This window comes from Shewanella sp. S1-49-MNA-CIBAN-0167 (genome assembly GCF_040310145.1).
Lineage (GTDB): Bacteria > Pseudomonadota > Gammaproteobacteria > Enterobacterales > Shewanellaceae > Shewanella > Shewanella psychromarinicola.
The window spans coordinates 115,344-173,014 of record NZ_JBEOPO010000003.1; the positions used below are offsets into that span (position 1 = coordinate 115,344).

Annotated in this window: 48 protein-coding genes and 1 pseudogene (1 of these 49 only partly in view); 29 read left to right on the forward strand and 20 right to left on the reverse strand. The window is 41.9% G+C overall.

Going from position 1 to position 57,671, the window contains the following annotated elements:
• A protein-coding gene (prlC, locus tag AAEZ00_RS02370; RefSeq protein ID WP_351088270.1) for an oligopeptidase A crosses the window boundary here: on the reverse strand, positions 1-485 show its 5' end (the start). It extends 1,555 nt beyond the left edge of the window; 485 of the gene's 2,040 nt are visible here — the first part of the coding sequence; it begins with the start codon at positions 483-485; its stop codon lies beyond the left edge, outside the window.
• Positions 486-1,033: 548 nt separating this feature from the next.
• Between prlC and AAEZ00_RS02375 the strand changes: the two genes are divergently transcribed.
• From AAEZ00_RS02375 to gorA, 3 genes are all read left to right on the forward strand, one after another.
• Positions 1,034-1,798, forward strand: coding sequence for a hypothetical protein (locus AAEZ00_RS02375; RefSeq protein WP_335687058.1), 765 nt, complete (start codon positions 1,034-1,036; stop codon positions 1,796-1,798).
• An 82-nt stretch (positions 1,799-1,880) separates the two neighbouring features.
• Positions 1,881-2,411 (forward strand): hypothetical protein, encoded by a 531-nt coding sequence (locus tag AAEZ00_RS02380; RefSeq protein ID WP_351088272.1) that lies wholly within the window; start codon positions 1,881-1,883, stop codon positions 2,409-2,411.
• 77 nt (positions 2,412-2,488) lie between these two features.
• Complete coding sequence (gene gorA, locus AAEZ00_RS02385) at positions 2,489-3,844, forward strand: glutathione-disulfide reductase (protein ID WP_101033313.1); 1,356 nt, start codon at positions 2,489-2,491, stop codon at positions 3,842-3,844.
• A gap of 133 nt (positions 3,845-3,977) precedes the next feature.
• Here gorA and AAEZ00_RS02390 read toward each other — a convergent pair whose 3' ends face one another.
• Entirely contained in the window at positions 3,978-4,610 is a 633-nt protein-coding gene (locus tag AAEZ00_RS02390) for a TetR/AcrR family transcriptional regulator (protein ID WP_351075451.1), read from the reverse strand.
• 122 nt (positions 4,611-4,732) lie between these two features.
• Between AAEZ00_RS02390 and AAEZ00_RS02395 the strand changes: the two genes are divergently transcribed.
• Entirely contained in the window at positions 4,733-5,599 is an 867-nt protein-coding gene (locus AAEZ00_RS02395; RefSeq protein ID WP_124012827.1) for a LysR family transcriptional regulator, read from the forward strand.
• Positions 5,600-5,669: 70 nt separating this feature from the next.
• Here AAEZ00_RS02395 and AAEZ00_RS02400 read toward each other — a convergent pair whose 3' ends face one another.
• Positions 5,670-6,797 carry a hypothetical protein gene (locus AAEZ00_RS02400; protein ID WP_124012828.1) on the reverse strand — a complete coding sequence of 376 codons (1,128 nt, stop codon included), beginning with the start codon at positions 6,795-6,797 and terminating at the stop codon, positions 5,670-5,672.
• A 41-nt stretch (positions 6,798-6,838) separates the two neighbouring features.
• Entirely contained in the window at positions 6,839-8,083 is a 1,245-nt protein-coding gene (gene dddY / locus AAEZ00_RS02405) for a dimethylsulfoniopropionate lyase DddY (protein ID WP_351088275.1), read from the reverse strand.
• Between the two features lie 389 nt (positions 8,084-8,472).
• On the opposite strand from dddY, the pseudogene AAEZ00_RS02410 reads away from it, so the two are divergent.
• A pseudogene (locus AAEZ00_RS02410) lies at positions 8,473-9,395 on the forward strand (IS30 family transposase).
• A gap of 147 nt (positions 9,396-9,542) precedes the next feature.
• Here the strand turns inward: AAEZ00_RS02410 and ardB are convergent.
• The 3 genes from ardB to AAEZ00_RS02425 form a co-directional block, all read right to left on the reverse strand.
• Positions 9,543-9,896, reverse strand: a complete 354-nt coding sequence (gene ardB / locus AAEZ00_RS02415) for an acrylate reductase cytochrome subunit ArdB (RefSeq protein WP_124012830.1) — start codon at positions 9,894-9,896, stop codon at positions 9,543-9,545.
• Positions 9,897-9,924: 28 nt separating this feature from the next.
• Positions 9,925-11,445 carry an acrylate reductase flavoprotein subunit ArdA gene (gene ardA / locus AAEZ00_RS02420; protein ID WP_335687049.1) on the reverse strand — a complete coding sequence of 507 codons (1,521 nt, stop codon included), beginning with the start codon at positions 11,443-11,445 and terminating at the stop codon, positions 9,925-9,927.
• A gap of 661 nt (positions 11,446-12,106) precedes the next feature.
• Complete coding sequence (locus AAEZ00_RS02425; protein WP_351088277.1) at positions 12,107-13,642, reverse strand: DUF3612 domain-containing protein; 1,536 nt, start codon at positions 13,640-13,642, stop codon at positions 12,107-12,109.
• 153 nt (positions 13,643-13,795) lie between these two features.
• Between AAEZ00_RS02425 and AAEZ00_RS02430 the strand changes: the two genes are divergently transcribed.
• Positions 13,796-14,308 carry an aldolase/citrate lyase/malate synthase family protein gene (locus tag AAEZ00_RS02430; protein ID WP_157822232.1) on the forward strand — a complete coding sequence of 171 codons (513 nt, stop codon included), beginning with the start codon at positions 13,796-13,798 and terminating at the stop codon, positions 14,306-14,308.
• Positions 14,309-14,716: 408 nt separating this feature from the next.
• On the opposite strand, the gene AAEZ00_RS02435 is transcribed toward AAEZ00_RS02430, so the two are convergent.
• The gene (locus tag AAEZ00_RS02435; RefSeq protein ID WP_335687047.1) at positions 14,717-15,355 is read right to left on the reverse strand and encodes a paraquat-inducible protein A; all 639 of its coding nucleotides are present in this window, start codon (positions 15,353-15,355) and stop codon (positions 14,717-14,719) included.
• Between the two features lie 230 nt (positions 15,356-15,585).
• Here AAEZ00_RS02435 and AAEZ00_RS02440 point away from each other — a divergent pair, with 230 nt between their 5' ends.
• Together AAEZ00_RS02440 and AAEZ00_RS02445 are read left to right on the forward strand one after the other, a co-directional pair.
• Positions 15,586-15,948 (forward strand): cupredoxin domain-containing protein, encoded by a 363-nt coding sequence (locus tag AAEZ00_RS02440; RefSeq protein WP_351088279.1) that lies wholly within the window; start codon positions 15,586-15,588, stop codon positions 15,946-15,948.
• On the forward strand, positions 15,938-18,268 hold the full coding sequence (locus tag AAEZ00_RS02445; RefSeq protein ID WP_124012835.1) for a putative bifunctional diguanylate cyclase/phosphodiesterase: 2,331 nt from the start codon (positions 15,938-15,940) through the stop codon (positions 18,266-18,268). The genes AAEZ00_RS02440 and AAEZ00_RS02445 overlap by 11 nt, the downstream gene beginning before the upstream one ends.
• A gap of 364 nt (positions 18,269-18,632) precedes the next feature.
• Here AAEZ00_RS02445 and AAEZ00_RS02450 read toward each other — a convergent pair whose 3' ends face one another.
• Positions 18,633-19,826, reverse strand: a complete 1,194-nt coding sequence (locus tag AAEZ00_RS02450; protein ID WP_351088281.1) for a cyclic di-GMP phosphodiesterase — start codon at positions 19,824-19,826, stop codon at positions 18,633-18,635.
• Between the two features lie 416 nt (positions 19,827-20,242).
• Here AAEZ00_RS02450 and AAEZ00_RS02455 point away from each other — a divergent pair, with 416 nt between their 5' ends.
• Positions 20,243-21,598: an isochorismate synthase gene (locus AAEZ00_RS02455; RefSeq protein ID WP_164839418.1), complete on the forward strand. Its 1,356-nt coding sequence runs from the start codon at positions 20,243-20,245 to the stop codon at positions 21,596-21,598.
• Between the two features lie 551 nt (positions 21,599-22,149).
• Positions 22,150-22,830 carry a 7-cyano-7-deazaguanine/7-aminomethyl-7-deazaguanine transporter gene (locus AAEZ00_RS02460; RefSeq protein WP_101033329.1) on the forward strand — a complete coding sequence of 227 codons (681 nt, stop codon included), beginning with the start codon at positions 22,150-22,152 and terminating at the stop codon, positions 22,828-22,830.
• A gap of 610 nt (positions 22,831-23,440) precedes the next feature.
• Here AAEZ00_RS02460 and AAEZ00_RS02465 read toward each other — a convergent pair.
• Together AAEZ00_RS02465 and AAEZ00_RS02470 are read right to left on the reverse strand one after the other, a co-directional pair.
• Complete coding sequence (locus AAEZ00_RS02465) at positions 23,441-25,534, reverse strand: sensor histidine kinase (protein WP_124013010.1); 2,094 nt, start codon at positions 25,532-25,534, stop codon at positions 23,441-23,443.
• Between the two features lie 56 nt (positions 25,535-25,590).
• Positions 25,591-26,979, reverse strand: a complete 1,389-nt coding sequence (locus AAEZ00_RS02470) for a sigma-54-dependent transcriptional regulator (protein WP_124012838.1) — start codon at positions 26,977-26,979, stop codon at positions 25,591-25,593.
• Between the two features lie 354 nt (positions 26,980-27,333).
• On the opposite strand from AAEZ00_RS02470, the gene AAEZ00_RS02475 reads away from it, so the two are divergent.
• The 7 genes from AAEZ00_RS02475 (at position 27,334) to mutM (ending at position 33,720) form a co-directional block, all read left to right on the forward strand.
• Positions 27,334-28,098, forward strand: a complete 765-nt coding sequence (locus AAEZ00_RS02475; protein ID WP_233768645.1) for an ABC transporter substrate-binding protein — start codon at positions 27,334-27,336, stop codon at positions 28,096-28,098.
• Positions 28,095-28,802, forward strand: coding sequence for an ABC transporter permease (locus tag AAEZ00_RS02480; RefSeq protein ID WP_101033332.1), 708 nt, complete (start codon positions 28,095-28,097; stop codon positions 28,800-28,802). Before AAEZ00_RS02475 ends, AAEZ00_RS02480 begins: the two co-directional genes overlap by 4 nt.
• A gap of 1 nt (position 28,803) precedes the next feature.
• Positions 28,804-29,553, forward strand: a complete 750-nt coding sequence (locus AAEZ00_RS02485; RefSeq protein ID WP_101033333.1) for an energy-coupling factor ABC transporter ATP-binding protein — start codon at positions 28,804-28,806, stop codon at positions 29,551-29,553.
• Positions 29,537-30,127 (forward strand): molybdenum cofactor guanylyltransferase MobA, encoded by a 591-nt coding sequence (gene mobA / locus AAEZ00_RS02490; protein WP_101033334.1) that lies wholly within the window; start codon positions 29,537-29,539, stop codon positions 30,125-30,127. Before AAEZ00_RS02485 ends, mobA begins: the two co-directional genes overlap by 17 nt.
• 17 nt (positions 30,128-30,144) lie before the next feature.
• Positions 30,145-31,962 carry a bifunctional molybdopterin-guanine dinucleotide biosynthesis adaptor protein MobB/molybdopterin molybdotransferase MoeA gene (locus tag AAEZ00_RS02495; protein WP_124012840.1) on the forward strand — a complete coding sequence of 606 codons (1,818 nt, stop codon included), beginning with the start codon at positions 30,145-30,147 and terminating at the stop codon, positions 31,960-31,962.
• A gap of 474 nt (positions 31,963-32,436) precedes the next feature.
• Positions 32,437-32,895, forward strand: coding sequence for a hypothetical protein (locus tag AAEZ00_RS02500; RefSeq protein ID WP_124012841.1), 459 nt, complete (start codon positions 32,437-32,439; stop codon positions 32,893-32,895).
• Positions 32,896-32,904: 9 nt separating this feature from the next.
• Entirely contained in the window at positions 32,905-33,720 is an 816-nt protein-coding gene (mutM, locus tag AAEZ00_RS02505; protein ID WP_101033338.1) for a bifunctional DNA-formamidopyrimidine glycosylase/DNA-(apurinic or apyrimidinic site) lyase, read from the forward strand.
• A gap of 95 nt (positions 33,721-33,815) precedes the next feature.
• Here mutM and AAEZ00_RS02510 read toward each other — a convergent pair whose 3' ends face one another.
• The 3 genes from AAEZ00_RS02510 to AAEZ00_RS02520 form a co-directional block, all read right to left on the reverse strand.
• Complete coding sequence (locus AAEZ00_RS02510; protein WP_101033339.1) at positions 33,816-35,318, reverse strand: capsule assembly Wzi family protein; 1,503 nt, start codon at positions 35,316-35,318, stop codon at positions 33,816-33,818.
• Complete coding sequence (gene coaD, locus AAEZ00_RS02515; protein WP_101033340.1) at positions 35,315-35,830, reverse strand: pantetheine-phosphate adenylyltransferase; 516 nt, start codon at positions 35,828-35,830, stop codon at positions 35,315-35,317. The genes AAEZ00_RS02510 and coaD overlap by 4 nt, the downstream gene beginning before the upstream one ends.
• A gap of 103 nt (positions 35,831-35,933) precedes the next feature.
• The gene (locus AAEZ00_RS02520) at positions 35,934-36,689 is read right to left on the reverse strand and encodes a glycosyltransferase family 25 protein (RefSeq protein WP_101033341.1); all 756 of its coding nucleotides are present in this window, start codon (positions 36,687-36,689) and stop codon (positions 35,934-35,936) included.
• A 511-nt stretch (positions 36,690-37,200) separates the two neighbouring features.
• On the opposite strand from AAEZ00_RS02520, the gene AAEZ00_RS02525 reads away from it, so the two are divergent.
• Complete coding sequence (locus AAEZ00_RS02525) at positions 37,201-38,202, forward strand: glycosyltransferase family 9 protein (RefSeq protein ID WP_124012842.1); 1,002 nt, start codon at positions 37,201-37,203, stop codon at positions 38,200-38,202.
• Positions 38,203-38,259: 57 nt separating this feature from the next.
• Entirely contained in the window at positions 38,260-39,213 is a 954-nt protein-coding gene (gene rfaD / locus AAEZ00_RS02530) for an ADP-glyceromanno-heptose 6-epimerase (RefSeq protein ID WP_124012843.1), read from the forward strand.
• A gap of 94 nt (positions 39,214-39,307) precedes the next feature.
• Here rfaD and AAEZ00_RS02535 read toward each other — a convergent pair whose 3' ends face one another.
• A complete protein-coding gene (locus tag AAEZ00_RS02535) occupies positions 39,308-39,700 on the reverse strand; it encodes an FAD synthase family protein (protein WP_124012844.1) in 393 nt (130 codons plus the stop codon).
• A gap of 8 nt (positions 39,701-39,708) precedes the next feature.
• Positions 39,709-40,767 (reverse strand): CDP-glycerol glycerophosphotransferase family protein, encoded by a 1,059-nt coding sequence (locus AAEZ00_RS02540; RefSeq protein WP_124012845.1) that lies wholly within the window; start codon positions 40,765-40,767, stop codon positions 39,709-39,711.
• A 218-nt stretch (positions 40,768-40,985) separates the two neighbouring features.
• Here AAEZ00_RS02540 and AAEZ00_RS02545 point away from each other — a divergent pair, with 218 nt between their 5' ends.
• Both AAEZ00_RS02545 and AAEZ00_RS02550 read left to right on the forward strand, forming a co-directional pair.
• A complete protein-coding gene (locus tag AAEZ00_RS02545) occupies positions 40,986-42,101 on the forward strand; it encodes a glycosyltransferase family 9 protein (protein WP_351088283.1) in 1,116 nt (371 codons plus the stop codon).
• 42 nt (positions 42,102-42,143) lie between these two features.
• Positions 42,144-42,992 (forward strand): glycosyltransferase, encoded by an 849-nt coding sequence (locus AAEZ00_RS02550; RefSeq protein WP_351088285.1) that lies wholly within the window; start codon positions 42,144-42,146, stop codon positions 42,990-42,992.
• 42 nt (positions 42,993-43,034) lie between these two features.
• Here the strand turns inward: AAEZ00_RS02550 and AAEZ00_RS02555 are convergent, their stop codons facing one another.
• Positions 43,035-44,066, reverse strand: a complete 1,032-nt coding sequence (locus tag AAEZ00_RS02555) for a glycosyltransferase family 9 protein (protein WP_164839419.1) — start codon at positions 44,064-44,066, stop codon at positions 43,035-43,037.
• 109 nt (positions 44,067-44,175) lie between these two features.
• On the opposite strand from AAEZ00_RS02555, the gene AAEZ00_RS02560 reads away from it, so the two are divergent.
• Positions 44,176-44,904 (forward strand): 3-deoxy-D-manno-octulosonic acid kinase, encoded by a 729-nt coding sequence (locus tag AAEZ00_RS02560; protein WP_351088287.1) that lies wholly within the window; start codon positions 44,176-44,178, stop codon positions 44,902-44,904.
• A gap of 78 nt (positions 44,905-44,982) precedes the next feature.
• Here AAEZ00_RS02560 and waaA read toward each other — a convergent pair whose 3' ends face one another.
• Positions 44,983-46,245: a lipid IV(A) 3-deoxy-D-manno-octulosonic acid transferase gene (waaA, locus tag AAEZ00_RS02565; RefSeq protein WP_335687019.1), complete on the reverse strand. Its 1,263-nt coding sequence runs from the start codon at positions 46,243-46,245 to the stop codon at positions 44,983-44,985.
• Between the two features lie 117 nt (positions 46,246-46,362).
• On the opposite strand from waaA, the gene AAEZ00_RS02570 reads away from it, so the two are divergent.
• From AAEZ00_RS02570 to glpG, 5 genes are all read left to right on the forward strand, one after another.
• The gene (locus AAEZ00_RS02570) at positions 46,363-47,022 is read left to right on the forward strand and encodes a TetR/AcrR family transcriptional regulator (protein ID WP_351088290.1); all 660 of its coding nucleotides are present in this window, start codon (positions 46,363-46,365) and stop codon (positions 47,020-47,022) included.
• A gap of 330 nt (positions 47,023-47,352) precedes the next feature.
• A complete protein-coding gene (locus AAEZ00_RS02575) occupies positions 47,353-48,546 on the forward strand; it encodes a glycine C-acetyltransferase (protein WP_101033351.1) in 1,194 nt (397 codons plus the stop codon).
• A 94-nt stretch (positions 48,547-48,640) separates the two neighbouring features.
• Positions 48,641-49,666, forward strand: a complete 1,026-nt coding sequence (gene tdh / locus AAEZ00_RS02580; protein ID WP_124012850.1) for an L-threonine 3-dehydrogenase — start codon at positions 48,641-48,643, stop codon at positions 49,664-49,666.
• A gap of 108 nt (positions 49,667-49,774) precedes the next feature.
• The gene (gene glpE, locus AAEZ00_RS02585) at positions 49,775-50,083 is read left to right on the forward strand and encodes a thiosulfate sulfurtransferase GlpE (RefSeq protein WP_101033353.1); all 309 of its coding nucleotides are present in this window, start codon (positions 49,775-49,777) and stop codon (positions 50,081-50,083) included.
• Positions 50,080-50,931 (forward strand): rhomboid family intramembrane serine protease GlpG, encoded by an 852-nt coding sequence (glpG, locus tag AAEZ00_RS02590; protein ID WP_124012851.1) that lies wholly within the window; start codon positions 50,080-50,082, stop codon positions 50,929-50,931. The genes glpE and glpG overlap by 4 nt, the downstream gene beginning before the upstream one ends.
• 82 nt (positions 50,932-51,013) lie before the next feature.
• Here the strand turns inward: glpG and elbB are convergent, their stop codons facing one another.
• Positions 51,014-51,667, reverse strand: coding sequence for an isoprenoid biosynthesis glyoxalase ElbB (gene elbB, locus AAEZ00_RS02595; protein ID WP_124012852.1), 654 nt, complete (start codon positions 51,665-51,667; stop codon positions 51,014-51,016).
• Between the two features lie 530 nt (positions 51,668-52,197).
• Between elbB and polA the strand changes: the two genes are divergently transcribed.
• Positions 52,198-54,954: a DNA polymerase I gene (polA, locus tag AAEZ00_RS02600; RefSeq protein WP_124012853.1), complete on the forward strand. Its 2,757-nt coding sequence runs from the start codon at positions 52,198-52,200 to the stop codon at positions 54,952-54,954.
• An 867-nt stretch (positions 54,955-55,821) separates the two neighbouring features.
• Here polA and yihA read toward each other — a convergent pair.
• Positions 55,822-56,478: a ribosome biogenesis GTP-binding protein YihA/YsxC gene (yihA, locus tag AAEZ00_RS02605; protein WP_101033357.1), complete on the reverse strand. Its 657-nt coding sequence runs from the start codon at positions 56,476-56,478 to the stop codon at positions 55,822-55,824.
• A gap of 263 nt (positions 56,479-56,741) precedes the next feature.
• On the opposite strand from yihA, the gene AAEZ00_RS02610 reads away from it, so the two are divergent.
• Positions 56,742-57,365, forward strand: coding sequence for a c-type cytochrome (locus AAEZ00_RS02610; protein WP_351088293.1), 624 nt, complete (start codon positions 56,742-56,744; stop codon positions 57,363-57,365).
• The last annotated feature ends 306 nt before the right edge of the window (positions 57,366-57,671 follow it).

Here is a 57,671-nt window from a genome sequence, read left to right on the forward strand (position 1 = left end):
AGTTCCGATAAGCGTTTAACCATTTCGCCATAGCGTGCTTTTTGGCTGTCATCTAAGCCAATACCAGATAATTCAAAGTCAAGTAAGCTTTGTTCGATCAGCATTTTTTGCGCTTGAGTTAACTGGGCAAAATCTGCCGACTCATGGATCGATTTATACGCCTCGTACAAGCCCTGATGCTGACCCACATAAGTGCCATAATCAGACAAAAGCGGTAAACAAGCATCGTGAGCATCGCGTAATTCATCACTACTGATCACCGAGTTCATGTGTGACACCGGCGACCAAACTTTACTTAATTCATCATCGACTTCTTCAAGAGGCTCAATCAGATTATCCCAAGTGTATTGGCTATTTTTTGCTAATAGTACTTCAATGGTCTCACGACATTTGGCAATGCCTTGCTCAACCGCAGGCTGAATGTGTTCAGGTTTGATTTTTGAAAATTCTGGTAATTCTGCGCTACTTAGCAATGGATTGCTCATAAAGATTCCTCGAGATATTTCGCGTGAGTATTTAGCTCGTAAGTATCCCAATTATATTGGGCTAATTTATTCATTTTTCAAGTTTGATGCTGATTAAATCAAGCCTAATCATATTTTTCACCACAAACTTCTCCCAATCAGTGACCACAAACCATCCAAAACCTGCTTGAATTTGCTTATCCCTAGGCCACCTCGACATGCAGGATCCAACATGTCGAGAAGTAACAGAGTTCAAGGTCGTTATACTATTTTCTGTTTTATAACCCACAAACATATTGCTTCTCGCCTTGTCCTTCGGGATCGCTGCAACGCGCATGTTGAAGTGGCTTGGGTATATAGGCATCGAAACACACAGCGCCACTCTCCTAGCTAATTTGCGTTAGCCGTAAAGTGATTCGGCTCCCAAATTAACGAGACACTGCGCTTACAAAACAAATATTGACAGTTAGATCCCAAACGAGACTGATTATCATTTCATTTTTACTTGAATGGGCTACCATTCGCTTTATCGACAAACCTTGCCATTAATTAACATGAACGCAATAAACATGACCTTTACTTTTTGCCTGTTAAACCGCAACCATATTGGGCGCGTCGTTTTACTGCCAATGGCTGCCATGATGTGCTTACTGACATCCACGTCAGCATTCGCAATAGCTCAAGATCAACCGACTGTCGGGCTTGATGTTGCTTGGGACAATCACTACATCACTGAAGGTCGTAACAATTTGGACCAAGGCGGTATTGCATGGGCAGTTGTCAATGTTGAACAAAATGACCTTGCCGTTTATGCCATAGTAGGCCGAGCAGACCAAGTCGATTATGTGGAATGGAACCTAGGGCTAGAATATACCTTGCATCTAGCCAATGATATTGATGCAACAGTCGGCTACCAGCACTTAGCATTTTATGGCGATGAGCCTTGTTCTGATAATGAGTTTTTCGGTGCGTTAACCATTAATGGCTTAACCTGGTTTGTGCCAGCCATCAACTATACCTATGCAACCGAAGCCGGCGGTTATTTTGTTGAACTGAGCATACATAGCCCATGGGAAATTAATCAATACCTCACTTTGACACCGTACATAGTGCAAGGATTTGATTTTCAATACAGCAGCGAGCAACACAAGGGTGCTAACCATTTCCAATTTGGCCTAGAAGCCGAACATCAACTCAATGATTCAATGGCACTGTCGGCACACATTAGCCACAGCATTGCCCAAGAAGACATTAAGCAACAAGCCCAGGTCGACGAGATTCAAGGCAGCTTAAATCAAACCTATGCAGGGGTACATTTCAACCTACGTTTTTAGAATATATGAACTGGCATTTTAGCATTCCAAGACTAGACTAAGGAGGCAACTGGAAATCTCTTTTACTCAAGCAAGGAAGCTTATGTTAACTCGACTTACTTATATCCTATGTAGCTTATTCGCTGTTCTGATGATGCTATTATCTAGGCCATTACTTGCCAGCGAGCTCACCAAACTGATTATCAAAGAGCCCGATAAACGCCCCCCATTAACCAATGACAATGCCAATTCACTCCCGTCGCAATACGCGACCGATCATCAAGGTAATGTGATTATTATCCCCACAGAACAACGCTCAGCATTAGAATATCGAGCCGACGATATTTACCTTAAACCGAGCCACAAGAAATCACCCATCAAAAAAAACAACACGCGCTCATCAATAACGGCCAGTTCTGGGGTAAACAGTACAACAATCGCTAATGATCCAAGTTGTCGCTGGCTCAATAACCGCATAAAACACCTACATAAAAAACAACGTCAAACCCAAAACAGTCAATTTAGTCATTATCAAGATGAAATTGATATTAGGGAAAGCGAATGGACCTGCCTTAAGTGTGCAACCAGCGGCCCTAATAACGTTGACCGTGGTGAATGCCAATATAAACGCTAACAATGCATTGGTTTAACGACTAGATTGCAAACACAATCCCCCCTACAATGGATGCATTAACCGTAGTGGAGATCATCATGGCTCAACATTTTGACTATATCGCGCTTGGCGCAGGCAGTGGCGGCATCGCCTCAGCAAACCGTGCCGGAATGCGTGGCGCAAAAGTACTCATTATTGAAGCAAAACAAGTCGGCGGCACCTGCGTGAATGTGGGTTGTGTTCCCAAAAAAGTCATGTGGTATGGCGCTCATGTCGCAGAAGCGCTGAACCTATACGCCAAAGACTATGGCTTTGATGTCACTATCAATAAATTCGACTGGAGCACTTTAGTTGATAATCGTGAAGCGTACATTAGCCGTATTCATGACGCTTATGGCCGTGGGTTTGCGAGCAATAAAGTGACCTTCTTAAATGGCTATGGCCGCTTTATCAATAACAACACCATTGAAGTCGATGGCGAGCACTACACCGCCGACCATATTGTGGTTGCCACTGGCGGAGCACCCACTATTCCTGATATTCCGGGCGCCGAATACGGTATCGACTCCGACGGTTTCTTCGCCTTACGCGAGCAACCTAAACGGGTTGCCGTTATTGGCGCAGGTTATATTGCCGTTGAAGTTGCTGGTGTATTGCATGCGCTAGGCAGCGAAACGCATTTATTAGTGCGTAAGCATGCCCCATTGCGTAATTTCGATCCGATATTAACTGACGCATTAGTTGAAGCAATGGCAACTGATGGCCCAACGCTGCACACTCACAGCGTACCCAAATCGGTCACCAAAAATACCGATGATAGCCTAACCTTAGCGTTAGAAAATGGTCAAAGCTTAACGGTTGATTGTCTCATTTGGGCTATTGGCCGTTCACCGTCAACAGGCCATATCGGCTTAGAAAATACCGATGTACAGTTAGATGCAAAAGGCTACGTGATTACTGATGAGCAACAAAATACCACCGCCAAAGGTATTTATTGTGTTGGCGACATTATGGCGGGCGGCGTTGAATTAACTCCCGTTGCGATTAAAGCGGGTCGTTTATTGTCAGAGCGTTTATTTGGTAACATGCCAGACGCTAAAATGGATTACAGTTTAATTCCAACCGTGGTATTTAGTCATCCTCCAATCGGTACTATGGGCTTAACGGAACCAGAAGCTGCCGAAAAATATGGCCAAGACAAGATTAAGGTGTACGCCTCAACGTTCACCTCTATGTACTCTGCAGTAACCGCGCATCGCCAAGCCTGTAAAATGAAGCTAGTTTGTGCCGGTGATAATGAAGTGGTTGTGGGTATTCACGGGATCGGCTTTGGTATGGATGAAATACTCCAAGGTTTTGGCGTAGCGATGAAAATGGGCGCCACTAAAGCAGATTTTGATGCCGTGGTTGCGATACATCCAACGGGTGCTGAAGAGTTTGTTACACTGAAATGATGGACTAGAAAAGTCACTACCACATGTTTAAAAATCTAGAAATTCGAGGTTCTGGCGTTTAAAACTTAATGAGGTAAGCACTGAATACTGAATATAAAAACTGTGAGTAGCTTGATAAGCCTTCACGGTTTTTTTATGCCTGCTTATCCGCGAGCCATTGCAAGAACACCTTAATTGACGGCATGCGCTTATGTGAATGGCCCATAAGTTGAGTCATGGCATAGCTATATTGATAATACATTTCAGCATCATTGGGATGTTTTTGTGCATCGTCACTGTTGATCATCGCGCCGCGTAAATAGTCACAAAGCAACTCGCCACGATTGAATCCGCCCACTTCACCAATTTCTGCCAGGGTTTGTGTATTCCATTGTGCATACTGATTAAGCACTCTATCGAAACGCTCGCGGTAATAGTCGCTGGCTTGTATTAATATTGACTCATTAGGGATAACTCTGGCAATTACGAATGATTGCTCTGATAAAATGCGGTACAAACGTTGGCAATGATGAAAAATAAACCGTAAATAGGGGTCACTATATTGCAGCGTGTCTTGTTCGGCTTGGTTTACCCAATGACGATAATCTGCACTGGCTACGGCCACAATCAAATCGGCCTCAGAGGTAAAATGATTATAAATGGTGCCTTTGGAGATCTGGCTAGCTTGGACTAAATGCGAGCGACACAAATCAAAGGTTTTACGGCCTTTTAAACAGCGTTGTGACACTTCGATCAGATAGTTGCCGCGTTCTTCCCAGCTACTCATTTTAGACTCCACCATACTTGGGTTAAATAAACCGTCATCATCTCACACTTACAGTATAGCAAGCTTTATCGATACCCCAGATTGAGTAATACTGATACCACTATGAACTTATCCAATAGCCCATGTTAAAAATAGAATTGCTTGAAAGTTTTATCGCTATTGCTGAATGTGGCAACTTGTCAAAAGCAGCAGATAAAATTTGCCGAACCCAATCAACACTGAGCTTACAAGTTAAGAAACTTGAAGAGAGTGTCGGCCAATCTTTGCTGATAAGGGACAACAAAGGTGTCACCTTGACTGAGTCAGGTGAAACCCTACTTAACTACGCCTATAAAATGATGCTACTTAACTCACAAGCACTTGATGAGTTAAAAGATTGTCAAAATCGCGAAGTGATCCGTCTTGGTGTACCCACAGATTTTATAAAGTGTTATTTAAGCAGTTGCTTATTAGAGTTTATTCGCGAGTTTACCAATATAGAATTAGTTATCGATACCGATGTGAGTGGCAATTTATATAAACGACTTCATCAAGGTGAGTTTGACGTGATCGTTGCCACTCACTGGCAACTGCCCATAAACGGCGAACTGCTATTTACACGTCGCTTTCATTGGGCTGCTGCAGCTAACGGTAACGCCCATAAAAGCAAAACAATTCCAGTTGGCTTATACCCAGAAAACTGCCCAATTCGAGCACAGGTATTTGCTAATCATCAATTGTCTATGCGTCCTATTAAGGTGTTATTGTCGACGCCATCACCACAAGCATTATGCATGGCAGTTGAGAATGACATAGTGATTGCGCCAGTAGCCGAATTTAGAATTAACGATCAAATGCAGATTTTAGATCCTGTTGTGCATGGCTTACCACCATTGCCGGTGTTTAACGAGTCGCTTTACCTCAATCCAGAGACCCAAACAGATGCGACGCTGCAACTCATTAATTTAATAAAAGCCAATGTTGAACACAAAGGCTATCAACTCGACTAGCCCCCATCATCTCGCCACAAATCGTTGTCGTTAACCCCATCTCTTAAGTCGAGTTGGGGTTATCTAGCGATTAAAAATAGTAACCAAAGTTGATATTGATGCGGTGATCCCAGCTGTCACCGATTTCAGGTAAGCCAATATGACCATTATCTTGGGTTGAGGCATACATGTTTTTACCCATAATAAAATCGACCATGGTATAAATTGGGCCTGAAGCCAGCGCAACACCAGTGACATTTTGGTAACTGTTATCATAGTCATCATTGTCAACATCTGGAGTCACTACACCAAAGTCATTATAAAGCTTAACACTGCCCCAGCTGGTGGCGATCGTTTTAGCTATGTTTATGCTATACGCTTGCGCTTTAGAAGCAATTTCGTACTGCCAATCATAAGCTGATACGGCAATCTTGTTACTGTCTAACGCATCTGCAGCATCATACTCATACTGCATCGCCTGCAACTGCAGCGCCCAACCATTGTAACTACTGTCAAGATGCAAGGCGACGGCATATCTGTCACCATTATTGCCAGTATTACTATTATAAATTTGTCCAACCTCGACCGAAGCACCGACCACGGTTTTACCGCCTTCATACTCCATCGCGTAGGTTTGACGTAAGTTTAATTGATTGGTTTCTTCGTTATAATATTCAGTGCCACTTACCTGCCCTGAATATAAATCGGTTGAATAACGTTCGTTGCGACTGGCACCGTATTCAGCATTTTTATAAAACGCAAACTCAGTCCCCCAACCGTCATTTGAATAAACTGTTTTAATACCTGTATCATAATCATCTTCAAAGCCTAAATAATACGGTACGCCGAACCAGAAACTATTTGAAATAAACCCAGGGTTACCAAATGGCACTTGATTTATACCAACTTGAACTTGCACTTCTGGTGAGTAATCATAAAAAACATAACCATACCGTAATGCTTCCCAACCATCATAAAATCGATATTCAGATGATAAACCCCAATCATCTAATTTACCGTTAAATTTAACTGATGCCATTTCAAAGGTCAAATCACCGGCTTTATCTTTAGACGTTTCGCTATATTCTTTATATGAATAATTAGCTCTTAATGTACCTGTTACATTAATTCCATCGTCAACATCTTGTGCAGTAGAGTAAAAAGACACCATGCACAGTGACACTAATGAAGATAATAAAGACAACTTAAATAATTTCATTTTATGTTATTTCCCAATTTTTATATTTTTTAAGATGGTGATTACCATTTTAATTTGGTTAAGTCACACTGAATAACTTCATCACTATGAGCTGGTGTGCCTGGATTTTTAGCTGACTCACAAAGCAGTGTTGTGCCATAGTCATTACGTTTGTCATTAGCATTACTTCTTGCCCAGACAGACACAAGTGCACGTTCTTCTGGTTTGGCTTCACAATTACCGTCCACTTTAAAAGCATGGATGGTATTTTGGTGTAAATACACAAGAGGATCGTGTTCTGCACTACCCGATTTCCACTGGCTTTGAGCATTTAATTGATCAGCATCAAATTGTACGGTTCTAACTTTACTGTCTTCACGGACTGTGGTGACAAGCTTAGAGTCTTCACGCACTGCAAAGGTCGTAAATTCATTCGTACAGGCAGGAAGTCGCATGTTGTAATAAATTTCAGATATTGCATGATTATGGTATGGATATAGAGTGTCTACAGACTGTACTGTCATGCCAACTTCGGCACCAACTTTTTGTTTATTGATCTCATCTATACGTAACAATCCCCAATGACCAAAGATTTCTGCATAGGCATAGCCACCACGGATATTATTGAAATTTTTATCATTGCGTTTGCTTTCTTGTGCATACATAGGGAACCAACCGGCGGCAGCCCATAAGTTAGGCAATGCATTGGCACTGATATCGGTAGGAAAAGCTGAAGGCATTTTGACTTCGTCGCCCATCACCATTTTGGCAAAGTTTTTGGTAAACTCTTTACCAATTTTACGGACATCTTTGTTGGTCACTTTGTTATCAAAAAAGCTGTTAAATGATTCGCGTTTAAGCCATTTCGCAACCGGAGAGTTTTGCTCTAATTCGCCACCAGGACTGTATATCCAATTGACATCTTCGCGGGCGCCAAAACACTTTTTCGCTTTATTTGGATTATTGATAACTTGATAAATATTTTTAACCATTAACTTCATGTCTCTTCGATCCATGATGCACATGTTCTTACCGCCTTCGGTAGAATCATACATCGCTTCATCGGAGTTTAAGCATGGACCATTTTCACTATTGGTTAAGGCTACCGCATAAGACTCTAAATATTGCAGTGTTTCATTCCATAATATATCGACATACTTTTGATCATCTTCATTATACTGTGACTCTTCACCTAAACAGGTAAACTCAGCATTATTAATATCGTTTTGGTCTAAAAAACTAGGTAACTCACTTGCCATAGCAGAACTAGACAACAGCATCATCACTAACAACGTATTATATTTCATAACATCCCTCTTTCATTATTATTAAGCGCGGAAAGATATTACACTTGGAATTAATTCCAAAAATTTACACTCAAGAGGTTTGTAATAAAAAGTATTATTACAAACAGATAATAGATAATAGATAATAGATAACAATATAGAAGCAGTACATTAATTTATAAAAACTAATAACTAAAAATCTAATAACTAAGAAACTAATATCTAAAAATCTAATATCTAATAAGCTAATAACTAGAAATCTAATAAGCCAATTAGTTAATAAGTTAATAAGTTAATAAATAAGAAGAGTCCGAATTCAGATAATAACTGCGACACTCATAGACTAGGTTCGAAGAAGCCAACTGCTGAAAGTGGTAGGCTTTATCTCGCCAAAGAAAAAAAGTATCACTATGAGTTATCAGCAGTTGACTGAGGGTAGAAGATATCAGTCCTTTTAGACCAAGGCATTTCAATTGCCTTGATTGCAAAAACCATCAATTGTCATCGCGCTACTGCCTATCGAGAACTAAAGCGTTGTAATGGCCAGTCGGGTTATTGTCCTGACCATGCTCAAGCCAATGCCTGTGATATGCGACATCATTCAGCCAAATATACGATACCCGAGACAAGGGTAAGCACTGTCCGTTTCCTATTAAAACATGACTGGGGTCCAGAGCCGATTTCACAAGTGTGGTCTGGAATGGACCAAGCCGTCAGTCATGAATGGATTTATCGGTTTGTGGCAAGGAATTAGCATCAAGGTGGCAAGCTATACCGTCATCTACGTCAAGGGTATAAACGCTATCGCAGAGGCAAAAAAGAGAAGGCTCCAGCGATTAAAAATGGCATGTCTATCGAATCTGTCGATACCCGCGACCGTTTCGGTGATTGGGAAATCGATACCGTATTAGGCAAGCATGGCACAGGTTCAATAGTGACGATACTGGAGCGGAAAACCCGTTTTTACTTGATAAAGAAAGTGGCCTCAAAATCTGCTGTGGATGTGACTAAAGCCACGATTGAATTATTCGTGCCGTACAAGCAGTATGTGCACACAATAACAGCCGATAATGGTCGCGAGTTTGCTCATCACCAAGCCATTGCCAAAGCGTTAGCCGCAGAGTTTTATTTCGCTCACCCATACAGCTCTTGGGAGCGTGGCGCCAATGAGAACGCCAATGGCCGGTTAAGACAATATGTAAAAAAAGGGATCGACTTGAGGACCGTAAGCGATGACATCATCTTGTTTGCGCAGAACAGGATTAACCATCGGCCCAAGAAATGTTTGAAGTTTAAGCCGTCAGCGGTTGTTTTTAAACAATTAGCGGCTTAATTTGCCGAGTGTCGCACTTCGGAGTTGAATTCGGGACTAATAAACTAATAAATAAGAAGGGTAATTCTATTAATCATTAAAAATATAAAAGCCACATATTAATTACTTAATATGTGGCTTATTAAACTAATATGAATTTAAATTAGTTTATCCTTTATGCTTGTCAAACTTGAAAGTATGACAGTTGCTGCATAATGGTTCTTTAGGTGTATGTTCACCATGGCACTCTTGGCAAGGTACTTCTTTACCATAGTGAAGATTGTTATGTGGGTTTTGCCACTTGTCTTCTTCACTTCTAGCCGTCTGCTTTGCTAAGTCATCAACATCATGACACTGCAAACAGGATTCATCAGATGGGAACTGCTTTATGCCATTGTCATGACAAGTTTTACAGTCATTACCGATTACGTCTTTGTGGTAGTCACGGATCTCTGCTGACTGTACTGATAAACTGGTTAGCCCAAGTAGTACCAGCCCAAGTATAATATTAAAGTTTTTCATTAATGATTCCTCTTGTTCACGGGTCTAGTTAAACTTTCATAAGACTTCTAGCGGCCGTCATGCCCATCACCATACATTCTGGGATAGAACAACTACCTAAACGGCTAACGCCATGAATACCACCGCAAACTTCACCCGCGGCATAAAGACCCGGAATAGACTTACCAGTAAAGCTATCTGCCACTTCGGCTTTAGTATTTACTTTTACACCACCTTGACAGTAATGTACTTTTGGCCATAAACGCACGACAGTAAAGGGTGCTTCAATATATTTGCCAGCCGCCTTAGTCATGTTTTTACCAAACTGCTTATCTTCGCCAGTTTTAACATAGCCGTTGTATTCAGCAATTTGTGCTTTTAAGCCAGCTAAAGGCACACCAAAGTGTGTTGCTAACTCTTCAACTGAATCAAACTTCCAACCGACATTGTATTTAATCACTTTGTTGGTATTTGGATGCGCTTTAGAATCTTTAAAACTGGTGATCAACAGCGGTGGTACAGGATTGCCTTGTTCATCACGATTTTCTAATTCAGCATCGGCACGTGTTTTACGATCCGCAATTTCATTCATGAAACGCTTACCGGTTGTACGGCTAACCGCCATTGAATGAGGCAAGTTGAAGATTGAATAGTTAGACACATAACCAAAGCCACCTTCATCAGGTGAAGCCCAAGGGCCTGATTGGATATAAGCCAAATGCGTAGGGATAGCACCCAAACGGAACATTTCAAACATGCCCTCGCCTGTTGCACCTGGTGCATTGGTACAACCAACGTCTGCCGTTAAGGTTGGATCTTGCGCCATACGTAAATCTACGTTTTGCGCAAAGCCACCCGTAGCCATAATCACACCACGTTTGGCGCGAATATTAAGGACTTTACCTGGTTGGTCTTCACCAAAGTGGTAATTGGTACGCATCTTAACACCAACAACTTCGCCTTTAGCACCGACGAGGAACCCTTCAAATTTTGAACGGTTGTGGGTATTAACCCCAATGCGTTTACATTCTTTATACAATGGCTGGGTAATACCTGCGCCACAACTCACTGTGGTTTGGTAAGTACGTGCAACCGAATGACCGCCCAATTGTTGTAAGTAAGGATGATATTCAGAACCTGCGTCTAAGGTCATTTGCAACGCTTCAACCGCATGAGATGCAACATGACGTAATAAACCCTCATCAGCAACACCACGGCCAGACAATAGTTGGTCATTGACCATTCTGTCTACCGAATCTTTAACACCTTCTGTCTTTTGCATCGGCGTTTCTGGTGCAGCAAAAAGCCCACCATTAATAGCTGAGTTTCCGCCAAAATATGACATCTTCTCAAACATATGAATATCTTTTGCGCCTTTTCTAGTGGCTTCGATTGCGGCAGCTAAGCCCGCAAATCCAGAACCAATAATGACAATCTCAACTTCTTTGTCCCATTTTACACCATCAGCTTTCTCAGACACTGCCATTGCTGGTGCTACCATCGCTGCACCAGCAGCAATACCTAGACCTGCAATAAACTTACGGCGCCCTAATAGATCTATATTGCTCATAGGTTATCACCCCTTTTTGTAATTGACGGTTTATCATATCCTTGGAATTGATTCCAAAACGGGAACTGTTGTTAATGTTTGGTGAAAAAAACTGCGGATGTGAACTAATCAATTGTAGGTAGGGCTTTTAGTAACATTTGTAACGGCACATAGATTTTGGACTGCAATCCAAACTGTGAAATCATCTTACTATCGGATTTTTAACATATTAACCTATAACATTATCGATTGAGGATAACCTTAACCTAAGTAACACTTTAGGACTATGTCGAGTGCTTATTCTATTGGCTTCAGAGAGGCGCTATCAACATATTGAGTCAAAACATGACGGTTTATCAAACGGTTTCCGCTTTATTAAAAGCCATCACCACAGCCTATCACGTAAGTCAAAATGGGCTTACACGGTATGCTACTGTTTAAGATTAGCCATCGTCGCCAGCGGATCCAATCAATCACCGCGGACTTTGCGTTACGGTGCTGTTTGCTCATTTAGGCCATTAAGATATAAATAACCTCATTCCAGCATAATAAACGTTTATCAAATAGGACAAGTATTCTGCTTTGGGTCAATTTATCCCATCCCCAAAACCGAGTTGAGATTAAATAAATAACGCCTTTTTCGCCGCATCAACTTGTGCTGATGCGGCTTTAAAAAGACTATTTAACCCTGATCTCCCTCGCATAAATTACGCCCAGCGGCATAACAACTTGGCTGACGAGGACATACTGCGCCACGCGAGCAAATTAACTGCGCATCTTTTTTTATCCCGCGCTCAATCCAGTTAATATTGAGGATTTTAGCCACACTGTTGAGATCTTTTTGGATGTGTTTGGGGATAATGATTGAACCACCGCCCGCGGCACAAGCTTGTTTAAGATCGTAAGCAATCGACTGCGCATCTTTTCCTTGCGCCTCAATGGCTGGGTTTAAATCTATTCCAGCACATAGAACATGCGGATTACCCGCAGAGTCGTCGACCTTAATCGATTCACAGCAATAAATCCGCGGTTCATTACCGACATTTAAAATCGATATTTGCGCAGAGGTGCCCTCTACCGGTTCGTTGATCATTCTAAACACAGCCCAATGCTGGCAAGGGTCTTCAACCAAGCGCATGTTACCCCAAGGCAGAGGGATACCATTACCGCGGTAAACCGCTTTTAACTTACCCGGCGCATAGGCATCAAAATAATGCCAATGTGGATAAGGTGACACCACCGTCATACGACGCATGGCGACAGAAGCGGATACCTGCAATTGTTTATGTACGCTAATCTCATAGCCATGACGGTCGAGTAACTGCCGATATGGCACTTTAGGACACAATAAGGCGCCGGCAAAAAAGCTTGATTCAAAATCGCGCCACGCATGCAAAATATCTTGTGCATTCAGAGTATTAGATTGTGGTATAAGCGCATCATCAAAGTCATCACGGCGACCCGACATCATCACACTCTTTAAGCCATCTTTATTGTGTAACACACAATGACCTATGTGCACCGCCAAATCATACTTCAACCTACTGGGTCTATTTTTCAGAATATTACTGATATAAATGGTACCGGGCGGTTCAAAAAATGACGTCACCAACTGCTTAGAACTTATGCCCATTTCGTTGATGACTTCTTTAGGAACACGGTCAATCCATTTAATTTTTAAGCCCATGCCTTTAGCAATATCAATAATATCTTCGGTGGCCAGCGGCATACGCTTTAAGCCGACTTCTTCGGCGGCGCGCTCTAAATCAGGGAAATGATTTTGATGATGTTCTTGGTGGGCGCGAATAAGCAAATGGGCAAATTGACGGCCACTGGTGCCGGTTTGCGACAACATTTCAGGGATAGCAATTTGTAAGATGTCATTAGAAAACAAAAAGCTTGGCTCAAGTGGCATACCACTGACTCCGCCTTTACTACCCTTTTCGGGGGTAATCGCTTCATCTTCTGGTACGTCATCAAGAAACCAGCCCACATCTTTCTGGAAAACAACCGCTATTACCGCCAGCATATCCGCGCTTGGTACCCGCTTCCCGCGCTCGATCATTGACAAATATGACACTGATGGCGAATTACTTGAGTCAACACGCACACAACGAGCAGACAAGTCTTCCATGGTTAAGTTGTTGCGCTTACGCAAGTTTCTTATCTTGGTGCCCAAAAAATGGGTCTTTCGCATTAAGCTTTTATCATTTCTCATTTTGTATAATTCACACTGTAAAATTTTTATTGTGAAATTGTTTGTAAAAATAGCATAGACTAAAAATCAAGCTGCTAACAGAGCTTAATGATAAACAATAATTAGAAAGGTTTTCTGACCTACAACAATACGAAGAGGAATAAGGCGATGAATATGTCTACTCAAGCAAGCAATACAGCCACCCAAAACCTTAACCGCTTCATTGGTGAGCAATTTGTGGCAACGACCAATCAACAGGATCGCAGCACAAACGCAAAAGACTTTTTGGATACACATTGTCCATTAGCCAATGGCTCACACCAAGACGTCAGCAGCTATGTTGTTTATTACAATCACTTATTGGCGTTTTTAAAAGATGGTTCACAGTGTGGTTTACAAAATCCATGTCAATTTGTTGCCTTGACGGGCCACAAAAGTGACCCCACCTCTGTGGTATTAAAAAATAACGATACCCATGTTGAGATTTGTTTCGACCGCCAAGGAAAAATGGGCACCACAGACCAAGCCAATATCGAAGATATTCAGGTTGCCATTCCAATTAAGAATTTGCCAACGCCATACAAGCAATGGATTAGCTTAATCCACACAGGCTGTCAGCCTACTGAAGGTAGTTGTAAGGTATTTACTGCTAAAGATGGTAGCGACTACGCACTACATCAGCGTTAATGGCTCTGCAGTGCTTAAACACTACTGTAGTTAAACTACCACAGTACTTAATGATGCTGCAGTCGTTAACGACAAAGGCCAACTGAGAAATCAGTTGGCCTTGTTCTTGTGTACCTGGTTGGACCCAATAAATTAACACCACAAAAAGCATGATGCCTGTGACACTTTATTCACAGGTTATAAAACGTTAACACGATCCACACTGTCAATCTGCGTGATATTAAAAAACCGTTCATCTTGGGTGTTCGTGGCCAACAACTCATTATGCAAACGGCTCTCGGTTACAGGATAATCTAATTACTCGCGCGGATTAATGGCAATAATACTGGCTGTACAGAGCTAAAAACCTTGAGCTTGACGATATTTCTCAAAAACAGTTGCCGCCAAATAATGAGCACATTAAGCCGTTCATGACTCATCTGAGGTGACGTTGTGAGATTGGGATATATCGATCATCATCTGGCTGGCGATTGAAAAAATACAGTAACCTAAAAAATAATAGAAACCGATTTCAAACTGGGACTGAGTCTTGAGCGTGTCACCCATGCCGGCTGACGCATTACCTGCCATGTAAGCCACAATAATGGCTACGACAAAAACATCGGCCATAGACCACTTGCCGATAACACTTATCATTGTTCGAAGCCGTTGTTTTATTGAAGGTGCCACTGGCAGCAGTAAAATTAGCATGGTGATTAACTTAATGGTAGGGATCACAATACTGAATAACCCGACTAATATGGCAACGACAAAGTTATGTGATTGATATAGTGCCGTAATGATATCGATGATACTGCGGCTATTACGAAAGACCTCTACCTCACCTTGAAGCGTATCCAACCCAAACAGACTCGCAGCGACATCTAAGATCCCGCGGGTATTAGCACGAGAATCTTCTGTTAGATCTTGGGTTAACATATCTTTGCCCGTATCGACTAACTGTGATTTTTCAATAGTGCCCGTCATCGTTAGCATGGGCTCTGTCACCCCCGGGATCAGCAGGATTAACGATATGAGTACTAAACTGATGGATAGATACACTTTCATGGATACCTCGAGTGATAATTTTTGATAGCGATGAGCCAGCATAGTGAAACAAATTGTCGTGTTTTGCCGTGAAGATGATAACGTGTTTGCGATCCTTGTAGCTTATGATGCCATATTGGTCATGTTATTAACCATTACGCGACACTCTTAATAATGAGACAAATACATGCAAAGGATCCAATTTACGACATGTTTGCTCATTTTCTGACGCTAAACAATTTGAACTAAAATTGTATGTTGGTGCTACCGAGGATGCTATCGTCTTTAATAAAGCGGGATTAGTTGCCATCGGCTGTAATATCCATGACGATATGCAGGCATTTATTTACGTCTCAAAAAGTGCTTATTTCTCGGTAAGTAATGAAGCGGGTCAAATGCAGTTAACTGATTTACCTACCGGTGAATATCAAGTCAATATCTGGCATCCTTGGCAAGTTAACATTCAGCAACCGACTTCACTCACCCTTAATGATGGTGACCATAAATTAACAATTCGCATCAATATTGACCACCAAGATAAACCATCGTCGCCACCTAGCGGCTTTGTTACTGACCATTATCCAAGCGATACCACGGGACAACATGCCAACTAGTTTTCGCAACCGACTAATTATTGCCTTCCTGTTTATTTTAACCCTAACGCAGTTAACCACTGCAGTGTTTGTGTTAAGTGCAACTCAACGTGATTATCGTCAGCAACAAACTCAAAATCTTAAGATTGGATCAAATGTTTTTGTTGATATGCTGTCTAACCGGAGCGAGCAGCTTAACCAAAGTTTGTCACTGCTCAGTGCTGATTTTGATTTTAAACGCGCGGTAGCCACTGGTGAGCAAGACACAATATCTTCCGTTTTATCTAACCATGGCAGACGCATTAATGCCGACGCAGCTATTTTGCTATCGCCGCAGGGAAAATTACTGTCATCAAGCTTGCAAGGTCTGACTAAATTTAATGTCGATGAGCTATTTGCATTAACCAAAAACCGCTCAACGACTTTCGACATTGTTAATTATGACCACAGCAGCTACCAATTTGTATTGCAGCCAGTCAAAGCGCCGACATTAATCGCTTGGGTTGGCATGGGTTTTTCGATGGATAAAAACCTCGCTGACCAAGCCAAAGCCATTACTGGAATTGATAGCAGTTTTATCAACCAGTCAGCCGGCAGAATTAACATCGTCTCGACCCTACCTGAAGCTCAGCAACAAGATGTTTTAACGCGTATTAGCCAGCTTGCAAAAACGGTTGATGAGGTCAGTGATGACATATTATCAGGCTACCTATCCACCACCATTGCGTTAGATAACAATAGCGGTCATCAATTAGCGCTGTTACATCTGTCAAATGCTAAGTGGCAGCAAAATTACGATGCCCTGCGTAATAACATGCTAATCGTGTTTGCGATAACCTGTTTATTGGCGTTTATGATTGCAGCTTGGTTTGCTGGAGGGTTAACTAAACCTATTTATGCGTTAGTTAATTTTGCCAGAAAAGTCGGTCAAGGCGAGGATCCCCGGCCCATTGAAGTTGCCCCGGCTGAATTACAAGTGTTAGCCAACACCTTATCGATAATGCGTAAAAATATTGAGTCGCGCGAAAACGATTTAGTTTATCAATCACAGCACGATAATCTCACCGGTTTATATAATCGCGTGGCCGCTAAACAACAACTCAGCCTACTGCTCAGTAAAATGCATGGCAGTTTAGTCATGATAGACATTAAAAACTTTCGTCACTTAAACAACATCATTGGGTTCGCTAATGCCGACGATCTGCTGGTGTTGTTTGCCAGTCGCTTAGAAAGCTTATCCCCTAACGCTCAGTTAATATCGCGCTTAGATGGCGACTCTTTTTTGTTGCTATTCCAACCGAGTATTCCTCTTGAAAAGCTTGATAACTATTTACGTCAATTAACCAACCCGTTTGCGATTCAGGGGTCAAAAATAAGTGTCAATGTGCGGGTAGGGATTGTTGATTTATCCAGTGACTATGACAGTAATGATATTGATACTTTAATTCGCCATGCCGAAATTGCATTAAACCAAGCTCGAGTTGAATCACTAGGCATTGCAACATATCAACAAGGTGAGGATGAACGCTATCTGCGTGAGTTAATGATCATCCGTGATTTACCGATTGCATTAACCCAAGGACAACTGCATTTGGTTTTTCAACCTAAAGTGGATATTCAGACCAATCATTGCCATAGTGCGGAAACCCTGATCCGCTGGCATCACCCTGAATTGGGATTTATCCCGCCTGATGAGTTCATTCGCTTAGCCGAAAATTCAGGTAATATCTCGATGATCAGCGACTGGGTGCTAACGACCACCATTAAACAGCTAGCCCTATGGCAGCAACAAGGTATTTCACTCACGGTGGCGATTAATTTATCAGCCCACGATCTCACTAATCCTCAGCTACCACTGGACATTGAACAGTTACTTATAAGCAATAACTTACCCATTACCGCCCTGTCGATAGAGATAACTGAAGGCGCTGTGATGAAAGATGCACAAACGGTGATTGCCGTTCTACAGCAATTTAGAAATATCGGTTTGGCGATTGCCATCGACGACTTTGGCACTGGACACTCTTCATTAGCCTACTTAAAGTTACTCCCCGTTAATGAAGTAAAAATCGATCGCAGTTTTATCAAAGATATTCATACTGATGCAACGGACTTAATGATTGTCGACACCAGCATTAGACTGATTAAGGGACTTAATTTATCCGTCGTAGCTGAAGGCGTTGAATCTGTAGAAGGGATCAATATTCTGCGCGAACTTAATTGCGATATAATTCAAGGTTATGTGTATTCTAAGCCGCTAAAAGCAGATGATTTTATTGTGTGGTTCCAACAGTTTAATCAATCCAATATTCACCATCCCAGTAAGGATACGCTGCGCTAATGTACCAATTAATATGCATTGTGTTATCGGTGCTATTAAGCCTCATAGCCACTTCTGCTTAAGCTGACACGAGCAAAATAATCGCTACTGGCGGCGCGACAACCATTGAAGGTAGTGCTGGGGTGAATAGTTCCTTGGGCAGTCATTAATGGCTATGCAAGCTCGGAAGAATTTTAATTGAAGCACTCAAACAACAGCATATCCCTTTAGCCACACGTCATGGGTTACTTGCTAAGTTAGCACCAATGTATCAACAGATTATCGATCATTAATCGTGTCTAACACCGTTTGATATAACATAGTTGGAGTATGCTGACTTTTACCTATTTACCCCATCCCTTAAACTGAGTGAGGCTTATATTGATTAGTAAAATGGGCTAGGATCAACATCGAGCATACTTGGCGATACACCTCGCTCAATATGTAATTCCGATTTAAATAGGTCAACCATGGTCACGTCGGTATAGCGCTTATACTTAATTGAATAAAAACACTTCACGATAGGATGCAACGCATCACGTCCCTTTGAGTCCCATACAATTCCAATACGGTGATCCGATAACTGAACTAATGAACCAACAGGATAAATACCCACGCAACGAATAAACTCATATACGAGCTTTTGATCAAGATGAAATGGCGTCAGGCTGATCATAATTTTAAATGCCGCCGCTGGGCTCATGGCCTCTTTGTAACAGCGAGTCGCAGTTAACGCATCAAAAATATCAACAATACAACTCATGCGTCCATGTTGAGGAAGTTGCTCGTCCTTAAGACCATTAGGATAGCCACGACCATCGAGTTTTTCATGGTGCATTAAGCACACATCTTTGCTGACCTGTGATAGTCCTTTTGTTTCATTCATGATTTCAATTGCATAGAATTGATGCAATTTAATGTGCTCAAATTCTTCCGGGGTTAACTTACCAGGCTTGTGCAATATTTCGTTATCGACTTTAATTTTGCCAATATCATGTAAAATACCGCCCACCGCCATTTGCTTGAGCAGTTCACGATCAAGGTTAAGGTGTTTGCCGAAGGTCACCAGTAAAAAGGCCACATTAATAGAATGTTCAAATAAGTAAGCATCTTTGGTGCGCAAAGCAGAAATACATTTAAAGGCATCTGCATCCCCCATAACCGACTCAATCATTTTATCGGCGACAGCTTCAAATTCACCCACTTCGATGGCTTTACCACCGAAGGTTTCAGACATCACCTTTTTAATTAATCCTTTTGCTTCAGCAAGTAGCTTTTTAGCCTGCGCTTGCTGACCATCTCGAGTTGCCGTCGCTTTACGCATCAATGGACGAATAGCTGAACTCGATCGATTGGATTTTTTTAACCCGCAGGTATCAGATGATCGCTCAATATCCACCCACACAAACGCAATACTATTTTTTTTCAGTTTTAAAATTGCATCACGATGTTTGATTTGTCCGGGGTTACTAATAGCTACTTTTCTATACTGATGATCTATCGCCGAAACAAACATGCCTAAAGCAAGTTTATCGATAGGGATTTTGATGACATTGCTTGATTCAACAGAATCATTCATTGTGCAAATTACTCCGGGAGGGAAAACTAAAAAGACGGCATCTTGATCACCTGACTACTGTTAGTATTTTGAACTATTTTACTGCATTCGCCTATTCATTTTGTGCCACTATTATCATTTCGTCACATAATTTATTATCAAACCTTTACACATCACTCAATGAATAGATGATTGTTTTATAGACATAATAATAAAAAGGGCACTTATGTCAGCGAGGATATATCTAAAGAGATAAGCGCTACATAAAGTAAAGCCAGAGTATCTTATCAACGGAATAAGCCACTAATATGTCATTATCGGCGGTTATTGATATTATATTAGCAATTAAGATCACACGATTTAACCTTGCTAATTGACACTATTTCATCACTTTATTACCGTATAGTCTGTTGCTGTTATACGTGAGGTATTTCTTTTTGGGCCACTTCTTTTCATCACAATTCAGTGAACTGATCACTAAGCTGAAACAGCTTAGTAAAGTGCCTGCTCGCGAATCCATAATTCAACTTTCGGTAGAAGCCCCTGCATTGCCTTTATTGTCTTGGTTAGCAGCACAAAACCAATACCCCAAAATATATTGGCATGGCAGAGATAGAGACGAAGATATCGCCGCTATTGGATCATGTAAAAGTTTCTTTTTTAAAGACCAAGTTGACGATAATGACCTGGCAAAAATTTATCAACAACAGCGTAATAAAACCAGCCAACAAGACATTCGTTATTATGGCGGCCTGGCTTTTGACCGCACAGTAGAATGCTGGCCAGAATTTGGTCGCGCACACTTTATTTTACCGCGTATTGAGTTGCGCCGAAATAGTCGTACTCTCAAGATCCTCGTTAACCTAAACTTTGATGGCGTTGATCCCGACCAAGAAATTCAAGCGGCTATCGATGCCATTGAACGAGTACAAAAACCACAGCCTTTATCTCCACCCAATAAAATGAGCTTAATGGGTCGCAGTGATTTACCCAATTTTGAACGCTGGAAAGAGTTAGTAGAGCAAGTCACTCAGGCTAATTTTAATCGCTCAACGCCTAAAGTGGTACTCTCTCGTCATACCCAAATTGATGTGAACGACGATATCGATCCTTGGACAGTACTGGCTTGCTGGCAAGGTCGCAATCCCAACAGTTTTCAATTTGGATTCCAATTTAGCCCTGAGCGCGCGTTTATTTCCTGTTCACCAGAACGCTTGTATTTACGTCGCCAACAAGAATTGTTTACCGAAGCGCTTGCGGGTACCACAGTACGGGGACTCAATCCTGAAGAAGATAATTCTCTGGCACAAGCATTATTAGATGACTCTAAAAACAGTCATGAAAATCAGCTTGTTAGAAAGCACATCGTTGATGCGCTCACCCCATTAAGTCAGTATATAGGTGCCGACGAGAAGCCTAAAATTTTTAAACTGGATCATATTCAACATTTACATCGCTCGATCAGGGCACAGCTAAGGCCTGGGGTAAACGATTTTGAATTACTGCGCGCGTTACATCCCACTCCTGCTGTCGGCGGCTTACCACGCAATGCCGCATTGAACTTTATTCGTCAAAGAGAAGGTTATGCTAGAGGCTGGTATGCTGGGGCTTGTGGCTATTTAAATCACCATGAATCAGAATTTTCAGTTGCGATTAGAAGTGCACTCATCGAGCCTAGAAGGATCAATTTATTTGCCGGAGCAGGCATAGTCGCCGGCTCAGATCCTGAGGCGGAATGGCAAGAACTGGAAAATAAATTAGCCACTGTACTGTCTATTTTGATCGACTTTTAATATCCCTCAGCTTACTGATGCTTATCTCATTAACCGCAACTTGGGTTTATAGATGAGATAAGTAAGCTAACATTAAAATATGTCACCTCTTTAAGTCACATTTGACATGTGTTTTGCTAATAAGGCGCCTTCACCAGTTAATAGCGGTGTTAATAGCAGTGTTAATAGCGGTATTAATAGCTGCGTCATTAGCCGGTCTGTTGCAAGTCAATTCCACATCGTTAGCAGAACAAAGAGCTTGTTGGTAAGCGCTTATGATCTCGAGTTGAGGTGACTTAACCTCGACGATATCTTTCGCTTGTGCAAAGCCCATGCTATTATCCTGCCCCCGTGGCTGCTAACACTTATGTATTGCCTTGAAAAGGGTGGACTAACAGGTGAATTTAACGCCAGCACTGCCAATAAACTAAAATAATAATATTCTCTATAACAGACATTAGCTTATCTGTTTAACGGTGGCTAAATAGCCTCGTTAGCACAGGCCAAGACTGTTAACCAAATTAATAGCGGGTTCCCTCACCCCGCGCTAACCCAATTAAAAAGGCCACAATATGTTGACGTTAACCCAGGCGAAATATCGCCGAGCACTGATGTTATTAGTCAGTTTTCACATCTTAATTATTTGCGCAAGTAACTACCTCGTTCAACTGCCATTTCAGCTATTTAGCTACCACACCACTTGGGGTGCGTTTAGCTTTCCATTTGTATACTTAGCAACCGACTTAACCGTTAGAATTTTTGGTCAGCGAGCCGCAAGAGGCATTATCGTCAAAGCCATGATACCGGCACTCGTGGTGTCGTATTTAGTGGGAGTATTGTTTCATCAAGGCCAATTACAATCATTTTCGGCTTTAGCAGAATGGAATAATTTCGTGTTTCGTATCGCTTTTGCCAGCTTTGTGGCTTACTTAATTGGCCAGTTAATGGACATCACAGTATTTGCTAAATTACGTCAAGCCAAAGCGTGGTGGGTCGCACCAGCGGCATCGACGCTAATCGGTAATTTAGTGGATACCTTAGTGTTCTTTAGCATAGCGTTTTATGCCTCGAATGATCCCTTTATGGCAACTCATTGGCCAGAAATTGCCACTGTCGACTACGTCTTTAAGCTTATAGTGAGCCTAGGTTTGTTTTTACCGGCATATGGCGTGTTATTAAAAGTACTGCAAGACAAGATTTTACTTAATGCAGCCACCAATAATGACAATGTTGTTATCCAAGTATCCAAATAATCATCATGACTCTTTAATGATGGCGAGATGAGTACAAGCAACTGTCGGCTTCAATAGCTGGGCCGGCGGTGTGCTTTACTCATTCAACGTTTACCACACTTGCGACAGATGCAATGACGCCGATTGTTATCTGGACTCCCCGTCAAAGAATACCTTAGGTTATCTGAAGCCGATTGACACTCATATTCGCCCTACACCTCAGGAATGAGCTAGTGCTAGTTAGGTTAATGATAAGAGTAAACCACAAAAGTCCACATTCTCTTTGAAGCGAGAACAACCTTTAAGGCCATAATAACCGCGTGAAAGACTCTCATTCTATAGCGCACATCTAAATATCTACCAATATGAAAGTGATATATAAAATAATTACCCTAATAATCATAGGCTAAAGAGAACTTTTTCGTTTATTGAATATAAAGAGTAGATTAATCATGATAAGCACTTGCAAATACAAATGAGAATGATTACTATTAATGCGCGTTCCAAAACTCGGTTAATCATTAAAGACTTCATCACCTTTAATTGGTTTTCAGAGTTCGCAAGCACGACATTGCTCACACACTCTTTGTGGCCGGGTTAATCACCCGGCTTTTTTTTGGCTGATTTTAGGTTAGCTATTGAATCCATCACCAAAATGCAAGCCTTCATATGGCCCAAGCTGTTGATAATCTTTAGCATTATGATAAAGCCCAATGGTAAATATAGTCCCTTTTCCTACCGTCGAATTGACTTCGATCGTACCACCAAGCCGTTTAATAATGCCATAACTCAGAGAAAGACCTAAACCGGTACCATCTTTACGCGTGGTATAAAATGGATCAAAGATACGACTCAAATCTTCTTTAGTAATACCTATCCCTTCATCTTCCACTTCAATTTTTACGCCTATAGGTTTGCCCTCTTCCAACCAGTCGTATGTTCGTAGCCAAATCCGGCCTTTATTTTCAATAGCATGAGCAGCATTAACCATTAAGTTAATGAGAACTTGTAATAGTTGAGGTCGATTGACTTCAACCGATCCCGTCGCGGTGAATTCCTTGATAAGCGTCACTTCTTGTTGCTCAATAGAATGGCGTGCTAATAACAGCATTTCTTCAACTATTTGCGTCACCGGTTGTAACGTAATAGGTGCATTGAACTCACCAGGACGACTGTATTGCAACAGGCTTCGGATAATCGTAGTGATCCGACCCACTTGTTGGATCACCAACTCGATTTCTTCTTCTACCACAGTCGCATTGTCACCAAGCTCAGCTTTTAATAACTCCATGTTGCCCAAGATAACCGCAGTAGGATTGTTGATTTCGTGGGCAATACCGGCAATCAGTTCTCCTAATGCGGTGAGTTTTTCGTTAGTGACGAGTTGTTGTCTGGTCGCATGCAATAATGCGACATTACGTTCAAGTTCCTCGGTTTTATCTTGCAAACTGCGGGTACGCTGTTCCACTTTAATCTCAAGTTGCTCTGCAGCAGCTTGAATTTGGGCATTACGCCGCTGCAACTGATCAAGCATGCTGTCAAATTGCTCCGCTAAATGAGCCAGCTCATTCTCGCCATTTATGTCTAATTTACCAATTCTGACATTTCGCCCTGACTGAACGGCAGTAACAACTTGATGAATATGTTCAATCGGTTGCAATAAGCTATTCGCGCCTCGGTACACTAAAAAACCTGAGATCAATAACACCAGAACTAAAATGGTACCTAATTCAATAATATTGAGTAAATAATTATGTAAAAATGGCGATTCAGAAAATCCAGCATAAACCATCCCAATCCTTTGGCCGCGAACATCTCGTAAAGGTAGGTAACCCGAGATATACCAATCATTAAATACAAAGGCTCGATTTATCCACGTTTGCCCTTCAATCAATACTTGTTGATATACCTCATCAGAAACGAGTGTTCCTAGCGCTCTATTGGGTTTTTGATTTTCTTTCGGAAACAGCTCCATTGGCACATTGGTGCTAATGCGAATATTATCTAAAAAAAGGGTTACGGTACCAATTGAGCGTTCGGGTAAGGTCCCTTTGGCGTAGACTAAATCACGGATATGATCGACGATAATAGTATTATGATTAAACAGCATACCGCCGTCCAAATACCAAAATACATTTCCAGACTGGTCAGCTATGGGTAATAAGGTTCGGCTTAATAAGCCGCGTGTTTCAATACTTTTTTTAGGTTGCTTGGCATGCGAGGTCGGGATCAGCGTAATTTGAGCCTGCGTTGCTAAACTTGAATTAATTCTTTGGAGACGTTTGGCAGGCAAGACCATCAAACCCGACAACACCTTCTGTTCGGTTTGGTGTAACATCAAACGTAAGTCTGGGTCGGCGGCGGCATCTGCAACACTAATTAAGCGTAAGAAATCTAATCCTAATGTTTGCTGTTGCTGTGCTAATAGCATATTTAATGCACTAATTGCATTGGGATTAGGTTGTTGCTCACTGTGTTTTAGTAACCTAAATGCATGTTGAAAATCCCATGATTCACTTATCGAATCTAATTGTTCTTGTTGCCTTTCCTGCATTTGCATTAAGGTACTATTGGCCACAACCAAGTCAGCGTTCACTTTCATGAACAATTGCTTGCCTGTATATATTACATTCCAATAAATCGTAATAAACACCAAACTAACCAAGGTTAATAAAATAGGCAGTGATGTCAAAAACAAGATCCGATAACGTACTTTAGCTTGCATTTGCTGCCAACTAAGACCGAAAACTCGTGTAAAAATACCAGTAGAATGCACCACGTTTATTCTTCCTCAAGACCTTCGTTTTCGTGACTAAACCAATCTTTAAATTTTCGATCTAAGGTTTTTCGAGACACACCTAAATCCCGCGCCGCGGCAGACTTATTACCATTATGGCTATCAACCACTTTGGTGACATGTTGTTTTTCAACTTCTTTTAACGGCCAATTTAGCGGGTAACCCATAGCATCATTAACCACAACGGACACAGGTTTTTTCCAATATTCAGCAGGTGGTTTTCCTAATAAAATACAACGCTCAATCATATTACGCAGTTCACGAATGTTACCAGGCCAATCATGTTGCTGGAGTACTTGTAGATCTTCATGGCTCCATATGACATCTTTAATCCCTAATTCTTGTGATAATTGTAGGGTAAAAAAGTGAGTAAGCTCAACGACATCTTCTGGCCTTGATCGCAAAGAAGGAATAACCATATTTAATACATTCAAGCGATAAAATAGATCACGTCTGAAACGGCCAGCTTCAACTTCATCGATCAATAAGCGGTTAGTGGCGGCAATGACGCGTACATTAATATCGATTTCTTTTTCACTTCCCACAGGACGGATGGCTCGCTGTTCAAGCACCCTCAGTAAGGCAGTTTGCATATTCATCGGCATTTCGCCTATTTCATCCAAGAATATCGTGCCACCTGAGGCATAGCTAAATAACCCTTCACGATTGCCTTTGGCCCCGGTAAACGCTCCCGCAGTATGACCGAACAGTTCACTGGCCAATAATTCAGGGGCTATTGCACCACAGTTTACCGGGACAAATGCACCACTTCGGCCACTAAGTTGATGCAATTGTCTGGCCACCAGCTCTTTGCCTGTGCCAGATTCGCCTTCAATTAATACTACGGCGTTAGTCGGAGCAATACGTTCAATAACTTCTTTGACATCGCGAATGGCTTCACTGTTGCCAATAATGGTGGATGATTGTCCGTGCGACAATTCGCGCCTTAACATAAAATTTTCGCGCTTAAGCAAGCGTTTTTCTATACAACGATCGACGGCGGTTATCATTTGCTCTAAGTGAAAAGGCTTCATAATAAAGTCAGATGCACCAGCACGTAATGCTTTGATTGCCACATCCATATCGGCGTAACCGGTCATAAAAATAATATCTGATTGGCGCTCGGGATCATTGAGAGCTTCATGCCATTCAATACCAGAGCGATCGGGCAATCGAATATCAACAATCAGTAAATCGAAATGGCCGTGACTGCGTAGCTCTTCTGCTTGGGCTATTGTGGAGGCGGTTTCAACCAGCGCAAACTTCTTTGACAAGGCTTTCATCAAAAAACTACGCATACCAGGCTCATCATCAACGATAAGTACTGACATTGTGGTCTTGCTTACTGGGGACATATGCTCATCGGGACTCATAAATGGACTCTTATTTGGACATTTTGACGCGCTTTGCCAATACTGTAGCACTGAATGCAAATGACTTGGTCACTATGAACCATAGAAAAGTGATCATGGGACAATTTGTCTATCATAAATAATTAAAGCTTGGGAGCAAGTTCACAGTTTCAGTTTTATGCGTGAACTCTATTTGCATTAACACTGCTTGGCATCTAACTTGCTTATTGCATTGGTAATTAAGCAAAATGGCTTAATATTTTGTACATTGATTCACGATGGACATCACGACTATTAATATATCAAGGAGCGGCAATGTTAAAACTCAAAGCAAGCGCTAGTATTCTGTTAGCGGCATCAGTACTCAGCGGAGCAATGTTCAGTCCTACGGCACTCGCAAATGACGTGATCAAATTAGCGACCACGACCAGTACTGAAAACTCAGGATTACTCGGCGCCTTGTTACCTAAATTTGAAGCTGAATCGGGCTACAGTGTGCAGGTGATTGCAACGGGTACGGGTAAAGCGTTGAAGCTGGCAACTCAGGGAGATGTTGATGTAGTGATGACTCATGCCCCTGCGGCCGAAGCAAAATTTGTCGCTGACGGTTACGGTATTGAGCCTCGCGGGATCATGGAAAATGATTTCGTTGTATTAGGACCGCTAGATGATCCTGCTGCAATAAAGTCGAGCAAAAACGTGACTGAAGCATTCAGCAAAATCGCTCATAAGCCAAGTACATTTGTATCCCGTGGTGATAACTCTGGCACTAACATGAAAGAATTAATCATTTGGAAAAATGCGGGCGTTAAACCTGAATTTAACGGCTATACTTCTGTTGGCCAAGGTATGGGTAAAACCTTATTAATGGCCAATGAATTACAAGCTTATACGTTAGCAGATCGCGGTACGTATATTGCTTATAAAGCTAAACTCGATCTTAATATTAGCTTTGAAGGCGGCGCAGAATTGGCTAACCCTTACCAAATCATGTTGATCAATCCAGCAAAATACCCAGATTTAAATCATAAAGGTGCAAGAGCATTAAGCGATTGGTTTATCAGTCCTGCTACGCAAACATTGATTAATAATTATAAAGTCCAAGGAGAGCAATTGTTTAAGGCAACTTATAAAAAATGAGTGACGGCTGGTTAGTCCTATTGCAGCAAGCATTTAGCTTGCTGCTCTCTTTTGACCCTCATGTGTGGGCAATTATTAACATCTCATTTTCGGTGTCTTTTGCCGCATTGTTGATCACCATTATTCCGTCGATGATGCTAGGCTTTATCCTTGCATTTAGCCATTTTAGAGGCCGTTGGATCGTGACAAACCTGGTGCAAACATTGCAGTCGATTCCTACTGTGGTCATCGGTTTGCTCGTGTATTTATTGTTGACTCGTAATGGTGTTTTGGGTGATTTAAAGTGGCTATTTACTCAAAAAGGGATGATTTTAGGCCAAATGCTCATTTGTGCTCCGGTATTAATCGCATTGTCCCAGGCCGCTTTTGCAAGTGTGGATCGTAGAGCTTGGGAAACCTCTCGCACATTAGGTGCTTCATGGTTACGTGCGATTTGGACCTTGTGTCGAGAACTGCGAGGACCGCTATTGTTAGCCATTATTGCTGCGTTTAGCCGCATTTTGACCGAAGTGGGTTGCTCGATGATGGTGGGTGGCAATATTATGAATGTTACTCGTAATATTCCCACCGCAATTGCGCTTGAAACAAGCAAAGGTGATTTTGCCCAAGCTATCGCGCTAGGATTGGTGTTATTAATATTAGCCTTAGTGCTAAACTTCATTTTAGGTTCATTGCGAGGCAAGGCCCTCCCAAGGAGTCACTAAGATGACATTATCTCATCATTCAGACACACCATTGGTCAGTATTCATGCGACAAATCTACTGATAACATTTAATCAGCAGTTATTGTTTAGCGCAGACAATTTGCATTTTAGTCAGGGGGATGTCATCTATCTGCAAGGTGATAATGGTTCCGGTAAATCAACCTTAATGAAGCTCCTCGCGGGGTTAATTAAACCAAGTCAAGGCCAGATAACTAGCCAAGGATTTGCTCCTCAAGCATGGTGGAGATCGGCATCAATGCTGGGTAAAGCGGTCTATTTGCATCAACATCCTTATCTCTTTGAAGGCTCAGTAAGATACAACTTAACCTACGCCTTAGATCAGCGGGCTTTAGCACCGGAACAACGAAAAAAGCGCATCCAACAAGCCATTCATATGGCTCAATTAACCGATTTACTCGATCATGATGCGAGTGATCTATCGGGTGGAGAGCGTCAACGTCTTGCTATTGCAAGAGCTTGGATAGCACAACCTAAACTATTAATGCTTGATGAACCTATTTCAAATATGGACAAGCACTCACAGCGTTTGGTCCTCGCAATGATTAATCAATTAAAACAAGACGGTACGGGACTGATAATCAGCAGTCATCAAACCTGTGGCCTGACCGCGTTGTGCCAACAACATTGGCATATAAAACAACGCACTATTCATACCAGTATTCATGTACCCCAATCAGACGATTTACATGATACCCACACTACGGAATTACATTATGGCACCTCAAATTGATGCGGTGATTTTAGCCGGCGGCATGGCTAGACGTATGGGAGGCAATGACAAAGGCTTAGTGGATCTCAATGGCCAAGCCATGATTTGTCATACTATTGATAAGCTAACGACTCAAGTTAACCAAATTCTGATTAACGCAAATAGAAACCAAGCTCAATATGAGCAATGGGGCTACACCGTCTTTAGCGACCAAGACAGTGGTTATTTAGGGCCTCTAGCCGGAATGGTCACCGCCTTAAAAAAGACTCAAGCCGATTATCTTCTTGTTGTCCCTTGTGACTGTCCTATGTTGCCGACTGACTTAGCCGCAAGGTTGTTGACGGCTTTAGAGCAACAGCAGGCTGACCTTGCTGTGGCCAGTGATGGAGAGTATGAACAACCCGTAGTATTACTATTAAAACCTCATCTAGTGACATCAATGCAGGCTTTCTTGGATGCGGGAGAGCGCAAAATTGATTTATGGTACAACCAACATAAAGTGGCAGTAGAAAGTTTTGCCGACCAACCCAATGCATTCGTTAACATCAATACACCAGAACAAAAACACCAGTTAGCAAAGCAAATTGCCAAGTAATTCAGTAGAGGTACTTCATGACAGCACTATTTACCAATCCATTGCCGATCCCCGTTTTAGGCTTCTGTGCATACAGTGGCACCGGCAAAACCACCTTACTGAAACAACTTATTCCGTTATTGAATCAACGCGGTATACGTTTAGCGGTTATCAAGCATGCACACCATAATTTTGATGTCGATATTCCCGGTAAAGACAGTTTCGAGATGCGTAAAGCTGGGGCAAGGCAAGTATTAGTGGCTTCTCATGTGCGCTGGGCGTTAATGACTGAAGATCTTGTCGATGACGATCCACAATTGCAACATTTACTCAGCCAAATTGATGCGGATAAAGTCGATATTGTCTTGGTAGAAGGGTTTAAAAAACTGGCGTTGCCTAAAATAGAATTGCACCGCGCGGCACACCATAAACCTTTGATTCATATTCATGATGACAATATCGTTGCTATCGCGTGCTGTGATGATACGACAGTGGATGATTCTTTAACTCGCTTAGACTTAAACAATGTTGCGCAAATTGCTGACTTTGTACAACATTACCAACAGGCATGGCAACCTACCGCGGTAAAATTACCAATCGATTTCACTGAAACACTGCAAACTGCAGCATCTGATGCGCAAAGTGGCCTTACGGTATCCCAAGGTATTGCTGAAGTATTAGCACAAATCACGCCGCTTGAACGCATCGAGTCGCTTAACCTGATTGATATCGACAATAGAGTATTGGCGCATGACATTATCTCTAGCGTGAATGTGCCGCAACAAACAAATTCAGCAATGGATGGTTATGCGTTCGCATTGAACGATCTAGCAACATCAGCAACGCTTAAGGTTGTCGGTGAAGTGCTCGCGGGTCATCATTACCCTGATATATTGCGCCCCGGTGAAGCGGTGCGCATTATGACTGGCGCGACCGTTCCTCAAGGAGCGGATACGATTCAGGCACGTGAATTGGTCTCGGAACACGATAGTATTATCACCATCCTTGAATCTGAACAGGTGGTAAAAGGTCAACATGTTCGTTTAGCCGGAGAAGATATCGCTAAAGGTGACGTTGCGTTAGCGGCAGGCTCACGTTTAAGTGCGGCAGAACTAGGTTTACTGGCCTCGCTTGGCTTTAACCAATTACCACTGTTTCAACGTCCGGTTGTCGCGGTATTCTCAACCGGTGATGAAGTCAGCCAACCAGGACAAGCACTCAAACCAAACTGTATCTATGACTCAAATCGCTACACGATAATATCGATGGCTAAAAAGCTCGGTTGTCAGGTTATCGATTTAGGTATTATTGAAGATAATGAACAAATACTCACCGCCACGTTGCGCAGTGCAGCGGAACAAGCCGATGTGGTGATTAGCTCTGGAGGCGTGTCAGTGGGCAATGCCGATTACATTAAAACGGCACTCGCCAATGTTGGCAACACCCAATTTTGGCGAATTAATATGCGTCCAGGCCGCCCACTCGCAGTAGGGAACATTGATCGAAGCTTGTTTTTCGGCTTACCGGGTAATCCCGTTGCCGTTATGGTGGCCTTTTTACAGTTTGTGCAACCTGCTATCCGTAAATTGGCAGGTGAGTCTCACTGGCAGCCACAATTTATTCCAGCGATAGCGCAGCATCCATTACGAAGTAAAACTGGCCGCACTGAGTTTTTACGCGGTATTTATACTATTGGGTCAGATGGCAAAATCCATGTCAGTACCACTGGCGCACAAGGCTCAGGAATGCTCAGTTCAATGGTCAGTGCCAATTGCCTTATTGTCATTGACGATGACACCGCCACCATACCTGCGGGTGAATCGGTGTTTATTCAGCCATTTGCTGATTTACTGTAAATGATAACGCTCACCGCGATAGTCGTTGTATTCATCACTACGGCTACCGCGAGGCTGGTAAGGGCAAGCTAAACCAAAAAATATCATCATTTTAAGCTAAAACCTTAACCTCTTTCGTACTATGTCCGAGAGGTTAATGCCTACGCGTAAATCGCCGCTTCAATTCACACCAAGTGACTGATGAGCCGATTGTTTTTTACTTAGCGAGTGATACACTCAAATTATAACTAACCTCAACTCAGGTTAAGAGATGGGATAAGTAAGCCAAAATCATAATATTTGGTCTATTTCATATCAAACTGGTGACTTTTTTTGTTAATAAGGCCCATTGATCCGTCAACAGCTAGCCTGTTGCAAGTCAATGCAACAATGTTAGCGGGACAAATAACTGTTTATATCCCGACCTGAGGTTAACCATCAAACATGCACCATGTCGCTTTGAGACAAACAAAATGAATCGAGTAAGGGTAATGTATGGCGCTATCTCGTAAAAGTTGGAACTACATCATCATGGGGGCCAGCATATTTATGATTGCGGTGTTGTCTTTTATCAATGACAAAACCGCCAATGTTCCCAATGATACAGTGCCTTTATTTGATCCCCAGCTCCACCTAAAACAATTACAACTTGATGGTATTTGGTTAAGCCAACAAGACGGCCTGTGGCAGTGTCATTCGCAGGTGCTCAATTGTCAGCAATGGGCACAGTCGTGGCAAAATATTAGTGTCTCTCCATTAACGGATCCGCCGGAACATAGCCTTAAAGAGCAAAAATTATCTATTGCTATCGATAATATGCAAACGGCACAGCTATGGCGCTACTTTCCAAATGAAGGCTTGTTGCAATCATCCAAACAGAATTGGTATCAAGTGCCACCGAGTTTGCGCGTCGAGTTACAACCTATTCTCGCGATTCCTTCTCAATCAAAATAATGAGTCATTATGCCCGAATTACCAGAAGTTGAAGTGACCCGACAAGGGATCAGTCCATACCTTATCGAACAAACGGTGAGTGAATTGATTGTGCGTAATGCCTCGCTACGTTGGCCTGTACCTGCCGTTGCGCAAAACATTGTTGGCCAACGCATTAATAATGTTCGCCGCCGCGCCAAATACTTATTAATTGATACCGATGCAGGCATGACCATAGTGCATTTAGGCATGTCAGGCAGTTTACGTATTTTGCCACGCAATACCCCAGTCGAAAAACATGACCATATTGATTTAGTACTCGAAAACGGCCGCATGTTGCGCTTTAATGACCCCCGCCGCTTTGGTGCATGGTTATGGTACGAATTGCCCGAAGAAGCTCACCCACTGCTATCAAAACTCGGCCCAGAACCACTGAGTCAGCACTTTACGCCAACACAATTGCAAGCGGCATTAAGCGCTAAGAAAAAAGCGATCAAACTGTGCTTAATGGATAACCACATCGTGGTGGGTGTGGGTAATATTTATGCTAACGAAGCGCTCTTTGCGGCAGGAATACACCCACAGGCAGCCGCTGGCAGTATTGATTTAGAACGGTTAACGATCCTAGTAAATGAAGTAAAGCAAATTTTGGCTCACGCTATTGAGCAAGGTGGGACAACCTTAAAAGATTTTACCAATGCCGATGGCAAGCCAGGTTATTTTGCCCAAAAGCTACATGTTTATGGTCGCGGTAGAGAAACCTGTACCGCCTGTGGCAATTTATTAACTGAGATAAAATTGGGCCAACGTACTACGGTATTTTGCGGTCTGTGCCAGCAACGATAGTCCCATAAGTAATACCATTTTGATTAGCAAATAAAAAAGGGAGCCATTGGCTCCCTTATATCATCAACCTCAACTCGGCTAATCAACAATAACGCTTAAAATTTATATTCGTAAGTCGAAAAAGCTGTGCCTTGAGTATCATCGTCTTGGACGTCAAATTCAGAATTAGCCACACTACCACCTAAGGTCAACATGCCATTAAACATCGGCAAACGATATGATAGCTCCAGCATCATGATATCTTCTTTTAAGGGTTGCGGCGCCCACACACCACCGCGATTAGCACCATCTTTATTCAGTTGAGCATAACGGAGTATCGAGGTAAAACCATGGCTATTATCGAACTGACCAATTAACCCTAATGCATAAACATTGGCATCACTGTCATAGGTACTGCCAAAAGCGCGGCCATAATATCGCGAGCCACTTTGATAAGTGGAGTGTTCATAAAAACAGTTAAACTGGTCTTTATCTTCACCGCAATACACCATGGTATCGGTGTACTCGACAAATAATTTATATTGTTGTTTGGCAATATTAAAGCGCGTGTCCGCACCGACCATTTTGCCGCAGTCAACAATTTGCCATGGATCGCCTTTTGAATCTTCACAGGTGCGTTCTAGATACAAGCCCACAGGCACATTAAACCATGTATCAGCATATCTAACATCGAAGCCCGCCATCTGATTGCCATAGTTTGAACAGCCTACTTCATCAACATTATCTGCTCGACAGTCTCGCTGACCAGTAATTGATTTAATGGCGGTATTAAAGCTACATTCTTGACCTTCACCACAAAACTGTGTGGTCCAAGATAAACCAATTTCTAACTGCTTAAATGGCTTAATGGCACCACGAAGATTCCATAATAGGGTATGCGGAGCATAACGATCTTCTTCGGTCACACTCACGCCACCGGTTAAGCTCCAATCGCCTATCCATGACAGCCAAGGTGTTTCAAATGCTTGTGAATTATTACGACTGACCATTAAAGACGGCATTGGCCGGGCATTGTTTGATTTATGAAGTGAGGAGTCAAATCCAGGTCCCCACCACTGGCCAACACTGCCGGCAGTCACAATCCAATTACCTAGCACCACCGCAATATAAGAATCATCTAAACGGATTTCTTCGTCGTCTGCAGGGTTATAATTAGCAGATGCTGAAATTTTATACGAAAATCGCTCACCAGTGTATTCATGTGAGCCTTGTAACTGGCCCTTTTCACGATAATCAGAGCCAAAATGCTGAAAACGCGCCGCATCTGTTGCCGCGGCCACTTTTATACTGGTGTTACCACGATTGCCAACGGCATTTTGGTAGTAAAAATTAACCCGAGCAAATGCATCCACCAAATCAGGCGTTAATAACGCCGGTTCAGCTTGAGCTAGATCAGCCCCTATACCAGACCACATCAATGGAAACGTATTAATTGGCGCACTAATCACTCCAGCATCCGCTAAAGCTTGAATATCTGCACGTAAATAGATGTCAGAGGTATCGACCCATGGTGCCGCTTGAGCACTGCTATAGGTCATCATAGCGCTTAACCCTATTGCAGCGACCACATTAGTTAACCGACTAAATCCTTGTATCATAATATTACATCGCCCTTATTATCAGCTTGATTTTGCGCTACTTTTTGCTTTAATGCAGCGGCGATCTGTGGATGAACAAATTGACTCACATCGCCGCCGTGTAATGCCACTTCTTTCACTAGCGTAGAAGAAATAAATGAATTTTCTTCCGCGGGTGTCAAAAATACACTTTCAAGATCAGGGCTTAAACGACGATTCATGTTTGCTAACTGAAACTCATATTCAAAATCGGATACTGCACGCAGTCCACGAATTAACACACTCGCTCGCTGTTCTTTGGCAAAATCAACCAACAACCCCGTAAAACCGACAACCTCAACATTGTCTAAATGTGCTGTCACCAAATTAACTTGGGCGACACGCTCTTGAAGAGAGAAACGAGGTTGCTTAGAAGGATTTGATGCTATACCAATAATCACGTGCTTGAATAAGCGTGCTGCACGTTCGATTAAATCGGCATGACCATTGGTTACAGGGTCAAAGGTTCCTGGGTAAACCGCTCTTCTGTGCATAATATCGCCTTTACCTTACCGTTATAATCGCTAGTTTATCTACTTTCATCGCCAGGATAAATCACCATCACGTTCACGTATTGGCAAATGTCACATGACTAAATTACTGTCTTTTTGTTCTGGGAAGTGGTGGCAATTGTTTTTTATGCTTCGATAATTTCAGCTCGTATTTCACTTTTTGCCAAATACGCAGCAAATGGTGACGCTCAGCGTTATTGCGTTTCCCGTGGCGACTGATATCACTTTCGAAATCGGTACCGATCACAGGGAAAGGTCTGACAACAAAGCAACGCAAGTGTTTTTCGTACCAATACTGAATATCGATATCAACTGGGCGAGCAATAGGGTATGTCGTTGCCAATAATTTTTGTGCTCCGGCCAATGACACACACTGACCGCGAGTAGAAGCCGGCAACTTTAAGCACGTAGACAGACTAAAACGATCATCAAGCGCTATCGATTTTACAATGCCTTTCTGTTTACGCCCATGACACAGTTTGATGTAATCCCAGTCAGTAGAAAGATTATCAATATGCTGCATAACCGTCATTAATCCGGGATCTAAGACAGAATCATCCTCAAGAATTAATGCGTAATCTAACTGCTGTTCAACAATCATTTGCCAGCATTGGACATGGCTAAGATAACAGCCAATCTCACCCAAATTAAGCATTTTGTCGTACTTTTGGAGGTTTGTTTGCGGATCGTATACTTTAGCAATATCGACATCGCGTAACTCTTTACCGTATACGGCAGAAATACGCTGGTACTGGATACCTAACTGTTTGAGCTGTTCATCCATGAACGTAAACCGTTCAGTACTGCTATCTAAATTAATTAAAAAAACTTTAAATTTCATAATATTACTAACCCAAAAACAATTTTAATCTTGTTGAACTACTGATATTTAAGCCTAAAATATTCAGTAATAACAACAAACTGCTGAATAAAATGGTAGATGCTACAGTTAGGTTACTTTGCCTAGTGACATTTTATTTAATCCATTGAATAAATTGAAGAAAAACCTTTATCAAGTCAGTAGTTATTTTACGTCCTTTCACTCACGTGCATTTCACCATTATGACAGTGAGAGATTTGAGAGTATATCACTAATAATCGGGCTTTAGCTTGTTGTTAAAAAATTCCTAGCAACAACTTTATTAGCCAAAAATAGCACGCCAAAACGATAATAGTTAACCCTAGGGACAATTACTAATGCAAAACTATCAACAAACCGTCTTGAGTTGATATACTCTGTCAAAACCCTTACTCCAGTCATGATAATGGTTGAGTAAATCGTTAGTATTGACAATATAATGAGCCCCATCATCCGATGGAATTGAGTTAATTTTTACTTTTTAGATATTCTCATGAAAAAAATCTTAGTCATTAAGCACGATAAAATTGGTGATTTTGTACTGACATGGCCAGCACTTTACCTACTCAGGAAAGCGATGCCAGATGCAACAATTGATGTATTTGTCGCGCCGGTTGTTAAGTCTTTTGCACAAGCCTGTCCGTATGTAGATAACACCCTCATCGACTCACAAGATGATGCAAGTATTGCAGAGCACATTGCGCAGCAACATTACGATGCAGTAATAGTCCTTTTATCAGAATTTCGAATTTATAAAATCCTTAACAAAAGCAACATTCCTTATAAATTAGTTCCCAAACATAATTGGTATCAGTATTTATATCAGCATCGGGCAAGCAATGAATACTTAAACAGTGAAGGTTGCTGGCGAGGAGCGTGCATGCTAGTGGAGCACTTCTTAACTCACCACGGTTATGCCATCCCTGCACTGCCCAATAGATTTTGGGATATGAGTGCTCGTAAGCAATATTGGCAAGAATATTACCAAAAATTAGCCAATGAAAAGCTGATTTTTATTCATCCCGGTACTGGCGGGTCTTCTGGTTGCGTCCCGATAGAAAAGCTCGTTAAGTTGATCATAAATATTGATAGAATGACCCCGTCAGCATGCCACTTCGTTTTAACATTCAATGGCAGTGAACGGGAGCTTGCAGAAGAAATTCAAGCTCTACTGGCCAATACTTCAATCAACATATCGTTAGCTAAACCGCTTGATCGGTTGATTGATTTTTCCGAGTCATTGGTCGCAGCAGATATGTTTATTGCTGGCTCAACAGGGCCGCTACATATCGCGGGGTTACATAATGTGCCCACGGTTGGATTTTACGCAGGAAGACGCTCAACACCCCATATTAGATGGGGAACATTATCTGAACCCAGCAAGCGATTTGCTTATACGCCCCCAGTAGGAAAAAGAACCGGTCGTAATATGGCATTAATCAACTTTGATCAGGTATCGAATGACATAGCCGACTTTTTGAACAAACAATCTTAGATTGTCGCAGTGTGTTAAATTAAGCTCATCGCGAGCAACAATAATGGAAATACGAATATGATAGTTGTGACAGGCGCAGCCGGGTTTATTGGTAGTAATTTAGTAAAACAACTTAATGCCATGGGGCGTAATGACATTATTGCGGTAGACGACTTAACTGACGGTACGCAAATGTTTAATTTGGCCGATTGTGAAATCGCCGACTATCTCGATAAAGACGACTTCATCCAGCAAATCAAAGCCGGCGACTTTGATCATAAAATAGAGGTCATTTTCCATCAAGGTGCTTGCTCATCGACCACCGAGTGGGATGGCAAGTTTATGATGGCAAATAACTACGAGTATTCAAAAACGTTGTTGCATTATAGCCAAGCCAATGACTGTCAATTTATCTATGCATCTTCAGCCTCAGTCTATGGCGGCAGCGAGAAATTTATTGAACAGCGTGAATTTGAAAAGCCACTCAATGTTTATGCTTACTCTAAGTTCTTGTTTGATCAGTACGTGAGACAACAAGAACTGACCAGCCAAGTCGCTGGTTTACGTTATTTCAACGTCTATGGTCCCCGTGAACAACATAAAGGCGGTATGGCCAGTGTTGCCTTCCACTTTAACAACCAAATTAACGCCAACGGCATATGTCGCTTGTTTGAGGGTGTTGATGGATATGATAATGGTCAGCAACTGCGCGATTTTGTGTTTGTGGAAGATGTGGTAAAAGTTAATTTGTGGTTATGGCAGAATCCATCTGTGTCAGGGATTTATAATTGCGGTACCGGCCAAGCACAAAGCTTTAATGATGTAGCCAATGCCGTCATTGCGTATCATGGAAAAGGACACATTGAGTACATTCCTTTCCCTGACAAGCTTAAAGGTGCTTACCAAAGTTATACCCAAGCTGACTTAAACCAGTTAAGAGCGGCAGGTTACCAAGGCGAGTTTAAAACGGTTGAACAAGCTGTACCTGAATATTTAAACTGGCTTAAAACCCAGCACTTCATTGGCCAGTAAGTAATGGGTTAACCCTCGTACTGGTCGACAATAAAAAATGCTATGGTATTTTCATATCCATAGCATTTTTTTGTACATAAAAATGATTAACTTATTATCTAACTTCTTTAACCACTTCTATCAGCATGGTTGTTGAAATGGCTGGTGTCCTTGGTAAATAGATCACTTTACACAGATGAGATAGATGGTCAAAACGTCCCGCCCAATCATCACCCATAACTAAGAAATCAGCTTTATGCCGTTGAATATAATCAGCTTTCAACTCTAACGACTCTTCTAAGAAAACATTATCAACACACGCCAACGCAGCAACAATCCTCATTCGGTCTCTTTCATCACAAATTGGATTTCGGTGTTTTTTACTAAAATTGAGCGCATCAGATGACACTCCAACAGTCAATGTGCCACCTAATTCTTTCGCTCTTTCTAAAATATTTAAATGACCAATATGAAACATGTCAAAAGTACCGAATGTAATAACGTTCATCTAGATCCTTAGCTTAATAAATAGTCAGCAATTCGCTGGCTACAAAGGCCATCAACAACCCCCACTAGTTCTGCAGTATATTGCGTCCTTTGGGGGGCAAATAACTCTGGGTCTGCTATCTGCTGGTCAACAACTTGCTTTAATTGTTTATATGTTTTGGCATGGGCAGCAATGTCTGCGTAGCGGTATAAATCTTGATCAACACGATTTTTAAATCTAAATTTAAAAATCCCCCGATAAGACCACCGTAAGTGATAAAAATCACACCAAACAACAGGTTTATTTAATGCTGCAAACTCAAATAAAGCCGAAGAAGCATCACTTATTAATACGTCTGCTGAGACCATAAAAGGCAATAAATTGGCTTCTTCAGCTGGCGCTAAATAGACATTATCAAAACTTGCCCAATGAGTAAGCAGTGCTTTTTGTTTTTTATAATTTAATTTGCTCAACGAAAAATAATGCGGTTTGAGCAAAATATTATATTCAGAAAATTCAGCGGGCCAATTTTTAGCCATTGCCTCAATACTGCTTGGGTAAAATGTCGGCGCGTATAATAAGGTTTTTTTACGGGTATCTAACCCTAAAGAGGCTAAGTCTAAACCCGGTTCATCGCCTTGAATAATGGGATCTAACTTGGCATACCCCGTATCAATGAACACTTTTTCAGGAAACATATTCTGTAACCGCTTCAAACGGTATTGCCCTTCTACAAAGCGAACTTCAATATCGCCTTTTGAAACAGTATAATATACCGACTTTGGCCCGACACCATGCTGCATCAAGGCAGTCTGACTGATCCCTTTTAAGCGTGACGCTGAAGCAAATGCATTACCGAACACAATCCATTTGGGCTTGTTCAATAAATAAAATTCGAGCGCTTCAACTTCATCATTGACCCACACTACGTTTAGTTGGTGCTTGCTCACAAGCGATTCCAATACCGACTGCTGATCAACACTCTTGTAAATTACATAGGTAACTGAAACCGAACGCTTCTTCAGCTCAGCAGCAACAGGGAAATATTGTGGTAAATAATAGGGATGTAACACATCAAAACAAATCATCGCAAGTTAATTCCTATCAATCATTCCGCATCAGAGTTTACAAAGAGCACTAGTATAAATGATAACACACCTCAATCTACCTCTAATCCTCTTAACCAACTAATCAGATATTAAATGAAATCAATACTTCTGGTTCATTTTCTCAAGGTATTGATTCAAAAAGCGCTCTTTTCAAGGTATTATTTCAATTATAACTATCAACTAAGCTGTCTATTCATATGCCAATAGTTTCCACAAAGCAATTACAAACGTGTAAACGCTTACTGTTTATTTCGCCAGTTGCGCTAGGTGACTTTCTTTACTTAAAAACCTTTCTTATTGCTTTAAAAAAGCAATATGGTCATATAGAAATCGACATCTGGTTAGATGATATTCGTTGTAATAGTGATAGTTGGCGCTTATCTCGAAGTAAAATCTTACAACAATGGATGGATACTGAAGGCGTATTTAAGCTAACTTACGGCTGCACTGATTCAAAATCAGCCATGCAAAGCCATATTGAGCAGGCAAAGCTGCGTCAATATGACATCATATTCTGTCATTCAGTCAGTAAAAGTCGACAATATTCACACATCGCTCGCAGCATAAGCGACAGTGCTTTTATTGTGTCTAGTATCCCTAAAAGTGCTTCATTTGGATGGTTAAACAAACTGTTTTTTGGTCACTCAAACCATATTTTTATATTGAACGAAAACAGCCTTCCTAAGTCTCATCATATTACTGATAGATACAATATGATATTTAATCAGGTTTTGGGACTGAGCTTACCACCTGAGCAATTAATGCCTACCTTAAAGGTTCCTGAGGCCATTGAGCCCATTACTCAGTCGTGGTTAAACGGCAAATTTAGTGACCTAAAAAAGCAAGGGAAACTTATCTTTTTAAATCACTTATCGACTAATGATAAAAAAGACTGGAAATTATCGCAGTTATTTTCCCTGATTGAAAAAATATCAGCAATGGATCCGACTCAGCGTTTTATCATCAATGTTACTCAAGAAAACTTTGAATCTGTTAGTGTTGAAACCGAAAAATTTACCACACTAACAAATACACAAGCGGCTGTTTTCACCGTAAACGAACATTTTTTTGAACTACCATCACTCATAGCACACGCTGATTTTGTGGTAACAGTCGATACGGCAATATTGCACTTTGCTTTTGCTGCTCAACGGCCTTTATTAGCGATGATGCGTGAGAAAAAGCCTTATTGGGCGCCACCGGAAAGTGAGGTGTCGCACGTAATGTATGCAACAGAAGGTAGAGGTCACATCGAAGACATCAGCGTTGATCGAGTATTCCAACAATATAAAGAAATGAACTCTCTCAGTTAAATACTTAACACCAAAATACATAAATCTAAGCAAGGTGAACGGATGAAGAAGGCTATTTTTACACTCGCTATTGGCGATAATCCAATGTATCGCGCTGCCATTTCAAGCTTTAAAGCTTATGGCGAAAGAATTGGGGCTGATGTCATCGTTTCAGATCAACTGCATTATAACATTCATGTAAGTAACCCTAAATTTGACTCCAGTCCGGCATGGTCTGAAAAACTATATATTGCTGAAATACTCAAACAATATGACCGAGTACTGTATCTAGATGCAGATATTATCGTGACGCCATGGGCTCGAGACGTATTTGAACTCTATCCAGATCTTGATACCGTTTATATGTTTAACGAAGGTTGTTATCGGGATCGTGGCGAGCAAGCGGTACAAATCAATACTATCTTAGGCGAAGTCGACTGGCCAAAAGAAGACGATAAGATCGTTTATTACAACTCTGGGATGTTTCTCGTCTCAAAAGAAACAGGCTTATTTGATAAAGCCAATATTGAAGAAATGCAGGCCATTTGCAACAAGGTTAAATTTTACGACCAAACCTATATTAACTATCTCATCAGAAGAGATAATATAAAAAGCATCGGTGTGGAAGCTAACTTTAATCGTATGCAGCTATTAGGTTACGATAATTATCAAAAATCTGATTTTATTCATTATTCTGGCAGAGGTTATCGTCAAGATATCCCGATGAGAGAATTAAAATACATCATAGATTACTGCGATATGTTTAACGATACGTTAACTAAAGCACAAATTATTGAGTATAAAAAACAAGCTTGGCATTGGTATATGCTTAAACAGCATCGAAAAACAAAGCTCCCCATACCACTGCTGAGTGCAATATTTGGTTTATTCCGTGGCAAATATAAATATTAAACCCGAATTCAGATAATGACAGCTCGCTTAAAGGCGAGCTTTTTACTGCTTAATGAATTTATCAAACTGAGTCTTAACCTCATCAACCACTATCAGTGCCATTAAATGCTCACCTTTAGCACGCGTGCCCCATTTCACTGGTGCATCAAATTGAATGGCTATCACTTGCGGGTAAACACTGACGGTGTATTGACGATAAAAATAGGGTCCTGTTCGTCCAGGATTAGAATGAGCATACAAACCAATAACAGGTGTGCCTTGAGTGACCGCCATATGCAATGGCCCGGTATCAGGTGCGAGCACTAGCTTGGCTTGTTTTAACACAGCAAGCAGCTGAGTTAGCGATGTCTTGCCTACTTGGTTATCCAATGGATGCTGGCTATGAGATTGGATAACATCGGCTAAGGTTTTTTCTAGTGCGCTTGGTCCGCCGCACAACATCACTCGATAACCTTGCTCAGCCGCATAATCGGCTACTGCAGCATAACGCTCTGGTAGCCAATTTCGATCGGCTTTACTGGCAGCAGCACAAATCACCAACACCTTATCATCGCCCACCAGCTGTTTAGCAAAATCAGTGTCTGCTTGGGGTACTGGAATGTTCCAACTAGGGGTTAAGTCTTTAACACCAATGGCGTTAGCAAAGCCCATAAACCCTTCTAATACATGGGGTGTGGCCAATGGCTCAACAGCGTGGTTGGTTACCAGCCACTGACCTTCTTTGGCTCTTGCCTTATCAAATCCGACACGCACTCGCGCCTTAATCATTAATGAAGCTATGGTTGCGCGCAGGGCAACTTGCATGTGCAGCAACACATCAAAGCGCTGACCGTGTAAATCACTGCGTAACTGCACATAGCTTCGCCAGCCCTTGGACTTATCAAAAATAACAAACTTAATGCCAGGTAAGTGCTTGAGTAATTGATATTCAACCTTACCAATAATCCAAGTAATGCTAAGGTCTGGATACTGTTTTTGAATCGCCTGCACCATTGCTACAGCGTGGCATACATCACCAATGGCAGATAAACGCAGTAAACATAATGAACGTATCGCACTAAAGTCAGCTTTCATTGATTATCCAATATGCTTAAGTGAAAAATAAGGCTGTTAAGGCAAGTGAGTGATCTTAAGGTATAATGTTATTTCGATCCACAATCTCACCAATGCTATTGATAATTAGATGCACATAAAAACCACTCAACTTGGCCATATTGCCTGGTGTGAAACCACTGCCCAGCACTTAGCACCACAAGACTTTGCCGTCGATGGTTGGCAGAAAAAAAATGCCGTTGTCGGTCAGTCTAAGGGCCGCTACACCACCTGGTTTGTCAAAACCGCTGATCTCGACTCACCGCAAACATGGGTGTTACGTCATTATTGGCGTGGTGGGATGATGGAAAAATTCAGCCGTGATGCCTATCTCTATACTGGCTTACAACGAACCCGCGCGGTGGCTGAATTGGCCATACTCGAAACCTTATATCAACAAGGGTTTGCGGTTCCACGCCCAATAGCAGCGAATGTTGAACGATTTGGATTATGGTATCGAGCCGATATTATTATTGAACATGTTGCTGGGGCAAACGATTTAGTGGCGCAGTTAAGTCATCACCCCATGACAGAGTCACTGTGGTATTTACTTGGTGAAACCATTGCCCAATTTCATCAGCGCGGGGTATATCACGCCGATCTCAATGCTAAAAACATCTTATTGGCTCACGGAAAATTTTATTTAATAGATTTTGATCGCGGTGAGTTACGTACACCGCAAGCTACGTGGCAACAAGCTAATCTGGACCGTTTGTTACGTTCTTTTAAAAAAGAGCTCGCCAAACTGACAACGCTGAATTTTAATCAGCAACATTGGCAGCAATTACTTACCGGTTACCAGAGCATCAACCCGATTTAAACCTAATCAGTGTGTAATCTTGTCATTGAAAATAGACCCTTACCAGGGTCCATTTCCAAATTAATCAACGCTTAAATGCTAAACGATGAGCTTATTGATTAGCGTAAATTGCTTCAATAACGCACCACGATTTTGTTCCACCACAGCGAGAGCCGCCGAGGATGCTGCGTGATACATCTGGCTATCGGTAAATTTATGTTGTAACCCTTGCGCTAATTCATCTGCAGAGGTAATGCAGGTTAATGCTCCGGCGTCAGCAAGCAATTGGGTGATTTGAGCAAAGTCCCAATGATTAGGGCCAACATAGACAGGTAATCCCATGGCCGCTGGTTCAAGCGGATTATGGCCACCGCTATTAATTAATGTGCCGCCAATAAACGCTTGATCTGCCGCACCATATAACATCACCAACTCACCCATGGTATCGCCCAGCAATACTTGAGTCTGGCTATTCACCTCATCATTCATACTGCGTCTGGCTAACGTCAATCCAGACTGGGTTACGGTAATAGCGGCTAAATTAAATTGTTCTGGGTGTCGTGGCGCCATAATCAATAATGCCTCAGGGAAAACAATTAATAGCTGCTTATGGGCAGTCAAAACCGCCTCAAACTCACCAGGATGAACACTCCCAGCAACCCAAATCGGCGAATTCACCCGATCCCACTGGGCACGAAGCGTATTTGCTTGGTGTTTTTTTGTCGGGTCAATAGTGAGATCAAACTTTAAACTACCACACACATGTATGCGTTGAATGTCCACGCCCAAATGTATAAACCGATCGGCTTCACGTTGAGTTTGTACGGTAATCAAGTTGAGTTTGTTTAACATAGGCACAGCCAAACGACGCTTATTAGCGTATTTATCGGCTGACTTTTGCGACAGTCGAGCATTGGCCAAAATCAATGTCACTTGTTGCCGGTGCGCAAAATGGACCAAGTTAGGCCACAGCTCGGTCTCCATAATAATGCACACTTTGGGTTGTAGTTGGCGTAAAAAACCTTTGATGGCATAGGAAAAATCAAACGGTAAGTAACAATGCTGCACCTTATCACCAAAGGCTTTTTTCACTTCAGCCGATCCGGTAGGGCTGGTTGTTGTAACGGTAAACGAATACTGAGAATGCGCAGCCATAAGCTGCTTAATTAACGGAATAGCCGCCAAAGTCTCTCCCATAGAGACACAGTGGATCAGCACATCGGTTTGAGTGACATTGGCAAAACCAAAGCGTTCAGACCAACGACTCCGATAGTCGACACTTTTTATCGCCCGAAATGCTAGATAGACAATCACCAGCGGAAACAACAAATAGAGAAAGAAAGAATAAACAATACGGTTCATGTAAGATGAGTCATCGATTTTTGCTTGTCAGATAATCACAATGCTAACATACTCAGATTAAGTCAGCTTAACGAATTATTTGAGCGACAATAAGCCAATAATGAATATGGAAACCCCATGAAAACTCGCGATAAAATCATTTTTGCCAGCTTAGAACTGTTCAATGAACACGGTGAACGCAGTATTACCACCAACCATATTGCCACACACTTAGGCATTAGCCCGGGCAATTTGTACTACCACTTCCGTAATAAAGAAGACATCATTAATTCAATTTTCAGCTTGTATGAAAGTCATTTAGAGTCAGGCTTTAAGCTTTATGACGATGAGCCTATTACCATCGAATTATTAATGGGTTACTTTGATGCCATGTTCTATACCTTATGGGAATTTAGGTTTATGCATGCCAACTTGGCCGATATTTTAAGCCGTGATGAAGCCCTCAAAAAACGCTACTTACACGCGCAACAACAAGTCCTAACTCGTTCAAGTGATGTGGTCAGCAAACTCAAAAAAGACGGTTTCCTTGATATTGAGGATAGTAAAATTACCGCACTTGCCGACACGCTGAAAATGATGGTCAGCTTCTGGATTAGCTACCAATTAACCCAATCCAGCACATCAACCATCACTAAAGCAAACTTATATGATGGCTTATTAAGAGTGTTGATGATTTTTAAAGCTTACTCGACCCAAACTTCTGTCGCCACATTCTGCCGCTTAGAACAGCATTATTTAGACATCGCCAGCCAAGAGCGCCACAATGCAGCGCAATAGAATGCCGATATATTGGTTAATCAAGTATCAGTAACAGATCTTCTACTTTGCGAATAACCGACTACAATTGAGATCAGAATAGTTGTTATTGAGGTGTTCGCTACCCCCTATTTCCACCCAAGTCACTCACCATGTTAATGATTAGTTTTTTTAATGTGAATAAGTCGCTAGCCCTAAACTAATTCATCTTGGTCTGACGACTAAAAAAACACTGTAGAGCAACAAAAATAAAGGTTAGAATGCCAATAACTCCAAAACACCCTGTCATTTATCGCAGTGTTTTACTGCGTGATTTGGATAAGCATAATAACCATATTTAGGAGAACACAGGTGGCATCTACCTCTTTTTACGACCGAATTAATCAGCAAATTGTCGATGTAAAAGCCGATGGCTTATACAAAAGTGAACGCATCATTGCTTCCGCGCAACAAACCGCCATTGAGGTTAACAGTGAAGAAGTGATTAACTTCTGCGCCAATAACTATTTAGGTTTAGCCAACCATCCTGAACTTATCAAAGCAGCAAAAGCCGGTTTAGACAGTCACGGATTTGGTATGGCGTCGGTACGATTCATCTGTGGCACTCAAGACATTCATAAGCAATTAGAAGCCAGCCTAAGTGAATTTTTAGGCATGGAAGACACCATTTTGTATTCGTCTTGCTTCGATGCTAACGCGGGTTTATTTGAAACCCTTTTAGATGCTGAAGATGCGATTGTATCCGATGCACTTAACCATGCCTCAATCATTGATGGCGTGCGTTTATGTAAAGCTAAGCGTTTTCGTTATGCCAACAACAACATGGCCGACTTAGAAACCCAGCTTATTGCAGCCCAAGCAGCTGGAGCGCGGAATATTTTAATTGCCACTGACGGTGTATTCTCAATGGATGGCGTGATTGCTAACCTTCAAGGCGTATGTGACTTAGCCGATAAATACGGTGCATTGGTGATGGTCGATGACTCTCATGCCGTAGGCTTTATCGGTCAAGATGGCCGTGGAACCCATGAATATTGCAACGTAATGGATCGTGTCGACATTATTACCGGTACATTAGGCAAAGCATTAGGCGGCGCGTCGGGTGGATTTACGGCGGCGAAAAAAGAAGTGGTTGAATGGTTACGTCAACGCTCGCGCCCTTACTTGTTTTCAAACTCCTTAGCCCCTTCGATTGTTAGCGCCTCAATTCGCGTGCTTGAAATGCTAAAAACAGGTCAAGATCTACGTGAAGCCGTTTGGGAAAACAGTCGTTATTTCCGTGAACAAATGTCTGCAGCAGGTTTTACCTTAGGTGGTGCAGATCATGCCATTATTCCGGTAATGATTGGCGATGCTAAATTGGCTAGTGACTTTTCCAACCGTTTATTGCAAGAACATATTTACGTGGTCGGTTTCTCATTCCCTGTGGTACCCAAGGGCCAAGCGCGTATTCGTACTCAAATGTCAGCGGCGCACACTCGCGTTCAACTTGATCATGCTATTGCTGCCTTTACCCGTATTGGTAAAGAAATGGGCATTATCTAATCTAACCTAGATTCATCGAAGCATAGATTGATAACAGCATCTCGTAACAATAGCCCAGGCTAAAGATAGTTCCGATTAAAAATAGGTCATCAACATGAAAGCATTAAGTAAGTTAAAGCCTGAAGAAGGCATTTGGATGGTCGAAGCACCAAAACCAGAAATGGGTCACAATGACCTGTTAATTAAAATTCGTAAAACGGCTATCTGTGGTACTGACGTCCATATCTACAACTGGGATGAATGGTCACAAAAAACTATCCCTGTACCTATGATTGCCGGCCATGAATATGTCGGCGAAGTCGTCGATGTGGGCCAGGAAGTTCGTGGGTTCAGTATTGGTGACCGCGTATCTGGAGAAGGTCACATCACCTGTGGTCATTGCCGCAACTGTCGTGCTGGCCGTACTCACTTATGCCGTAACACTTCAGGTGTTGGGGTTAACCGTGATGGCGCATTTGCCGAATACTTAGTGCTGCCTGCTTTTAACGCCTTCAAGATCCCTGCTGATATTTCAGATGATTTAGCCGCTATATTCGATCCATTTGGTAACGCCGTCCATACCGCGTTATCGTTTGATTTAGTCGGCGAAGACGTATTGATTACCGGTGCAGGCCCTATTGGTATTATGGCTGCGGCAGTGTGTAAACACGTCGGCGCACGTCATGTGGTGATTACTGATGTGAACGAATACCGACTTGATCTTGCTAGAAAAATGGGTGCAACCCGCGCCGTCAACGTCGCCAACGAAAACCTTAACGATGTCATCAAAGAACTTGGCATGACAGAAGGCTTTGACGTGGGTTTAGAAATGTCAGGTGTGCCATCGGCATTCCACGCAATGTTAGACACCATGAACCACGGCGGTAAAATTGCCATGCTCGGTATTCCTGGCGGCGAGATGGCCATTGATTGGAGTAAAGTCATTTTTAAAGGCTTGCTCATCAAAGGCATTTATGGCCGTGAAATGTTTGAAACTTGGTACAAAATGGCCAGTTTAATCCAATCAGGTTTAGACTTGTCCCCTATCATCACTCATCATTTTAGTGTCGATGATTTCCAGCAAGGCTTTGATGCGATGCGCTCAGGTCAGTCTGGAAAGGTTATCTTGAGCTGGGATTAAACGTTAATATCTGAGTTACCCACACCAACAAGGGGTTGTATTTATACAACCCCTTGTTGCAAACTAAACCAAGTCCAATCGCTATTCGTATACTTTATAGGTTATGTCATGTCAGGTTTTAAACATTTGTCTATTAATGAGCTTATCCATATGTCCACGGAATCTAACGACGTACAAGTTGTTGATATTCGTGATGCGGCCAGTTTTGCCGCCGGTCATATTGAAGGTTCAACCCATTTAACTAATGAAAATTTAGCTCAATTCACTAGCAGTGCTGATATGGATAGACCTTTGGTCGTCGTTTGTTATCACGGCATGAGCAGCCAAAGTGCCGCTAACTACTTAAATGAGCAAGGTTTTGATGATGTTTACAGCCTAGATGGCGGTTTCAGTGCTTGGAGCTTAGCGAACTCATGATAGAAATTGGCCAACTCGCGAATGCACGTGCTGCACAAGCATTTATTGATTACCTCAAGGGGTTAAATATTCAATGTCATGCCGTGGCTCATGCTCAGGGTGTTAGCCTAGAGATTAATAACCCAGCTGATGAAAACCGAGCCCGCGCCGAGTTAATTGAGTTTGCTAAAAACCCATACGACAGTAAGTATTTACAGGCATCTTGGGATAACGGCGCTACCAATACTAAATTTGACTATGGCCCGGGAACAAAAGGCTTAATTCAACAGTTTATGAAAGGTGCTGGCCCGCTGACGTTAATCTGCTTTTTTGTTTGTGTTGCCATTTTCGCTGGCATGAACCTTGGTTTTGCCAATGCTATCTTTACTCAGTTATCTTTTTTCGGCGCCGTTGCGGACAGTGGTTTAAACCAAGTTTGGCGAGTGTTTACGCCAAGCCTAATGCACTTTTCTGCTATGCATATCATCTTTAATATACTGTGGTGGTGGTACTTAGGCGGTAAAATTGAAACCAATTTGGGTACTCGACCACTACTGTTTTTATTAGTTGCAGCGGGCACTTTGCCTAATATTGTGCAGTTTTACATGACAGGACCTAATTTTGGTGGGCTGTCTGGCGTCGTTTATGCTGTGGTGGGTTACACTTGGTTAATGGGTATTCGCAAACCCAGCTGTGGTATTAGCTTACCGCAATCTTATATGATTTTTATGCTCATTTGGTTAGTCTTGGGCTTTACTGATGTGCTTGGAATGCCAATTGCAAATGGTGCCCACATTGCGGGGCTCTGTGTCGGGTTAGCTCAGGCATTATTTGATAGCAGAAAATCACAACAAGCTAAAACCAGCTAATCACCACTAATAGCGCCACCTTAGGTGGCACTTTTTTTGACATTAATGGGCTCATATAAACCGTGCTTTTCAACGCCAATCGTTAAGCCATTTCGAGTACTTTATTGACCAGTTTCTCAATACCAATATGTGCCTCTAATATCGATGTCGCTAACATATACCCTGGCGTACTGACTATTTTATTCACTTCATCAACAACAATATCTTCAACTTGCACGTCTTTATGCTTACCGCCCATTTCATTGAATGCATGAGCCGTCTCTGAATCTGTGCCAATGGTGCCAACAGCTCCTTTGCCGTAAATGTTAGGGATCATCACAGGTGAAATACACACAAAACCAACAGGCTTGTGTGCCAAAGAAAACTCACGAATAAAGTTCTCTACAATAGGCTGAATATGACAATTACTGCCAGTAGTTGCAAAGTTGGATAAATTTTTAGCGGCACCAAAACCACCGGGAATAACCAAACCATCAAATTGACTGATCTCTAAGGTGCTGGCATTGAGTACTTCACCACGAGCAATTCGTGCAGACTCTACTAACACATTACGGGTTTCGTCTGTGTTGACCTCACCCGTTAGATGATTCACCACATGCATTTGAGTCATGTCCGGAGCAAAACATTGATATTGTGCTCCCGCTCGCGTTATCGCCAGCAAGGTTAATACGGCTTCATGAATCTCAGTTCCATCAAACACCCCACAGCCACTCAACAACACAGCAATTTTTTTCATGACATCCTCCTTCAACTTTTAAGTGATAATGTAAATATTACAACAAAAAAACAACAAAATGATTGATCTGATTAAAAATCGTGCTAACTTGGACCGTCGAATTTAGTAGATGAGCTTTTTGTAACCATAAAACATCACTAAATTCTATTGTGACTTAACTGACATCAATAAAAAAGTCCACAAATTAGTAATATTTATGAGAATTAATATTTAGCTCACAAAAATAAAAATAAACGCCTTAATTCAACTAGTTACAGATTTCATTTCAAGTCGTAGGAAAATCTATCCAGTAAGGTTGATTAATTCACTCACAGACTTATCCACAGGCTGTGAATCTTTGTCGCGCCTAATAGTTTGCTTTTCTCTATAAAATTACCCACAAAACCTCACTGGATACGCCACTGGTCAGACGTTACGGTCATTGAGCACTATCTTGGGTAAATAACTGACAATCTCACAAGCATCTTGAGGTGCTGTGGGTATAATGTCATCCTATTAGTCTCGCAAAATACTGAACACGAATATTAATTATGCCAACGATTCCCAATAATCCGCTCATCCTCGTTGATGGATCATCTTATCTTTATCGCGCTTATTATTCGCCGCCTCATTTAACCAATTCCAAAGGTGAAGCGACAGGCGCGGTTTATGGTGTCATTAATATGCTTCGCAGTTTATTAAGCCGCTACAGCCCAAGTCATATCGCGGTGGTGTTTGATGCCAAAGGCAAAACCTTCCGCAACGATATGTACGACGAATATAAAGCCCAGCGTCCACCGATGCCTGATGATCTGCGCACTCAAATAGAACCCTTGCACAAAATCATTCACGCGATGGGTTTACCACTGATCAGCATTTCGGGTGTCGAAGCCGACGATGTGATCGGTACCATTGCGCTTCAAGCGAGTAAAGAAGGCCGAGCGACGTTAATCAGTACCGGCGATAAAGATATGGCGCAACTCGTCAATGAGCATGTGACGTTAATCAATACCATGACAGACACCATTATGGGGCCCGAAGAGGTCAAGACGAAATACGGTGTTAACCCAGATAGAATAATCGACTTCTTAGCACTCATGGGCGACAAATCTGACAATATTCCGGGCTTACCTGGTGTCGGCGAAAAAACCGCTTTAGCCATGCTCATCGGAGCAGGCAGTGTTGCCCAGCTATTAGCCGATCCTCACAGTGTTGTCGACATGGGTTTTCGAGGCTCGAAAACCATGCCGGCTAAAATTATCGACAATGCCGATATGCTAAGGCTGTCTTACGAGCTAGCCACCATCAAAACAGATGTCAAACTCGAACAAGACTGGCATGAGCTCAATGTTAAACCACAAGATCGAGATGAACTGATTAAATGCTTTGGTGAAATGGAGTTCAAGCGTTGGTTAGCTGAAGTATTAGATAACAAGCAACCTCGCGGCACTGTTAGCGACGCTAGCGATGAAGAAATTGCCGTATCGCCAACCATTGAAGCTGAGTATGAAACGATTCTGACTATGGAAGCGCTCGATAAATGGATCGAACAGCTCAACAGCGCCGACCTTATTGCGATTGATACTGAAACCACTAGTCTCAATTACATGGAAGCAGAACTTGTCGGTTTATCATTTGCTACCGAAGCAGGTAAAGCGGCCTATTTACCGTTAGCTCATGATTACCTTGACGCGCCGCAGCAAATCGATAAAGCCAGTGCACTTGAAAAGCTGCGCCCAATTCTTGAAAGTGACACTCTCCAAAAAGTCGGTCAAAACCTAAAATATGATATGAGTATTTTAGCCAATGCAGGCATTACTCTCAAAGGTGTACGCTTTGATACCATGCTCGAATCCTATGTGTTTAATTCAGTCGCATCACGTCACGACATGGACGGTTTAGCATTAAAATATCTTGGTCATAAAAATATTAGTTTTGAAGAAGTCGCAGGTAAAGGCGCAAAAAAACTGACCTTTAACCAAGTTAATTTAGATATAGCAGGCCCTTATGCCGCCGAAGATGCTGATATTACCCTGCGTTTACATCAACATCTATGGCCAAGACTTGAAAAAGAACCTGAACTCGCCAGTGTATTTAATGAGTTAGAACTGCCATTAATTCAAGTATTGTCAGACGTCGAGCGCCAAGGTGTATTAATCGACTCAATGTTACTTAGCCAGCAAAGTGGTGAGTTGGCCAAAAAGCTTGATGAACTGGAAATTAAAGCCTACGAAATAGCAGAAGAGAAGTTTAATTTAGCTTCACCCAAGCAGCTGCAAACGCTCTTTTTTGAAAAACTAGGTTACCCAGTCAAAAAGAAAACGCCTAAGGGTGCACCATCAACAGCTGAAGAAGTGTTAGTTGAACTGGCACTAGACTACCCTTTACCTAAAATCATCCTTGAGCATCGCAGCCTAGCAAAACTAAAGAGCACCTATACCGATAAACTGCCGCTAATGGTTAACGCTATCACGGGTCGTGTTCATACCAGTTACCACCAAGCTAATGCTGCGACTGGCCGTTTGTCATCGAGTGAACCCAACTTACAGAATATTCCCATTCGCACCGAAGAAGGTCGCCGTATTCGTCAAGCCTTTATCGCTCCTGCGGGTCGTAAGATTTTAGCAGCCGATTATTCGCAAATTGAACTGCGGATCATGGCGCATTTATCCCAAGATGCAGGCTTATTAGCGGCTTTTGCTGCAAACAAAGATATCCACAAAGCCACTGCAGCTGAAGTGTTTGGAATACATTTTGAAGAAGTGACCACAGAACAACGTCGCCGCGCCAAAGCGGTTAACTTTGGCTTAATTTATGGTATGTCTGCATTTGGTTTAGGCAAACAACTGGATATTCCACGTAACGAAGCACAAACGTATATCGACACTTATTTTGCTCGCTACCCAGGTGTGCTTAAATACATGGAAGAAACGCGAGCCATCGCTGCTGAATTGGGTTATGTGTCAACATTATTCGGACGTCGTTTATACTTACCAGAAATCCGCGATCGAAACGCATTACGTCGTCAAGCTGCTGAACGCGCGGCGATTAATGCGCCCATGCAAGGTACTGCCGCAGATATCATCAAAAAAGCCATGATATCCATTCACCATTGGATCAATACCAGCACACAAGGTGAAATCACCTTGATCATGCAAGTGCACGATGAATTAGTGTTTGAAGTTGATGAGGCGCAAGCTGAAACGCTCAAAACAAAAGTGTGCGATTTAATGGCTCAAGCGGCATCATTGGACGTGACCTTATTAGCTGAGGCAGGCATTGGCGACAACTGGGGTGAAGCCCACTAGTTATTGAGGGTCACTAGCTGGCTCGTATCAGCAAAGGCTGCTAGACCATTCAAACAGGTTTAACGATTATGCCACCTCACTGACGGTGGCATTTTTATGCTTCATTTTTTTAGAAAGTAATTTGTTAGAAAGTAATTTGTTAAAAAGTAATCCCTCCTAAAATAGACGATAAAGCCTCGATCATAAAAGACATATCCATCTGTTAGAAAGTGTTACCCCACCTTATTTGCTATCAGTTCAATCAGTGGATGGCGATGAACAAGCAATTGATGAACCTCAAATCAGAGTTCAAATCTGTCTAAAACCGGTGCTAAAATCCGACAAGTTTTTGCGGACTACCGAAAAAACTCAATCTGTATAACATGCCAAGCCGTTATGGTTAACAAAACAGCAATGTTTTGGGTCTAAAATCACACTATTATATGTCTATATGAAAAACAGTTTTTTATTTTCAGGTTAATAGGCTATTATAATTGTCGTAGGGTACAGAGGTTAAGATGTTCAATCTTGCAAACCTTTATTTCACTAGCAATAGTGACTAGCCAAATTCGGCGCCCCAGCAATTTAGGTTGCTGGGGCTTTTTTTGATTTTTTTTTCGACCTAAAAAATATTTAGAGCAAATACTTTAACTGTCGTTAGAGATCGGTTATTATATTGCTATTGAGCGTCATCAAATTGAGTTGATGGCACTTGAGTCTTGTTGAATTTAGCTTCTCCCCAAAAGAGCTAATTTATTTGTACCGATGGCCGTTTGGTTATCGGTTTTTTTTGCCTAAAAATCAAGATCCCTATACCAAAGACGAAAAAAAGCCGACATGTGTGTCGGCTCTTAGTGCTTGCTGGCAATCGATTATATCACTCAGTGGTTACTCAGGTTCTTGCTCAGCCTTCTCCTCAGCTAACCATTCAGGATGACACCAATCATTTAAAATGCTCAGCACCTTAGGTTTACCGGTGCCTTTCAATGACGACAAGGTCTCCACTTGTACCTTATCACCAAAATCCTTTAGGGCTGAACGCACCTCATTGATGGTTTTCATTTTGGTACTCTGGGTTAACTTATCAGACTTAGTTAACAAAGCTAATACCGGAATATTACTTAATACTGCCCATTCAATCATCTGCATATCAAGATCTTTCAATGGATGACGAATATCCATCAATACCACCAAACCACTTAAACAAGCACGTTTTTGTAAATACTCACCAAGCGCCTGTTGCCATTTATTTTTTAATGCTAAAGGGACTTGCGCAAAACCATAGCCCGGTAAATCGACCAAGCGACGATCATCATCCAACTGAAAAACGTTAATCAATTGGGTTCGACCTGGTGTTTTACTGGTTCGAGCTAAACCTTTTTGCTCCGTTAGTGCATTTAACGCACTGGACTTACCGGCATTAGAACGCCCAGCAAACGCAATCTCAACCCCGATATCCCCAGGAAGATACTGATCTAAATGCGCAATATCTGGCGCACTGATTAAAAACTTAGCCCTACGGAAATCGATACGAGATTCAGTCACTCTTCACTCCAATTAAATTACTTCTAGTAACGCGTTACCATAAATTTTTAACAATTGCTTACTTTTGCACATTTTCGTGTAAAATATTAGCTTGATCACATTATATACCCAAGCAATGCTGATGTGTGTGATGTAGTCATAAATGATTTTGCTCTAACCGAACAAAATAAACTGCATAAAAAGCACTTGGAAAATCATTTTACCACGCTTGCGGGTCTTCCTAGTAAGCTCAGGACAATAAATTAACTAGAAGTTGGAACGCCATGAAAAAGTTAGCTCTTGCGCTGTCTGTAGTCGCCGCTATGTCATCACCAGTTATGGCTGAAGGTAATGCTGAAGTAGGCAAAACTAAAGCAATCGTATGTTCTGCCTGTCACGGTGCTGACGGCAATAGCATGATTGATATGTATCCTAAATTAGCAGGCCAACACCCTGCCTATCTTGAAAAACAATTAACAGAGTTTCGATTAGCGGCCAAAACAGGTGGCGCAGAGGGTCGTATGAACCCCATTATGATCGGTTTTGCAATGGGACTCAGTGATGAAGACATTGCTGACATTTCAGCATTCTTTGCTAGCCAAGTACAAGTTGTTGCCGAGGTTGCCGATGTACCTACTGCAGGCGAGAAACTGTATAAAGGTGGTGATGCCGCCCGCGGTATTACCGCCTGTGTTGCTTGTCATGGACCTGAAGGCCAAGGCGCCGCTGCTGCAGGTTTCCCTGTGGTGGGTGGTCAGCATGCTAACTATATCAGCATTCAGCTAACACAATTCCGTGATGGGATCCGTCATAACGATTTAAATGGCATGATGCAAGATGTCGCGAAAAAGCTGTCTGATGCTGATATCGAAGCATTATCTAAATATATTTCAAGTATTAAGCATTAATACTACTGAATATTAGCTAATAAAAAATGGGCTTTCGAGCTCATTTTTTACCCCCTAAAGTTGACGTTGACGTAAACTTCATCGATTATTACTTGACAGTGTTCACACTTTTAGCGTTAAATACACCCCGTACCGAGATGAACCCATCTGTTTGTAACATAAAACTAATAACATCAAGCAGGTTTCGGACTGATACATTTAAGATATAAGAATAAAGTTAATTTATAATAATAATAATTTAAGACCGCTCACTAATAATAACAACATGAGTCGATATTTCATTTTGAAATACAGGTCGTAAAATTT

What these genes read in the sequence shown, in the direction of transcription:
- AAEZ00_RS02375 (WP_335687058.1), top strand. Translation starts at nt 1,034, where the DNA reads ATGACCTTTACTTTTTGCCTGTTAAACCGCAACCATATTGGGCGCGTC.
- AAEZ00_RS02380 (WP_351088272.1), top strand. Translation starts at nt 1,881, where the DNA reads ATGTTAACTCGACTTACTTATATCCTATGTAGCTTATTCGCTGTTCTG.
- gorA (WP_101033313.1), top strand. Translation starts at nt 2,489, where the DNA reads ATGGCTCAACATTTTGACTATATCGCGCTTGGCGCAGGCAGTGGCGGC.
- AAEZ00_RS02390 (WP_351075451.1), bottom strand. Translation starts at nt 4,610, where the DNA reads ATGAGTAGCTGGGAAGAACGCGGCAACTATCTGATCGAAGTGTCACAA.
- AAEZ00_RS02395 (WP_124012827.1), top strand. Translation starts at nt 4,733, where the DNA reads ATGTTAAAAATAGAATTGCTTGAAAGTTTTATCGCTATTGCTGAATGT.
- AAEZ00_RS02400 (WP_124012828.1), bottom strand. Translation starts at nt 6,797, where the DNA reads ATGAAATTATTTAAGTTGTCTTTATTATCTTCATTAGTGTCACTGTGC.
- dddY (WP_351088275.1), bottom strand. Translation starts at nt 8,083, where the DNA reads ATGAAATATAATACGTTGTTAGTGATGATGCTGTTGTCTAGTTCTGCT.
- ardB (WP_124012830.1), bottom strand. Translation starts at nt 9,896, where the DNA reads ATGAAAAACTTTAATATTATACTTGGGCTGGTACTACTTGGGCTAACC.
- ardA (WP_335687049.1), bottom strand. Translation starts at nt 11,445, where the DNA reads ATGAGCAATATAGATCTATTAGGGCGCCGTAAGTTTATTGCAGGTCTA.
- AAEZ00_RS02425 (WP_351088277.1), bottom strand. Translation starts at nt 13,642, where the DNA reads ATGAGAAATGATAAAAGCTTAATGCGAAAGACCCATTTTTTGGGCACC.
- AAEZ00_RS02430 (WP_157822232.1), top strand. Translation starts at nt 13,796, where the DNA reads ATGTCTACTCAAGCAAGCAATACAGCCACCCAAAACCTTAACCGCTTC.
- AAEZ00_RS02435 (WP_335687047.1), bottom strand. Translation starts at nt 15,355, where the DNA reads ATGAAAGTGTATCTATCCATCAGTTTAGTACTCATATCGTTAATCCTG.
- AAEZ00_RS02445 (WP_124012835.1), top strand. Translation starts at nt 15,938, where the DNA reads ATGCCAACTAGTTTTCGCAACCGACTAATTATTGCCTTCCTGTTTATT.
- AAEZ00_RS02450 (WP_351088281.1), bottom strand. Translation starts at nt 19,826, where the DNA reads ATGAATGATTCTGTTGAATCAAGCAATGTCATCAAAATCCCTATCGAT.
- AAEZ00_RS02460 (WP_101033329.1), top strand. Translation starts at nt 22,150, where the DNA reads ATGTTGACGTTAACCCAGGCGAAATATCGCCGAGCACTGATGTTATTA.
- AAEZ00_RS02465 (WP_124013010.1), bottom strand. Translation starts at nt 25,534, where the DNA reads ATGCAAGCTAAAGTACGTTATCGGATCTTGTTTTTGACATCACTGCCT.
- AAEZ00_RS02470 (WP_124012838.1), bottom strand. Translation starts at nt 26,979, where the DNA reads ATGAGTCCCGATGAGCATATGTCCCCAGTAAGCAAGACCACAATGTCA.
- AAEZ00_RS02475 (WP_233768645.1), top strand. Translation starts at nt 27,334, where the DNA reads ATGTTCAGTCCTACGGCACTCGCAAATGACGTGATCAAATTAGCGACC.
- AAEZ00_RS02480 (WP_101033332.1), top strand. Translation starts at nt 28,095, where the DNA reads ATGAGTGACGGCTGGTTAGTCCTATTGCAGCAAGCATTTAGCTTGCTG.
- AAEZ00_RS02485 (WP_101033333.1), top strand. Translation starts at nt 28,804, where the DNA reads ATGACATTATCTCATCATTCAGACACACCATTGGTCAGTATTCATGCG.
- mobA (WP_101033334.1), top strand. Translation starts at nt 29,537, where the DNA reads ATGGCACCTCAAATTGATGCGGTGATTTTAGCCGGCGGCATGGCTAGA.
- AAEZ00_RS02495 (WP_124012840.1), top strand. Translation starts at nt 30,145, where the DNA reads ATGACAGCACTATTTACCAATCCATTGCCGATCCCCGTTTTAGGCTTC.
- AAEZ00_RS02500 (WP_124012841.1), top strand. Translation starts at nt 32,437, where the DNA reads ATGGCGCTATCTCGTAAAAGTTGGAACTACATCATCATGGGGGCCAGC.
- mutM (WP_101033338.1), top strand. Translation starts at nt 32,905, where the DNA reads ATGCCCGAATTACCAGAAGTTGAAGTGACCCGACAAGGGATCAGTCCA.
- AAEZ00_RS02510 (WP_101033339.1), bottom strand. Translation starts at nt 35,318, where the DNA reads ATGATACAAGGATTTAGTCGGTTAACTAATGTGGTCGCTGCAATAGGG.
- coaD (WP_101033340.1), bottom strand. Translation starts at nt 35,830, where the DNA reads ATGCACAGAAGAGCGGTTTACCCAGGAACCTTTGACCCTGTAACCAAT.
- AAEZ00_RS02520 (WP_101033341.1), bottom strand. Translation starts at nt 36,689, where the DNA reads ATGAAATTTAAAGTTTTTTTAATTAATTTAGATAGCAGTACTGAACGG.
- AAEZ00_RS02525 (WP_124012842.1), top strand. Translation starts at nt 37,201, where the DNA reads ATGAAAAAAATCTTAGTCATTAAGCACGATAAAATTGGTGATTTTGTA.
- rfaD (WP_124012843.1), top strand. Translation starts at nt 38,260, where the DNA reads ATGATAGTTGTGACAGGCGCAGCCGGGTTTATTGGTAGTAATTTAGTA.
- AAEZ00_RS02535 (WP_124012844.1), bottom strand. Translation starts at nt 39,700, where the DNA reads ATGAACGTTATTACATTCGGTACTTTTGACATGTTTCATATTGGTCAT.
- AAEZ00_RS02540 (WP_124012845.1), bottom strand. Translation starts at nt 40,767, where the DNA reads ATGATTTGTTTTGATGTGTTACATCCCTATTATTTACCACAATATTTC.
- AAEZ00_RS02545 (WP_351088283.1), top strand. Translation starts at nt 40,986, where the DNA reads ATGCCAATAGTTTCCACAAAGCAATTACAAACGTGTAAACGCTTACTG.
- AAEZ00_RS02550 (WP_351088285.1), top strand. Translation starts at nt 42,144, where the DNA reads ATGAAGAAGGCTATTTTTACACTCGCTATTGGCGATAATCCAATGTAT.
- AAEZ00_RS02555 (WP_164839419.1), bottom strand. Translation starts at nt 44,066, where the DNA reads ATGAAAGCTGACTTTAGTGCGATACGTTCATTATGTTTACTGCGTTTA.
- AAEZ00_RS02560 (WP_351088287.1), top strand. Translation starts at nt 44,176, where the DNA reads ATGCACATAAAAACCACTCAACTTGGCCATATTGCCTGGTGTGAAACC.
- waaA (WP_335687019.1), bottom strand. Translation starts at nt 46,245, where the DNA reads ATGAACCGTATTGTTTATTCTTTCTTTCTCTATTTGTTGTTTCCGCTG.
- AAEZ00_RS02570 (WP_351088290.1), top strand. Translation starts at nt 46,363, where the DNA reads ATGAAAACTCGCGATAAAATCATTTTTGCCAGCTTAGAACTGTTCAAT.
- tdh (WP_124012850.1), top strand. Translation starts at nt 48,641, where the DNA reads ATGAAAGCATTAAGTAAGTTAAAGCCTGAAGAAGGCATTTGGATGGTC.
- glpE (WP_101033353.1), top strand. Translation starts at nt 49,775, where the DNA reads ATGTCAGGTTTTAAACATTTGTCTATTAATGAGCTTATCCATATGTCC.
- glpG (WP_124012851.1), top strand. Translation starts at nt 50,080, where the DNA reads ATGATAGAAATTGGCCAACTCGCGAATGCACGTGCTGCACAAGCATTT.
- elbB (WP_124012852.1), bottom strand. Translation starts at nt 51,667, where the DNA reads ATGAAAAAAATTGCTGTGTTGTTGAGTGGCTGTGGGGTGTTTGATGGA.
- polA (WP_124012853.1), top strand. Translation starts at nt 52,198, where the DNA reads ATGCCAACGATTCCCAATAATCCGCTCATCCTCGTTGATGGATCATCT.
- AAEZ00_RS02610 (WP_351088293.1), top strand. Translation starts at nt 56,742, where the DNA reads ATGAAAAAGTTAGCTCTTGCGCTGTCTGTAGTCGCCGCTATGTCATCA.